This is a genomic window from Thermodesulfobacteriota bacterium (assembly GCA_040753795.1).
GTDB lineage: Bacteria > Desulfobacterota > Desulfobacteria > Desulfobacterales > Desulfosudaceae > JBFMDX01.
This window is the reverse complement of the sequence record JBFMDX010000001.1, coordinates 576,715-626,171: the sequence shown is the minus strand read 5'-3', so window position 1 is coordinate 626,171 and position 49,457 is coordinate 576,715. Positions and strand designations below refer to the sequence as shown.

The window sequence follows — 49,457 nt, the reverse complement described above, 5'->3', positions numbered from 1 at the left end:
CCTATTTTGATTTGGACAGCATCAGTGACAATGACAACCTGTTTTCTGAACAAAACATCCGGATGAATAGTTTCAGATGGTTACGATGCTAAAAAGGCCGTTTTTAACCGATTTTGGACACTAATGACTAATGCCATCATTCATAGAATTCATTGTTGGTCTTATATTTGCTATTTTTCTTGGCTTTCTCATTGAGCCGATATTAAGATGCTGTGTCCCAAAACCCGCTAAACCTAAAGATTTGGACATTAAAATTTGGGACTCACTTGCAAAGCCCTTTCAGGGTGGACAGGTAATTGGATTTTTTGAACGGATATTGTTTTTAATCGCTTTCTGGTTACATTTGAAGTCACAATCGCAGGCAATTTCAATTATTGCTGTTTGGCTAGCCTTCAAAATAGCCTCAAAATGGGAGGTATGGAAAAATATAATCAAACTTCCTGAAAATTTAGAAAGTACTTCATCTCTTTTATTGTTTGATGCTCGTAATCAAATTGGCCATTCACTATTTAATAGATTCCTTTTGGGGACATTACTTAATTTATTGATCGGAGCTACAGCGGCATATATAGGCTTACATTTTAGTGAATTTTCATCATTGTTATTCTCAGGTGGGAAAATGACAATCTCAACAAACTGCACAAAGGATTGGGTCGATGTTTTAACTGCCCTTATTACACCTACAATTGCCATCGTTGGTATTACAATAGCTGCGCTTCAGTGGAAGTTGAGCAAGAATCGTTACAAACACGAATTGTTTGATAAAAGATGGGCTCAATTTGTTGCTATAAGAGATTTTATGGGAAAGATCCGAGCCCATGGAGTAGCAAGTCAGGATGATGAACATAATTTTTTAATTGAAACACGTGGGTGTAGGTTTTTATTTGGTAATGAAATACAAAATCTTGTTGATGAAACTTATAAGAAATCAGGATTATTAAATGATTTAGAGAAAGAATTAAAAAGTATAACTGTTCAAGAAGATAGAAAAAGAAATGTCGCGCATCAAAGAGAAATAAAGGATTGGGTTGAATCTCAAATCAAGGAACTTGAGACTCGATTCGGTAAATATCTCCAATTATAGAAGAGCATAACCATCAATCTCAAGTGGACAGCAAGGGCAGTAGGTTTTTGAAAAGTCGGGGATAATTGAACGACCAAAACATTTAACCAAGCTGGTGGAAGCCCTTGCTGCCATTGGCTTGAGACGTTAAGTGCCGGAAGAATCGAATGAATATAATTTTTGATGCGAAAGAAGTATCCTATGATGAAGCAATAGATGGAGATATTGTCCAGGTTTCATTTGCCCAAGATGATCATGATGACATCCTTGAAAATCCGTATAAATATTTATTTATCTCTGTCAACTATGAGTTTCCTCCGTTTGAACCGACATTTGAGTGGTATGACGGCAAGAAGTATGGTGGCAGTGATCTGATTATAGATTATACATTTCAGGTTGATCATTTAATGATGCAATTGGACAACAACTTGGTTTTTGATATTTCGTTCAAAATTGGAAAACCTCTTTTTGAAAAAATAAATCAATTTTTTAGAAATATACATAAAACATAAAACACATAACCAGGCCGCCCAAAGGATAGCCAGGGCACTCGGGTTTTGCGCAACTGGGGGAACTGAACAGAAACCATTTTTAAGGCAGTCGGAGAAAGCCCTGGCGCCCTCTGGCTGAAGACGTTCAAAAATGGACTTGACAAAATAGGCATTCCTGCATACATTGTAATACAACAATGACAGGAGGTGCACTATGAGTACAGCTATATCAGTACGGCTTCCCAAGAATCTTGCCAGCCAACTTGATAGCATAGCCAAAGAGACCGAAAGACCCCGTTCTTTCATCATTCAGAAAGCCTTGGAATCCTATATCGAGGATTTCGCGGATCTTCAGATCGCACTGGACAGACTCCACGACAAGGGTGATGAAGTTATTTCAGCCAAAGAGATGAGGAAGTCTCTTGGCCTATAACATCGTCTATAAGAAATCGGTCCACCGCGACCTCAAGAAACTATCGAGGGCCGAGGCGAAACGAATCCTTGACCTCATTGAGAAGGAACTGATCAAACAGCCTGAATCCAATCCTGTACTCAAGGGGCAGTTTGCCGGGCTTCGCAAGTACCGCGTTGGTGACTACAGAGTGATCTATGCTCTGTTGGGTCTTGATATCCTAATCCTCAGAATCGGCAATCGTAAGGATGTTTATAAGGGCGAAATCTAACCATGGAATGCAAATGACGCCGGCTATCGCCGGCGCCCCTGATGCCTATCGTTAACCTTCCCGAAAATTCTGCTCTTGACATACCGCTTAATTTAAAAATATAATCTAGACAGACTAGCCTAAAAAAACATAGCAAGAGGTGCAATTATGGGAAATGTTTGGCAACTTCAGGAAGCAAAAAATAAGTTCAGCAATCTGGTAGACAAAGCCCGCCATGATGGCCCACAAGTCGTCACAAAACATGGCAAAGAATCTGTCGTAATTATTGCCATTGAAGACTACCAAAAACTCAACAAGCCAGCGTCTGATCTAATTTCTTTTTTAAAACAATCCCCCCTTTCTGGCATAAACCTTGACCTAACAAGAGACAAAAGCGATTCAAGGGATATTGAATTATGAAATATCTATTGGATACCTGTATCATTTCAGAAATCATACGGCCTAAGCCATCCGCAAAAGTCACTAAATGGATCAAACAAGAAGATGAAAACAATTTTTTCATCAGTGTCTTGACAATTGGCGAACTTCACAAAGGAATCGAAAAACTTGACGAATCGAAAAGGAAGGAGGAATTGCATAATTGGGTGGATAATGACCTCAAGGAAAGATTTTGGACAAGAATCATCGACATTGATATACAAACTGCGGTGACATGGGGGAAGATCCAAGGAATGACGGAACGCGTTGGCAAACCAATGCCCGCTATAGATTCTCTCATTGCCGCAACAGGCATTACGCATCATTTAACAGTGGCAACCCGCAATGTTTCAGACATGAAAGCGAGCGGCGTGGCACTTATTAACCCATGGGAATAATGAGAAAAAAGGTTAACATCGCCGTGCACTTGATTCGCGGGGGCGGCCTGGTTTTCAGTATCGTAATTCCGTGTTAACGCAACCTTGCAAAAGTCACTTTTCCCTGTTCCCAAGTGACGGTGGACGTTAGCCATCAGAAAGAATTTGACAAGCCATATCGATAGCGATATCGTAATATAAAATAATATCGATGGAGGTTTTGTCATGCAAACTGTAACCGTGTCACCGAAATTTCAAGTTGTTATACCAAAAGCAGTCAGGCAGGCACTGCAGATACGTCCAGGCCAAAAAATGCAAGTTGTAGAATACAATGGCCGAATTGAACTTATCCCGGAAAAAGACATTAAAGAACTGCGTGGTTTTATCAAGGGGATAAATACGGAATTCGAACGAGAGGGAGACAGGGTATGAATATTGTCGATTCTTCAGGTTGGCTTGCATATTTTGCTGATGAGCCAAACGCTAGACACTTTTTGCTCCCTTTAAAAGACACGGCGTCACTTGTTGTCCCGACGGTCACTATTTATGAGGTCTTTAAGGTAGTCCTTCGAGAATCTGAAGAGAATGAAGCCTTGCAGGCAGTTGTTGCGATGCGAAAAGGTTCTGTCGTGGATTTGACGAGTTCATTAGCTATTTCAGCCTCAAAAATAAGCTTGGAAAATGGCATCCCGATGGTTGATAGCATTATCATTGCAACTGCAAAAGAATATGACGCAACTATATGGACTCAAGATTCAGATTTTAAAAATTTGAACAAAGTAAAATATTTTCCAAAAAAATAAGTGAATGGCTAACAATGCCACTCACATGGACTCGCAGGGGCGGGTTGCTTTTTCAGTATCGAGGTCCGGTGTTAACGTGGCTTTGCTAAAGTCACATTCCCCTGCTCCCAAGTGACGGTGGCCGTTATGCCTTATAAAAAACAGTTGATTGCACCTAAATTTGTATGTAATTATGTACAAAATTAATATCAAATGAGGTGCAAAATGCAAAAGCTCAAAATCGATCAAGACATCAGGTCAATGTCGGAAGTCAGGAACTCCATGGCTTCTTACATCAAGCAAATCCATGACACCAAGCGTCCGGTTATAATTACGCAGCATGGCAAAGGTGTTGCTGTACTGTTGAGCGCAAATGAATTTGAAACTATGCAAGAAAAAATTGAGCTTCTATCAGACGTCCAAACCTCCCTTAACCAGCTGGCAAAAGGAGAAGGGGTCTCCCACCAAAAAGCAAAAGACAAATTATTGAAGCGAGTCCCTAAATGAGGATAGTATGGTCTCCCCTTGCTGTTGAAAGAGCATCGGAAATAGTTGATTACATTGCTCAAGATAAGCCAATAGCCGCGGGAAAATGGATTCATGCAGTATTTTCAAAAGTTGAACAGCTTCGATCTAATCCAGAAATCGGAAGGATTGCCCCTGAAATCAATGACCGTCAATTCAGGGAGTTAATTTATGGAAATTATCGGATCGTCTATCACCTCGAAGCAAAACAAATATCCATACTTACTATTCGGCACGGGAAACAGATGTTGCCGATAGATGAAATCAAGGCATAACCATTCACTTCACCAGACCGCTTACAGCGTCTGGTGAGCGGCCGCCGTTCTGCAAAAAAGACTTGATTGTTATTTTATGGTATGATATATAATACCACATGAAAATTGTTTTAGACACCAATGTAATTTTTACTGGCTTAAAATCTCGAAAAGGGGCCTCTTTTCTCCTGCTATCACTTTTGCCAAGTAAAAAGTTTTCGATCGCAATATCAGTTCCTTTAATTATTGAATATGAATCCGTGCTGACGAAAGGCCAGCTACCGGCATCGATATCCGAAAAAGATATCGGTGATGTTATCGACTTCCTCTGCCATATTGGGAGCAAGCAAGACATTTTTTTCCTTTGGCGGCCATGCCTGCCCGATCCATCAGATGATCTTGTTTTGGAAGTCGCAGTAGCCGGAGATTGCGATGCGATTGTCACTTACAATAAGAAACATTTCAGAGAAGCTAAGCGCTTTGGATTAAACGTTTACGACCCGAAGGAATTTCTTATAGAAATAGGAGTATTAAAATGAGCACTTTAAGTTTACGAATCCCACACTCGCTGCACGAACAGATTAGGCTTCTTGCTAAAAGGGAAGGAATTTCTATCAATCAGTTTGTTGCGTCAGCAGCAGCTGAAAAGATGACCGCCCTATTGACTGAAGAATATATTGAAGCAAGAGCTAAAAAGGGAAGTGTAAAAAAATTTGAGAAAGTACTTAAGAAAGTGCCGGATTCAGAGCCTGAGCATTATGACAGAATAAATTAATTTGCAGAACAAGGGCATTCAGCAGAGCGCAAAAAGCCGCGGCTGCTGATGCCCGACGTTGACAAACTGGCTGGCAAAACGAGGCCATTATTTTTTCTCGCCAGTTTGCAACTTACCTTAGACGTTTAAATCATTCAAACATAAAGGACTTGAGGATTTTTTTATTCTGGAACGAAAAAGGGCATCCGACCAGAACATGCAGGCAGCGGACCGCCTTTCGAAAATTGCGTATACCGAATCGCAGTTCAAGCGTTGAATACCTCCGAGTTCCTCGAAGATTCCTCCCGTACATCCGGGCGAGATTCTGAAATCAGAATCGGCTTGGCAAAGACCTTTGGGTTTCCCCTCGCAGGATCAACTTTTCTTTTTCCCGGGGAAAGTGACACGGATAAGCGACATAAGAAATCCGGTGCCTTTTGAACGGCAATGTAATAAAATATAAAAAATGAACGTCACCGCTTCACGCCCGTCCTGCTACGGGCAACTGGATAAGGTCTTTCCCATGCAGGCCGACGGGCTGCGGCGGACGCCGGAACCCTGCGTGCCCTGCCCGCACAAGACCGAATGCCTTCGTGAGGCGGCCGAAGGCCGGGGCAGGCTGGCCATGGCCGAGGAACGGATCAATCGCGCATATGCTTCCGGATCCATGGGCTTTTTCGACCGATGGCTGCAGAAGAAAACCATTGCCCGAAAAAAATCAGAAGAAACCGATTAAACGGGGAGGAGGATGACCATGAAATCAATGAAGACTTTAGCTGTTTCCGGTAAGAGAGTGCTGGTACGAGTGGATTTTAACGTGCCCCTGGACGACAAGGGGAACGTCACCGACGATACCCGCATCCGGTTCGTCATGCCCACCATTACCTGGCTGATGGAAAACAATGCCCGGGTCATTCTCTGCTCCCACCTGGGCCGCCCCAAGGGCAAGCCGGACCCGGCCTTCACCCTGGCGCCCGCGGCCAAGCGCCTGCAGGAACTGCTGGGCAAGCCGGTGATCATGGCCGACGACTGCATCGGCGACAAGGTTACCGCCATGATCAACGGCATGAAAAACGGCGATGTTATCATGTTGGAGAACCTGCGCTTCCATCCCGGCGAAGCCGACAACGACGACGGTTTTGCCAGAACCCTGGCGGCCCTGTGCGATATCTACATCAACGACGCCTTCGCCGTTTCCCACCGGGCCAACGCCTCGGTGGAAGCCATCGTCAAACACGCGCCGGTCTGCGCCGCCGGCCTGCTGCTGGAAAAGGAGATCACTGCCTTCCGGACGGCCATGGAAAGCCCCAAACGGCCGCTGGTGGCCATCGTCGGCGGGGCCAAGGTCTCCTCCAAGCTCAAGGCGCTTTACAGCATCTTGAACTCGGTGGACAGCATGATCATCGGAGGGGCCATGGCCAACACTTTCCTGGCGGCCAAAGGAGGCAAAGTCGGCAAGTCAAAAATAGAGCCGGACCTGATCGAGGACGCCCGCAAAATACTGGCCCAGGCCGTAGAGAAGAAAATCGCCATTTACCTGCCGGTGGACGCCATGGCGGCCGACAGCATCGACCAGAAAACGCCGGGACAAATCGTGCCCATCGACAGCATTCCCGATCAGGCCATGGTACTCGACATCGGGCCGGCCACCGTCAGCCTTTTTGCCGGCATTATCGCCGGGGCCGGCACGGTCATCTGGAACGGTCCCATGGGCATTTTTGAAACCCCGGTCTTTGCCGCCGGCACCAACGGCGTGGCCGAGGCGGTGGCAAAAACCGGCGCCTATACCATCGCCGGCGGCGGTGATACCGTGGCGGCGGTGGAAGCGGCCGGCGTGACCGACAAACTGTCATACATTTCCACCGGCGGCGGCGCTTTTCTGTCCCTGATGGAAGGGGAGCCCCTGCCGGGGGTGGCGGTTCTGGAAAAACAGTGCGGGGCCTGATTTTAAGGCCCCCTTACTTGTTTTCGGTCTTGACAGCGGTTGTTCCGCCATGCTAACGTGTTCAAAAAATTAACGATATCACACCCTGCCATTCCGCTCCGGATCAGGGCCGAAAAGAGAAGACATGTTCCACTGGCTGATCAGAGAAGAGTTAAGCGCCAGAAACAGGCTGCGCCGGTCCTACTATGAACTGCTTCGGGACGATCTGGACGATTTTATCGTTCAGTACGCCCTGATTGACTCCTATAATAATTTCAAGCAGAAGAATAAGCCTTACCCTTTTGCGGCCAAGCGGGAATTAAAGCCCCGGGCCCAGTTGCCGAAGATCGAATATGGAGAACAGAACACCTTTCTGGTGGTGTTCGTGGAAGACACCATTCCCGACACCTGCAAGAAACATATCCGTTTCTTTGATGTCAACCGGACAACCAAGACCAACCTGATGCAGGCCGACTCCCTGGCCCTGGCCGACAATTTCGACCGGACCGAAAAATTCATGGAGTCAGCCCGTTTCAACAATTTTTTAAAGGAACTGCTGCCACTGGATTACGCCCTGCTGATCCAGCGAGACCCCACCACCGTGGCCGCCGATCACTACAACCTTTCCCATTTCCATGTCCGCATCGACTGGCCCATCGCCTCGGCCGCCGAGGACCTGGGCCAGTATCTGCGGTATATTTCCAAGGATCTTTATGAGAAAGGGGACAAGTACGCCGAAACCCTTCAAAAGAAACTCTTCGAATACTACGGGTTCCCCTTCATGGTCGGCGGCCGCAGAACCGCGGCCCTGGTGGCCGCCCAGTTCCTGAAGCAGTTGCCCTGCATCAGTACCGTTTACGTGGCCAGCAGCGAGGCCCGGCACGTGACCCGGCTGTCGGAAAGAGGGGTTTCCAAGTTCGCGCTGGTCAAACTTTCCAAACAGGAAATGACCGACCTGGCTGCCAGGACCGGCCTGGCGGTGAAAGACCTGACCAATAATTATGTCATTGCCACTGAAGGAACGGCCGGAATCTTTGTCCTGCGGGTGGCATATATGCGGACCGAACATTCCCGTTTTCCATCGGAAAAGAAACTGCGTACGGTCCGGATGTCCCTCCCCTGGCTGACCGTCGGCAATCAGCACATCCTGCCCAGGACCGATATCGCCTTGCGAAGAAAATTTTCGCCCCTGCCAGTCAATGTGATTTACGCCGAAAACCTGGAAAAGAAAAGTTAACAACAACGGTTTAAGGTACAGGGTTCAAGGTGTAAGGTGTAAGGTTTAAGGTGAAAGAAAAACTTTTGACGTGAACACATGGTCTTCTGAAGAGCTGCTCACCTTCGATCGGCAACATGTCTGGCATCCTTATACCTCCATGACCAACCCGCTTCCGGTCTACCCGGTCCGGTCGGCCTCGGGCTGCACCCTGACCCTGGCGGACGGCCGGGTACTGATCGACGGCATGGCCTCCTGGTGGACGGCCATCCACGGTTACAATCACCCGGTCCTCAACCAGGCTGCCATAGACCAGCTCTCGCGCATGTCCCATGTCATGTTCGGCGGCCTGACCCACGAGCCGGCCGTGAATTTATGCGCGCTGCTCCTGGACATGGCCCCGAAGGGACTGACCCGGGTTTTCCTGTCGGACTCCGGGTCCGTGGCCGTGGAAGTAGCCATCAAGATGGCCCTGCAGTACTGGTTTGCCAAAGGCCGTCCGGAAAGAAAAAAACTGGCCACCATCCGCTGCGGCTACCACGGCGACACCTTCGGCGCCATGGCCGTGTGTGACCCGGTCACGGGCATGCATCATCTTTTTGCCGAGGCCATGCCCCGCCACTATTTCGCCGATCAGCCCCGCTGCCGCTTTGAAGACCCCTGGCAAGAAGACGACCTGCAAAGTCTTGGCGGCATCCTGGAGCGGCATCACCGGGAAATCGCGGCCGTCATCCTGGAGCCGATTGTCCAGGGCGCCGGCGGCATGTGGTTTTATTCCCCCCGGTACCTGGAGCGGACCCGGCAACTGTGCGACCAGTATGATCTGCTGCTGATCTGCGACGAAATCGCCACCGGCTTCGGACGCACCGGCCGGATGTTCGCCTGCGAACACGCCGGCATTTCTCCGGATATTATGTGCGTGGGCAAAGCCATGACCGGCGGGTTTCTTTCCCTGGCGGCCACCCTGGCCACCGACCGGGTCAGCGACGGCATCTGTTCGGCCGCGCCGGGCGTGTTCATGCACGGCCCCACCTTCATGGGCAATCCCCTGGCCTGCGCCATTGCCGCGGCCAGCATTCAGCTCTTGCAATCGTCCGGCTGGCAACATAGGATTGCGGCCATTGAAAACCAGCTGCGGGCGGAGCTGACGCCCCTGGCCGCCATTCCCAGCGTGGCCGACGTTCGGGTGCTGGGCGCCATCGGCGTCATGGAAATGGAGAGGCCCGTTGACACAGCCGCGGCGGGCCGTTATTTCGTGGAAAACGGCGTGTGGATCCGTCCCTTCGGCAAACTGGTCTACATCATGCCGCCATATATCATCCAGCCCCGGGAGCTGTCCCGCCTGACCGGCGCCATGGGCGGCCTGGCACGCAAGCTGGCGGACAGATAACATGGATAAATTCGATTTTATCGACAGAGAGTTCCAACGGCGGCAAGCCGCCAACCAGGTCCGCCGACTGCGGCGGGTCATTCCCCGGGACAACGGGCGGATCGAGCTCAACGGCCGGACCCTGATCAACGTCAGTTCCAACGATTACCTGGGACTGTCCCGGCATCCGCTGCTGGCGGAACGGGCCGCGGCATACCTTGAAAAATACGGCGCCGGCGCCACCGCCTCCCGCCTGATCTGCGGCAATTACGCCTGCGTCGAAGAGACGGAGGAAAAACTGGCCGCCCTCAAGCAGACCCCGGCCGCCCTGATCTTCAACGCCGGGTACCAGGCCAACGCCACCCTGCTGCCGGCCCTGTGCGACCGCAAGTCGCTGATCCTTTCCGACCGGCTCAACCACAACAGCATCATCGCCGGCTGCCATTTGTCCCGTTGCGCCGTCAAACCCTTTGTCCACAACGATATGGATGACCTGGAACGGCTGCTGGCAGAAAACGCGGCCAGCGGCTTTTCCCGGATCGTCATCGTCACGGAAACGGTTTTTTCCATGGACGGCGACACCGGCGATATCGACCGGCTGTCCTCCCTGGCGAAACGGTTCGGGGCCATCCTGATGGTGGACGAGGCCCATGCCACCGGTGTTTTCGGTGACAACGGCATGGGCCTGGCCTGCGGGGCCGGGGCCGACCTGGTCATGGGCACCTTCGGCAAGGGCTGCGGCAGCTTCGGCGCCTACGTGGCCTGCTCGCGTAAAATGCGGGAGTACCTGATCAACTGCTGCCCCGGCTTTGTCTACTCCACCGGTCTGCCGCCGGCGGTCATCGGCGCCATTGACGCCGCCCTGGACCTGATTCCCGGCATGGCCGAGGAGCGGCGACGACTGCTGGACAACGCCGCCTTCTTAAGGAAACGGCTCAACGGCCTGGGGCTGTCCACCGGCGCCTCCGCCACCCAGATCATTCCCGTCATTATGGGCGCGGAAAACAAAGCCCTCTCACTTTCGGCCTGGCTGGAAGAACTCGGGTTTCTGGCCGTGGCCATCCGGCCGCCGTCGGTGCCCGCCGATCAGTCACGCCTGCGGATTTCCCTGTCCGCCGCCCTGGACCGCCGGGATGTGGAAGCCCTGGCCGGGGCCATCGAACAGTGGACGGCGAAATGACAAAGATTGATTTTCCCCATCGCCTGATCGTCACCGGCACGGATACGGATATCGGCAAGACCGTGGTATCGGCCGTGCTGACGGCCGGTCTGGCCGCCATCTACTGGAAGCCGGTACAAAGTGGAGCCGAGGGTCAGGCCGACCGGGAGTGGGTCCGGGAGAAGACCGGCCTGGGGAAAAGCCATTTCCCGCCGGAGGCTTATCTCCTGCGCGCGCCGGTCTCGCCTCACCTGGCCGCGGCCATGGAAGGCGTCACCATCGACCTTTCGCGCATCATCCCGCCGCCCTTGCCGCCGGGAATCTCGCATATGATCATCGAAGGCGCCGGCGGCGTGCTGGCGCCCCTCAATGACCGCCAGTTCATGATCGACCTGTTCCGGCAGCTCGATGCCCCGGCCCTGGTGGTGGCCCCCAGCCGGGTGGGCATGATCAACCATACCCTGCTGACGGTGGATCAGCTCCGGCGGTACAATATACCGGTGTTCGGCGTCATCATGAACGGGCCCCGCAACGGAGAAAACAAAAAGGCGGTGGAACGCTATGGCCGGGTGCCGGTGATCGGGGAGATCGAGCCCATGGCGTCGGTCACGCCGGAAGAACTGATGCGAACGTTTGATAACTGCTTTAATTAAAGGTTTGAGGTTTAAGGTTCAAGGTATGAGGTATAGGGTACAAGGTTCAGGGTGTAAGGGGCAAGGGCGGAAGTAAAAGAGAGTTGATGGTCATGAAAAATAAGATGAAAGAACGCCGGCGGCTGTTACAGCTGGCCCGGAAAATCAACGCCGGAGAAGCGCTGACGGCCGAGGCCTGCCGTTCCCTGATCCGGGTCCCGGACGAAGACGCCCTCCTCCTGTGTGCCGGGGCGGACCTGCTGCGGGAGGCCCGCTTCGGCCGATCCGTCCACCTGTGCGTCATCTGCAACGGCAAGTCCGGCCGCTGCTCGGAGGACTGTTCCTTCTGCTCCCAGTCGGCCCATGCCGACACCGGCATCGACGTCTACCCCCTGCTGTCCGCCGATGAAATGGCGGCCCGGGGAAAACGGCTGGAGGCAACGCCGGTCAACCGCTACTCCATTGTCACCAGCGGCCGGGGACTGCCCAAGCGGGAAGTCCGGACCGTGGCCGCGGCCCTGTCCCGGCTGGACCGTGAAAAAATCAGCGCCTGCGCCTCCCTGGGCATCATCGACCGCGACGACCTGCTGGCGCTGAAAAAAGCCGGGGTTTCCCGCTACCATCACAACCTGGAGGCGGCCCCCAGCCTCTTTCCTCAGATCTGCACCACCCATTCCTTCGCGGAACGGGTCCGCACCATTAAACGCGCGCGGCGGGCCGGCCTGTCCCTGTGCGTCGGCGGCATTTTCGGCATCGGCGAAAGCGACGACCAGATCGCGGAACTGGGCCTGACCTTGCGGGAACTGGAGGTGGACGCCGTGCCGGTCAACTTCCTGGTGCCCGTTCCCGGCACAGCCGTGGCCCGGTCAAACACCCTCACCCCCCTGCGTTGCCTGAAGATCATCGCCTTTCTGCGCCACCTGCTGCCGGACAAGGAGATCATCATCTGCGGCGGCCGGGAGAGCAATCTTAAGGAACTGCATCCCTTTGTCTTCTACGCCGGCGCCAGCGGCATCATGACCGGCGACTACCTGACCACCTCCGGCCGCAGCCTGGCAGACGACCTGGCCCTGCTGCGGATCCTGGGGCTGGAGCCCCGGGCTTGACTGCCTGAACAGCATTGACCGCCGGCCTTTTGACAGGCCCCACCGCCCCTGCTATATTAACCTCATTCCCATTAACCTGATACCCGTGAACGGAGGAGGCGTCATGATGTCCCTTACCATCAAAAGGTTTCTTGTTTTCTTTCTGGCCCTGCAACTGGCAATCCCCGGTTCCGTCTTTGCGGCGGCGGTGGGGGAGTTCACCTCCGTCAGCGGTTCGGTAACGCAGACAAGGGCCGGGGAAGTCATCGCGCCCGCCGTGAAATCGCCCATTGAGATGAAGGATCTGGTGGCCACCGAACAGGCGTCTGCCGCCGCCATGACCTTTTCCGATGACAGCACCATCCAGCTGGGGCAGAGCACGAAACTGGAGATCAGCCAGTTTCTGTTCAAAAAGACATCCCGCACGGCCGTTCTGCTGCTGTCGGCCGGCCAGTTGAAAGCCGCCGTCAGCAAGTTTATCGGCGGGGAGAATGTGTTTGAAGTCCATTCACCGACCTGCATTCTCGGTGTCCGGGGGACGGGCTTTGACATTGTTGAGTCCAGAGAGGCAGACAGGACAAAAGCCACGGTCAGCTGCACGGAAGGCGCCCTGAACCTGTCGGCCCTGTCGGATAAAGGAGCCGTTGTTTCCACGGCCGTGCTGGAAGCCGGTCAGATGGCCGTCATTACCGGCGGCGTCATCACTATCTCCATGATCGGGACGGCCGCGGCCGCCGGCGGAGGAGCCGCAGCGGCAGGAAGCGGCGGGGCGGCGGCGGCGGGAGCGGGGCTGTCAACCGGCGCCATCGTCGGCCTGACCGCCGCCGGCGTGGCCGGCGCCGGGGTGGCCGTGGCGGCCGCCGGCGGCGGCGGTGGGGGGGGCGGCGGCGGCAAATCAAATTCACCGGCCTATGACGCCACGGGTACCTGGGAGCATACTACCACCTATGAAGAAAACGACTGTGGTGAACCGGTAGGAATAGGCCAGACGGACACTATGGTGATCACCCAGACCGACTCGACGTTTACCGTCTCCGATGATACCGGCAGCTTTTCCGGAACCATCAGCGGTGGCACTTACACCTACACCAAGGTTTTTTTTGAAGACCCTAAAACTCACACGGAAACAATTACGCTTGTCCTGGATTCAAATACGGGTGGAACCTGGACGTCAGACTGGAACTGGACTGACGGCTCAAACTCATGCAACGGCATCGGGAAAGGAACTTTGTCCAAAATCCAGTAGCCCTGCCTCCTGTCCATATTTCCGGGCCGCCCCATTAATTTTCCGAGACAGGACGGCCAGGTCATCGAAATGGTTCCGGGCCTATAGCCCCTGATTACCAGGCGCTCCGGGCGGCGATCCGCAGGAACAGGTTGTAGGCGGTTTCGGATAGCCGTTTGACATACCACATCACCCAGGCTTCCGGGCTTACCGGCACCAGGCCCCGGTTCTTCTTGACCCCCTTGATCACGGCCCGGGCCACCCGCTCCGGGGACCAGCCGAACCGGTCGTAAAACGCGGCCATCTTTTTCTGGTCGATCTTGGCGGTCGGCAGCATGGTCTGCTTGCCGTCATGAACGATGCTGGTCTTGATAACGCCCGGGCAGATGGTGGTAACACCGATATTGTAGCGCCGGATTTCCGCCCGCAGCACGTCGGAATAACCGATAATGGCATGCTTGGTGGCGGTGTAGGCGCCCAGCCCCGCCAGGCCCCAGTAGCCGGCCGCGCTGGAGGTGTTGACGATATGGCCCGAGCGCTGGCGGATCATGTGGGGCAGGAAATAGTGCACCCCGTAAACCACGCTCCAGAAGTTGACGCCGACGATCCGCTCCCAGTCTTCCAGGGGGAAGACTTCCAGGGGGCCGCCCATGCCGATGCCGGCGTTGTTATGAATGATGTCCACCCGGCCGTAGGTGTCCAGGGTGAATTGGGCCAGGTCGGCCACCTGCTTTTTGTCGGAAACATCCAGCGCGAACACCGCCGCCTGGATGTCTCTTTCCTGAAGCGTTTTCTGCAGGTTGTCCAGCCGCTCCCGGCTGATGTCGGCCAGCACCATCCTGGCGCCCTCACCGGCAAAGGCCTTGGCCGTGGCCCGGCCGATGCCGCTGCCCGCGCCGGTCACCACCACCACCTTATCCTTCAGATTCTTTATTCCCGGCATGATTCCCCCCGTTGTTATGATGCGGTTATTTTATCGTTCAAATGTCTTTTGCGATCCCCGCGAGAACTTGTTTTTTCTTCGCGCCCTAACCCTTTTGGGGCCGGTTAAAACCGTCTGCTGCATTGCTCGAACTCGGGCTTCGCCCTCGGACAGCGAGCAATGCTTCACGCAGCCGCTTCTAACCGGCTTTTTCCCAAAATGTTTAACCGGCGCTCATGAAAAACAGGTTCTCGCCGGATCACCGTTCCCAATCCGGTGCAGTAACAATCAAAATGGATTCCCTGCCCCCGGTATTGTTATCGCCAGTGTTGACCAACAACTTGAATACATGCTGGCACCAATACGGTCACGTATCCGTATGCCTTGAACTCTTATATGGTTTGGCCGGGTGAAATTAAGTCGTCCGCGGCTCTGATCAAAAAGTCATCTTTACGGTCAGGCACTGCTGTCTTGTAAAAAGCCTTTTGTGAGTAACCATTGATTGTTTTGGGAAACAAGGTTGCCACGGCCCTGGCGAAAAGAACGCCTCGCTGTCTGAGGGCGAAGCCCGAGTTCGAGGCGTTCCGACAGGGCCGTGGCGACCGCCCAAAACAATCACGTTGCGAACAAACCGGCTTTTTACAAGCCCTCTTGCCCTTATTTTTCAATTACAAAAAAACAGGCCTCTCTAATTCCACCCCTCCTACAGCTCGCTGAAGCTCTGGTAAAATAAAATAGTAGCCTGGCTGGTCACGGTCGGGTCGGTGACCACGTTGACGCAGGCCGGTTTCCCGGAAGCCGCGGCCCGCTTGAGCGCGGGAATGATCTCCTCGTCCTTGGTGACGATCTCGCCGTAACCGCCCAGCCCCTCCACCATCTTCTCGTAATGCCGCATGCCCAGGTCGGCGCAGGTGCAGCGGTCATGGCCCAGGCTGATCTCCTGGGAATGTTTGATCATGCCCCAGGCGCAGTCGTTGTTGACCACGCAGATAATGGGAATGTTATGGCGCACGGCCGTGTCGAACTCCATGCTGTTGAACCCGAAGGAGCCGTCGCCGTTCAACACAATGACCGGCTTGTCCGGGTGGGCCAGCTTGGCGGCCAGGGCAAAGGGGATGCCGGTGCCCAGGCAGCCCAGCAGGCCGCCGGCCGGAATCTGCACGCCGGCCCGGTGCACGGACGAAAAGCCCGACAGCCCGTAATAGGTGGTGTCGCCGCCGTCGGCCACGTAATAGGCGTCGGTGCCGAAAACTTCCATGATTTGGGCCACCAGCCGCGAGGGGTGGATTGGATCGGAGGGTGTCCGCCGCTTTTCCAGTTCGGTGGTCATAAAGGCGGTGTAGGCCCGGCGGAAGGACTCCACCCACTGGCCGTGGTCGCGCTTGTCCACCAGGGGCAGGAGCAGATCCAGCACCGTGCCCGCGTCCCCTTCCAGGCCGACCGTGGCGGTCTGGTTGCGGTCCAGTTCATGGGGATCGATGTCGATGCGGATGACTTTGGCATTGGGAAACAACTGGCCAGACTGAAGCACCCAGTTAAAGCGGATGCCCACGGCGACAATCACGTCCGCCACCGGCAGGCCCGAAGTGATGCCGGTAAAGCCGCCTTCGCTCAAAGACAGGGGGTGATCGTCCGGCAATACGCCCCGGCCGTAATTGATCAGGGCAAAAGGAATGCCGGTTTTTTCCACAAAGGCCTTGAGGGCCGGGCCGCAATCGCTCAGGCCGATGCCGGTGCCGCCCAGGAGAACCGGCTTCTGGGCCGCGTTAATGATCCGGGCCGCCGCCTCCAGGTCGGCCTGAATTGGCCGGGTGGCTGTCTTGTGCCGTCTCCGGGGCACGACAGGAGAACTGCCGCCGTCGATCTCGGCAAAGAGAATGTCCGGCGGCAGTTCCAGAAAGACCGGGCCGGGCCGGCCCATGGTGGCCTGGCGGAAGGCGATGGCCAGGTATTCCGGGATGCGCCGGGTGTCATAGCAGGTGGCGCACCACTTGGTCACCGGCTTGACCATGTCGATCTGGTTCATCTCCTGCAGGGCGCCTTTGAGATCGTCCCGGATGGGATGACGGCCGCAGAGCACGACCAGGGGGACGTTTTCCAGGTGGGCGTTGACGATGCCGGTCAGGGCGTTGGTGAACCCGGGGCCGGCCGTGACCAGGCAGACGCCGGGGGTGTTGGTGTAAACGGACCAGGCATGGGCCATCATGGCCGCGGCCTGCTCGTGACGGACATCGATGGTCTTGAGGCCGTACTCGGTCAGGCCGTCCAGGATGCTTTCAATATGCCCGCCGGAAATGGTGAAGACGTGGGTGACCTGTTCCGCTTCTTTCAAATATTTGGCTACCAGGTGGCCGCCGGAGATTTTTGTCATTAGTAATTCCTTTCTCGCTTGCAATATTTATTGTGCCTTGATTTTCTTCACTTTTGTTGGAGTAAAGTTTTAAGTTTTAAGTGTTAAGGGTTGAGGGGTCGAGGGGTCGAGGGGTCGAGGGGTTGTAAATGAACTTTCTGATTCCCTCAGTCCTTTTTTGTTGTGCCCCCTGAACCCTGAACCTTGGACCTTGAACCCTGTACCCTGAACCCTGTACCCTGAATCTTAAACCCTTCTTTAAATATGTTTCATGGCCGCGTCAAACCACTGGGCATAAACCGGCATGCCTTCAATTTTGAGCTTGCCGTCCGCGGCAGCGTAAAAAAAAGCCTCCATGTTCTGTTTGAGCATGACGGAAAAAGCCGTTTTGGCGTCCTTCCAGACCAGGGCCGCGTCAAAGGCATGATGGGGGCCGACGGCGGTGGTGATCTTCCCCTGGTCGAACACGAACAGCCGGGCAAATTGTCCGTCTGCGGTCCTGATCATCAACCGGACCTTTGATTTGCGGATAAATTTCTTGAAGGAGGCATTGGTTTTGGATGAAAACCACAGCAGCCAGTACAGGCCGAACAGCAGCACTTTCAATCTCATTACGAACTCCCTGATGGTTGGGTTGAAAATTCAAAAGGCCACGATGGTTTTCATGGCCTGGTGTTGCCCCTTGTTCATGTTGACTTCGATCATGCGGCGATATTCTTCCAGGCGGAAACGGTGGGTGACCAGCTTTTCCGCGTTGATCTGCTTCTGACGCATCATGTCCAGGGCGATGTCGAACACATGCCGCCGCGTGCCCCCGTCGTCCACCAGGCCGTAGGCGTACACCCCCTTGACGGTCTGGAGCTTAAGCCACAACGGCGTCAGGTCCAGCTTGACGTTACCGCCGATACCCACCACGCTCAAGGTGCCCAGGCCCTTTAGCACCCGCATGCTCAGGTTCAGGGTGGCGGCGTTGCCGACGGTGTCATAGACCCGGTCGAACCCGCCCATGGGCACGGGCTGACCGATCATGGGCTTATACAGTCGTGCCCCGGTTATGGCCGCAGTTTTCGGGAAGATGTCGCCCGGGGAAATGATCTCATCGGCCCCGCAGGTGACAGCCAGCCCGGCGGCAAACGATCCCGGCTCGATCACCGAAATATGGCAATCCAGGGCCAGGGCGCGGGCTGCCTGAACAACCAGGTTGCCAATGACCCCGCCGCCGATGACCAGGATTCTCTCGGCGTCAAGCGGCCGGTTGTCGAACACCGTCTGCAGGGCCACGGCCACCGGCTCGGTCATGACGGCCGCGTCCGTGTTCAACTCCGTCGGAACAACAAAAAGCTGGCTCTGGTGGGCCACCACATAAGGCGCGAACCCGCCGCTGAGATCCTGGCAGATGCCCAGAAACATGCCGGGCGAAAAGGCCCCCTCGGCCGTGCGTTCGCAGTTTCCGGGCCGACCCGCCCGGCAGGCGGGGCACAATGGCGAGAGGCCCCGGGGCAGGCAGCTCAAAACAGGGCTGACGGCCACCCGGCTGCCGGCGGAAAAACCGGAAACCCGCGAGCCGGTCTCCACGATTTCACCGACGAACTCGTGCCCCATGACGCAGGGAAAGGAGGTGAACGGCTGGGCGCTGGGGGAGTCATGGAGCATGATCAGGTTCAAATCGCTGCCGCAAAAACCGCAGGCCATGGTCCGGATCTTGACCCACTCCGGTCCGGGCAGAGCAGGTTCGGGGATTTCGCGCAACCTTACGGTCCGGCCGGGCCCCCGGAAGTATGATGTTTTACCGAATATTGCCGCGCAGGTTTTGCCAACGGCGAAGGTCAGCGGGGAAATATTGAGCTGCAGCGCCTTCATATGCCCTCCGTTTGACAATGAAGCAGTTTCAAATTAAAAAATAAAATATGAAATATAATTCATATTGTCAAGAAAAATTATCAAAATAATAAATATTTATTATTTTTATTGAATACGAATATTTTTTCATGTTAAGAATAATTCCGGACCGCTGAAGCATCGAACCCCCAGTTGACGGACAGGGTTCAAGGAGTCAAGGGGTCGAGGCTTATGGAAAGACCATTAATGCCGTAATTTTTTTTAAGAAAGACAATCGATGAGCACTGTCAGAATACCGACGCAGCAACGGGGCCTGGAAACCAGAAAACGGATTGAAAAGGCCGCCTTCAAGTTGTTTTCAAAAAAAGGCATTCACGGCACCAACACCAAAGAAATCGCCGACAAGGCCGGGGTTTCCATCGGCAGTTTTTATTCCTATTTCAAGGACAAGAAGCAACTGCTGCTGGAAATTCTGGAAAACTTTCTCAACCAGGCGTACCTGGTCATCTGGAAGGACCTGGGCTCTTATTCGGTGGAAGGGTTGACCCGGGACAACATCAAATCCGTCATCACCAATGTTTTCAAGGCCTATGACATCGCCCCCCGCTTTCTCAGCCAGACCCACGCCCTGCGCTACTCGGACCCGGACATCAACCGCATCTATGAAAGAGAACGGCAGCGGGAACTGGACCAGATCATGGCCCTGATCGAAAGCAACAGGGACCGGCTGAATATCCGCGACCCCTACGCCACCGCCATTATCATCCACAACGCCGTGGAGCATGTGGCCCACACCGCCAAGTTCATCGGCCCGGAAATTGAAGAATCCCGCCTCATCGAAGAGCTGACCAGCATTATTTATGATTTCTTCTCATTCCGGATGATCTCCGCCGGCCAGCCGGGCGCGAGCAACCCCGGCGGGCAGGGGAACCCGCAGGGGGAAGGCCGCCATTAGAAAAGCGCTGGACATGGGTCTGAAAGTCTAGGCGCATTCACTGTAGCCGCAGCCGCGGCAGACAACGCAGCCGCCTTCGTGTTCGATAATACCGCCGCAGTCCGGGCAGGCGCCCTTGAAAAAGGCCCGCTTTTCGTGTTTGACCTTGCCGCCGTTGGCGGCCAGATGGGACTGGATGGCCTTGGCCACGGCGTCCGCGCACGACAGGGTCTTGTTGGCGCCGAAGCCCGCATGGGAATGGCAGGAAATCCCCTGCAACTGCTTGATCACCTGCCGGGCCTGGAGACCGCTTCGCCAGGCGAGGGACACCAGCCGCCCGATGGCTTCATTCTGGGACGCGGCGCAGCCGCCGGCCTTGCCCATGGTGGTGAACAGCTCAAAAAGACCGGAACTGTCCTCGTTTACGGTGACGTAAAGCGGGCCGCACCCGGTCTGCATCTGATAGGTCCAGCCCTTGAGCACCTTGGGGCGTTCCCGCTTGACGGCCGGATTATCTCCCGGAGCGGCCGCCGCCCCGTCTTCCTTCCTGCCGACGCTCAACACCTGCTGGTCGCGCGAACCGTCACGATAAATGGTCACGCCCTTGCAATCCAGTTTATAGGCAAGCTCATAGACGCTGGCCACATCCTGAATGGTGGCGGTTTTGGCAAAGTTGACGGTTTTGCTGACGGCGTTATCGGTATGCTTCTGGAAAGCCGCCTGCATCCGGATATGAATTTCCGGCGTGATATCGTGGGCCGTTACAAAGACCCGGCGGATATCCTCGGGAATTTCTTCGATATCGCGCAGCGTGCCCTGCTCGGCGATGCGCTGCATCAGCTCCGGGGAGTAAAATCCCCGCTGCCTGGCGAGGGCTTCAAAATAAGGATGGACCTCCACCAGGATATCGTTGTCCATGACCTGCCGGACAAAAGAAACGGCGAACAGCGGCTCCACTCCGGAGGTGGTGTTGGCGATGATCGATATGGTCCCGGTGGGAGCGATGGTGGTGACGGTGGCGTTGCGCAGCGGGGTTTCTCCCCTTTGATCGTATATCGACCCTTTGAAATTGGGAAAGGCGCCGCGGCTGACGGCCAGTGCCCGGGAAGCTTCATGGCCCTGTTCATTAATAAACCGCATTACTTTTTCCGCCAGATCCACCGCCTCATCCGAATTATAAGGAATGTCCAGCCGGATCAGCATATCCGCCCACCCCATCACCCCCAGCCCGATCTTGCGGTTTCCCAGGGTCATTTCGGCGATCTGGGGGAAGGGGTATCTGTTCACCTCCACCACATTATCAAGGAAATGAACGGCCAGATGCACGACCTCCCTGAGCCGGTCCCAGTCGACCTGGCCGTCCGCGACCATTCTGGCCAGGTTGATCGATCCCAGATTGCACGATTCGTAGGGCAGAAGCGGTTGCTCGCCGCAGGGATTGGTGGATTCGATCATTCCGATATGCGGCGTGGGATTGTCGCGGTTGAGGCGGTCCAGAAAAACAATGCCCGGTTCACCGTTTTCCCAGGCCTGGGCAACGATGCGGTTGAACACCTTGCGGGCGTTAAGCTGTCCGGTGACACGGCCGTTGCGGGGGTTGACCAGATCATAGTCTTCGTCTCTTTCCACGGCCTTCATAAAGGTTTCCGTCAGCCCCACGGAAATGTTGAAATTATTGAGCTGTTTGTGGTCGGCCTTGCACATGATAAAGTCCATGATGTCCGGATGATCCACGCGCAGAATCCCCATGTTCGCGCCGCGGCGCGTTCCGCCCTGCTTGATGGTTTCCGTGGCCACGTCAAAAACACGCATGAAGGAAATGGGACCGCTGGAAATGCCGGTCGTCGTCTTGACCACGTCGTTGGCCGGGCGCAGCCGGGAGAAGGAAAAACCGGTACCGCCGCCGGATTTATGAATCAGGGCCGTGTATTTTACCGTGTCAAAGATCTCTTCCATGGAGTCACCCACCGGCAGGACGAAGCAGGCGGACAGTTGCCCCAGCTCGCGCCCCGCGTTCATCATGGTGGGCGAATTCGGCAGAAATTCCCATTGCGTCATCATCCGGTAGAACGCTTCTGTCAGCAACGATACGTCCGCCTTGGCATCGAATTTCATGTCGGCCGCGGCGATGGTCTCGGCCACCCGCCGAAACATGTCCGCCGGCTCCTCGAGGACTTTGCCCTGTCTGTCCCGCTTCAGATAGCGGCGTTCCAGAACGGTTACGGCGTTGGGCGCCAATTCCGGCATGGCAGAGGTGTCGGTCTGTTTTTCCATTGGTCATCAACTCCTTATGATAAAGGCGAAAAAGAGGATAGCTAAACCATAAAACCACTATATATTGTGTATATCGGCCTATTAACCACAATATCTGGCCGTTGTCAATAGCCGGAAACGTCATTTTTTTTCATTCCCTCCCCTTGACAGGCGAAAACGCCTCTGTTATAAATAAATCATATAAAATCAAATTGATATCACAACAAGAAAGGGGCGTTATGAAATCCAGCATGATCCGGAAGTGTCTTGTCGTTTTTCTGGTACTGCAACTGGCCATTCCCGGTTCCATCTTCGCGACGGCGGTGGGCGAGTTCACTTCCGTCGTCGGCACGGTGACACAGACCCGGGGGAAAGAGGTCATCATACCGGCTGCGAAGACTCCGGTTCAAATTAAGGATCTGATCGCCACCGATCAGTCGTCATCAGCGGCCATGGCGTTCTCCGACGACAGCACCATCCATCTGGGGCAGAACTCGAAGCTGGAAATCAGCCAGTTTCTGTTCAAAAAAACATCCCGCGCGGCTGTTCTGCTGCTGTCGACCGGCCAGTTGAAGGCCGCCGTCAGCAAGTTCATCGGCGGGGAGAACACTTTTGAAGTCCACTCCCCCACCTGCGTCATCGGCGTCAGGGGCACGGGTTTTGACATCACCGAAGCCAAAGAAGCGGACAAGACAAAAGCCACGATCAACTGTACCGAAGGGTCACTGAACCTGTCGGCCCTGTCGGATAAAGGAACCGTTGTTTCCACGGCCGTTCTTGAAGCCGGCCAGATGGCCGTCATTACCGGCGGCGTCATCACCATTTCCCTGATCGGCGCGGCCGCGGCGGCCGGCGGCGGCAGTGCGGCCGCGGCAAGTTCCGGCGGCGCAACGGCAGCCGGCGGCGGGGCCACTGCCACCGCCGCGGGCACCACGGCAGCGGCCGGAACCACGGCAACCGCTGCCGGATTGTCAACCGGCGCCATCGTCGGCCTGACCGCGGCCGGGGTGGCCGGGGCCGGAGCCGCAGTAGCGGTGGCCAGCGGTGGTGGTGGTGGTGGCGGCGGCGGCGGCGGCGGCGAAGACACCGACAATAACGGCACCACGCCTTACGACGCCACCGGCACCTGGCAATGGACGCTGACGGAGGGCGAAAACAACTGCGGAGATCCGGTCATTTTAAATGATGTGGGAACTGCTACGATCACACAAACCGGAACGACCTTTACCGGTTATGATCAAGATGGCTCCTTTTCCGGGACCGTCAGCGGCGCCACCTATACCTTCACCGCCTCCACCCCGGAGGACTCCGGCACCACGACTGATTACACCACCATCGAATTAACTTCAGCCACGGAAGGCACCTACGTCACTTACTGGGAATGGACCGACGGCACCAACTCATGCAGCGGCATGGAAAAAGGTTATTTAACCAAAATCCAGTAGGGACATCCGAAAGGCAGGAGGTAGGGGGCACGGCGCAGCGTGCCCCCTGCAATCATCTGAATGCAAAACGGGCGGTCCTGTCGCGGCCGCCCTTCGCTGTTTCTTCCGTAATCTATTGACCTTTCCCCCCTGTTTTGTGAGAATACCCGGCAATTTCCGGTTCGGACAAAACCGGACCGCAACCACCGGAATGTATTAATGAAAGAAGACTTCTTCACGGTTGTTCCCCCGCAAACCGTTCTGTCCATGGTCGACCGCTTTACCCCGGTTGAACTGGAAGACGTGCCCCTCGCCCGGGCCCACGGCCGGGTGCTGGGGCGGGATATCGTCATCACCGGCGACTTGCCGGGTTTCGCCCGTTCGACCATGGACGGGTTCGCGGTTCGGGCCGCGGCCACCTTTGGCGCCTCCGAAACCAACCCGGTCTATCTGGAACGCATGGGTGCGGTGGTCATGGGGGAGGCACCGGGATTTTGCCTTGGCGCCGGCCAGGCGGCCGAGATCCCCACCGGGGGCATGATGCCCGAAGGCGCCGACAGCGTCGTCATCATCGAACACACCCGGCTGATCGACAACACGTTGCTTGAAATTTTCAAGTCCGCGGCTCCGGGAGAAAACGTCATCGCGGCCGACGAGGATTTTAAAAAAGGCGACATCGCCCTGCCCGGGGGCGTCCGCGTAAGAAGCCAGGAAGCCGGCTTGCTGGCCGCCCTCGGCATTGTCGACGTGACCGTTTTCCGCAAGCCCACCGTCGGGATCATTTCCACCGGCGACGAAGTGGTGCCGGCGGAAGAGACGCCCGCCCCCGGCCGGGTCCGGGACGTCAACACCTACACCCTGGCCGCCCTGGCCGAAGAGGCCGGAGCCCGGCCGGTCATTTACGGCATTGTCGACGACCACCCGGATCATCTGAAGGAAAAAACAGCCGCCGCCCTGGCCGAATGCGACATGGTGCTCCTGTCCGGCGGCAGTTCCCTGGGGACACGCGACTTCACCCTGGAGGTGATCAACTCCCTGCCCGATTCGGAGCTCCTGGTGCGCGGCATCGCCATCCGGCCGGGCAAGCCGACCCTGCTGGCCCGGATCAGCGGCAAACCGTTCTGGGGCCTGCCGGGCCAGGTCGCTTCGGCCATGGTCATCTTCTCCGTCATTGTCCGGCCTTTTATCGACCGGCTGGCCGGCGTCCGGGGAACAACCCGCCGATTTAACCGGGAAATCTCCGCCCTGACCGCGAGGAATATTCCTTCGGTTTCCGGGCGGGAGGATTACATCCGCGTGAGACTGGAGGAAAAGGAGGGCGTCCTCCTGGCTTGGCCGGTCTTCGGAAAATCCGGACTGCTCAACACCATGACCGCCGCCGACGGACTGATTGTCATTGACGCCGACACCGAAGGCCTAAAAGCCGGTACGCCGGTATCGGTGAAGTTATTTTAAACCAAGGAGCATGATGGCATCCGTTAACAACCGCAACATCTACCTTGAAAAAAAGAGCCTGAACCAGGCCAGGGCCATTGTTACCGAAACGTTCTATACAGGCAGTGAGCCGCCTTCGGAAACAATCGCCGTGACGGACACGGTCGGACGGGTGCTGGCGGCCGGCGTCTCCGCCCGGCTGTCGGTTCCGCCTTACCACATCGCGGCCATGGACGGCATTGCCGTAACGGCCGAGGAAACTTACGGCGCCGGTGAAACCGCTCCGCTGACCCTGGAAACCGGCCGTAACGCCTTCTTCGTCAACACCGGTAATCCCCTGCCCGCCGGAACCAACGCCGTCATCATGATCGAGGACGTGCATGTCATTGATGACCGCCACATCGAAATCATGGCGCCGGTGGTCCCCTGGCAGCATGTGCGCAAAGCCGGCGAAGACATCGTGGCCACGGAACTGATTTTCCCGGCGTATCATCACGTCACGCCCCTGTGCGTCGGGGCGCTGCTGTCCGCCGGCGTATTCTCCGCAGCCGTCATCCGGCGACCGGCGGTGTTGATCATCCCCACCGGCGACGAACTGGTAGACTGCCATACGGAACTGGACCTCGGGCAACTTCCTGCCGGCAAAATCCTGGAAAGCAATTCCGCCATGCTGGGCAAGCTGATCGAAGCGGCCGGCGGCCGTTACGTCCGTCACGCCATCGTGCCCGACGATGTTGAACAGATCCGGCAGGCGGTTGAAAAAGCCCTGGACAGCGGCCGCTTTCAGATGATCCTGCTGGTGGGCGGATCATCGGCCGGGGCCAGCGATTTTTCACGATCAGTCATCGCTTCCCTGGGCCGGGTCCTGGTCCACGGCGTCACCATCATGCCGGGCAAACCGCTGATCATCGGCGTTGTCCGGGACACGCCCGTCTGGGGCATGCCCGGCTATCCGGTTTCGGCGGTGATCTGTTTTGACCAGCTGGTCCGGCCCCTGCTGCGCTTCATGCAGCGCCTGCCGCACGAAGACAGGCCGACGCTCACGGCCACCCTGGCCAAAAAAGCGGCCTCCAAGCTGGGCGTGGAGGAATTCCTGCGGGTGCGCCTGGGCAATGTCGGCGGCCGGGTGGTGGCCACGCAACTGCCCCGTGGCGCCGGCTCGGTCTCCTCCCTGGCCGAAGCCGACGCCCTGGTGCGGGTCCCGGCCGACACGGAGGGGCTGCCGGAAGGGGCCGTTGTTCAGGCCGAACTGATCAAGCCCCGACCGGATCTGGACAACACCCTTGTTGTCGTCGGCAGCCACGACAACACCCTCAACGTGCTGGCCGACCTGGCCGGCCGTGGCGCCCCCAAAACCTTTCTGGCCTCCTCCCACGTGGGCAGCCTGGGCGGCCTGATCGCCCTGGCCAAGGGATACTGCCACCTGACCGGTTCCCACCTGCTCGACACCGAAACCGGCCAGTACAATATTTCCTATATCAAAAAATATTTGAAGGGCATGAGAATCAAGCTGGTCCGGCTGGTGGACCGGGACCAGGGCCTGATGGTGGCGCGCGGCAATCCCCTGGGCATAGGGGATTTCACCGATCTTTCCGGCGGCCGGATCCGGTTCATCAACCGCCAGGCCGGGTCCGGGACCCGGGTGCTGCTGGACTACCGTCTCAAGCAGCTCGGCATCGACCCCGCCGGCATCAACGGATACGAAAACGAGGAGTACACCCACATGTCCGTGGCCATTGCCGTGGCCAGCGGCGCGGCCGACGCCGGGCTGGGTATCCTGGCCGCGGCCCGGGCCCTGGGCCTGAATTTTCTTCCCGTGGTCACGGAGCAATACGAACTGGTCATCCCCGAGCAATTTTTCGATCTGCCGGCCATGGGGGTGCTGATGAAAATCATCAACTCCCGGGAGTTTGCCGAGCGGGTGACGGCCCTGGGCGGGTACTCTACCGCCGAAACCGGTAAGACGATTGATATTTTCTGACCGGACGCCCCTCTTCTCTTCATAAACTATACACTTTACGGGTTTGACATATTTCCCGGTCCGGTTGCCCTTCCGCTCCTACACCCCTTTAATTTTTAAACAAAGAGATTGCCAGGACCATTTCCGGAACCGTTGGAAAAAATCCCGGAGCGGTTGTCATTTTTTATTTGACCGTATGGTCTAAAAATTGTATAGGATAAAAACCGCCGCGAAAAGAAACCGGTAGCGCGTTGCGACAACGCCTCCCGTTCGCGGCTTCAACCATGCCTGGGGTAAAGAGAATAACCAAGGAGGAATCGGCCCATGAGTACTTTTTCGATTGTTCTGACCCTGCTGATCGTGGAGGTCCTGATCATTATGTTCATCGGTGTCTTCCGGTGGTGGTACTGCCGCTGGGGCGCGACGTCGGAAGAGTTTCTGATGCCGCTGCCGGAGGACGAACTCGCCCCCATGCCGTCCATTTACATGACCCACGCCATCACCGTCAACGCGCCCGTGGAAGCCGTCTGGCCCTGGTTCAAGCAGCTGGGCCAGGGCCGGGGCGGGTATTACAGCTACGACTGGCTCGAACGGCTCTTCGGGTTCGGCATCCACAATGTCTACCAGATACGGCCTGAGCTTCAGGACCTGAAAGCCGGCGACCATGTCCTCCTGCATAAAAACGGCATGGGCGTTACCGTGGAACGAATGGAAGAGAACAGGAAGCTGGTCCTCTGGACGGATTCACGGAAACTGCAGGAAGGCCGGAAATATTTTGTTCCGCCCCTGCCCAGGGGGATGCACATGGCAGGGTACTGGAGCTTCAATCTCTTTGCCCGGCCCGACGGCACCACCCGCATCGTGGAGCGATGGGGCATCGAGTGGCCCCCCCGCTCCCTGTGGCTGAACCTGATCGTCATCGCCTTCGGCGAGCTGCCGTCCTTTATCATGGAGCAACGCATGCTCCGCGTCATCAAAAAACTGGCCGAGGGAGCATCTCCCGACAATCTCGGCCGGCTGTAAAGGAGCCCCATGTCGATTCTGTTCACCCCCAAGCGTGTCGGCTCTCTTGAAGTCAAAAACCGGTTTGTGCATTCGGGAACCTACGAATGCATGGCCACCGAGACCGGGCATGTCACCGACCGGCTGATCCGGCGCTACCGGACCCTGGCCAAAGGAGAAGTAGGGCTGATCGTGACCGGCTACATGTGCGTTCATCCCCATGGCCGGGCGACCGGCCACCAGACCGGTATTCACGACGACGGCTTTCTGCCCGGGCTTACCTCCCTGGCCGAGGCCGTTCACGGCCAGGGCGGCCGGATTCTCTATCAACTGGTGCACGCCGGCCGGCAGACCATGCCGGTCACCATCGGCGGCAAACCCATGGGTCCGTCGGCGATTCACCGCGATCCCACCTACCTGGTCAAACCCCGGGCTATGACGGCGGAGGACATCCGGACCGTCATCGGCTCCTATGCCGCGGCGGCCGGGCGCGCGGTCCGGGCCGGCGCCGACGGGATCCACGTGAGCGCGGCCGCCGGCTACCTGATCAACCAGTTCCTCTCGCCCTTTCACAACCGGCGCACGGATGAATGGGGCGGCAGCGACGTCAACCGCTTCCGGTTTCTAAAAGAGATCGTCCTCGCCATCAAAGCCCAACTGCCGTCGGGCATGCCGCTGGTGGTCAAGATCAGCACCGACGACCACACGCCGGGCCCGGGCGTCACCCTGGAAACGGCCCTGCGGCATGCCGCCTGGTTGAAGGAAGCCGGCGTGGACGGACTGGAAATCGCCTCCGGGAACCTGCTTTACAAACATATGACCATGTGGCACGGGTCCGTGCCGATGAAGGAACTGATCCGTTCCCTGCCCTGGTGGAAAAAAGCCGGCGCCTGGGTCGTCATGAAATCCATGGAAGGGAAATACGACCTGAAAGGCCCCTGGAACCTCGAAGCCGCGAGGGCCGTCCGGAAAGTCACCGGCGACCTGCCCCTCTTCCTGGTCGGTGGGTTGCGGACCCTGGCCGAAATGGAGGCCGTCACGGCCAGCGGGGACGCCGATTTCATCCAGATGTGCCGCCCCTTTGTCCGTGAGCCGTTTCTGGTCAAGCAGTTCCGCGAAAAAAAGTCCGACCGCTCCGCCTGCGTCAACTGCAACCGCTGCCTGGGGGCCATCGCCAACAACATCCCCATCGCCTGTTATGAAAAAGGGCTGCCGGAACCGACAAAAAAACCGGGGACGCCTTGACGTTTATCACCGTCAGGCATCCCCGGCTTGTTTAATCGTTGATAAAAAGCCGGCTTGTTTTCTTAAGGGTATCTCTAAAAGGCAATTTTTAGAGATGCCCTTACGAATAAAGCGCGTCCAGCTGGTCCTGATATTTCTTAAAGACGTTGCGGCGCTTGAGTTTCATGGTCTGGGTCAGCATGCCGTTTTCCAGGGAAAAATCTTCGGCCAGGAACAGGAACTTTTTGGGGATCTCATACCCGCCGTAGGTTTTTTTAAGCTGGGTGACCACCGAGTTTTTGATGAGTTCCTGAATCCTCTCCTCCCGGATCAGGTCTTCGGGCCTTTTGTCCCCCAGCCCCATTTCCTGGGCGACCGGCTTCAGGGCCGCGAAATCCGGCACCAGTATGGACACATTATAGGGTTTCCCCTCGCCGTAAATCATGGCGTTGATCACATAGGGATTTAGTTTGATGTCCTCTTCCAGGGAAGCGGGATGGACATATTTACCGTTTTCCAGCTTGTATTCCTCCTTGAACCGGCCGGTGATATAAAGGAAGCCGTCCTTATCCAGCCGACCCCGGTCACCGGTGCGGAAACCCGTGCCGAGCACGGGGTCATGCACCATGACCTCGGCGGTCTTCTCCGGCTTGTTATGATAGCCCTGCATGACATTGGGGCCGAAGCAGACGATCTCGCCGTCTTCACTGTCTTCGCCCGTATAGGTTTTATCGATCACCACCGTGACCTTTTCAATGGCCCGGCCGACGGTGCCCAGCCGGTTGGCGCCCGGCGAGTTCATGGTCATGGCCGGAGTGGTTTCAGTCAGTCCGTAGCAGTCATAGGTAGGAATGCCGATATCGATAAAGAACTGGGCGATTTCCGGATTCATGGCGGCGCTGCCGGTCACGGCCCTGGTCAGACGGCCGCCGAAGCGGGCCCTGATTTTGGCGAAAACCAGCTTATCCAGAATCTTGAATTTCAACCCGGCCTGGCCGGTCCGGCGCTTTTCCTCGGCCGCTTTCTTGGCGGCGTTAAACAGAAACAGGGGCAGACCGCCCTTTTCCGCCATCATGTTATGAATACTGCTGTAAACTTTGTTAAACACACGGGGAACGGCGATCAGCACCGTCGGCCGCACCTTGCCCATATCCTCCACAATGGTATCCACCGAACCCATCAGACCGGTGGAGCCCCCCCGGTAAATCCCCAGGTACAATTCCCCGGTCTGGCCGAAACTGTGGGCCCAGGGCAGAATCGACAGGGTCACCACGTTTTCATCGATATCGGGAAACATTTTGGCGGCTGCCTGGACATTGGTGGTGAAGTTGCCGTGACTCAGGAGAACGCCCTTGGGATCGCCGGTGGTGCCGGAGGTGTAAATCAGGCCGGCGATGTCGCTGTAATGGGGCTTGATGGACGGCACGGGGCTTTTGCGGCCCTTTTCCTCCAGGGCGGCCAGGCTGTTTTCGCCGCTGCCGTTGATGATGAATATCTTTTCCAGGGTGTCGATCTCATTCACCCAACCCTTGACCGTTTCATACACGGCCTGGTTGACCACGAACAGGACCTTCAGCCCGCTGTCCTTGACGATATACCGCCAGGTAGCCACCAGCTCCTTCTCATACATGGGCACCAGGCGCGCGCCTCGGCCATAGGCGGCAAAGGCGATCACCCCCCAGGCCTCGGAGTTGTTGATAATCAGTCCGACCCCATCGCCTTTGTCAACGCCCAACTGGGCCAGGCCGGCCCGGAGGTTATCCACCCGCTCTCCCAGACGGCCGTAGGTGGTGAACTCATATTCCCCGGCGGCGTTTTTCGTGCCCACCACGGGACGGTCGGGAAACTTCTTCACGCTGTCTTCGAACATATCCACCAGATTGGTGGGATACTCATACCAGGCTTCATTGTTGCTCATGCCAAAACCTCATCACCTTTTGCCCCCGGAAAAGGGGCCATCGTTGATAACCGCATTTACCTACCCATAGCCCTGTCTTTATGTATTTTTCCCTTCATATCAGACCCCGTGTCCGGAAAACAAGTTCTTTACGATGAGAGACGTCATTAATTAAGGGTATCTCTAAAAATTAGAATTTTGGTTCGAGGTCAAGGCGCGCGAAAATTTTAACCGGAGGAATACATTGAAGTATTTCGAGGATTAAAATTTGAGCGCAACGCCGAGATCGAGCCAAAAGGCAATTTTTGGAGGTGCCCTTAAGTGATTTTCCCGAAGTGCGGATGTAATCTTCCGGCAAAAATCCGGGGATGCTTGACAGGCGGTCATGACCCTATTAGATTGATCCAGTCGAAATCTTTTCTTTAATCAGGAGGGTACGCCCATGAAAAAACTGCTGGCAGGTCTTCTGGCCGTTATCATTGCCCTGGTCGTGGCGACGACCGGGTTTCTCTATCTTGCCCCGGAAAAGTTCGCCGCGACATCGTTCGACCTGACCCGGAAAATCTGCGGGCTGGAGCGCAAGGAACTGACGCTTCCGGGAGGCGAGAAATACGTTTACCTGGAAGGGGGCAAGGGTGAGCCGCTTCTGCTTTTGCATGGTTTCGGGGCCAACAAGGATAATTTTACCTTCGTGGCCCGAAACCTGACCAAAACCTGCCATGTCATTGTTCCGGACCATATCGGTTTCGGCGAGTCCTCCCACCCGGCCGAAGCGGACTATTCTTCCGCGGCCCAGGCCGAGCGCCTGCACCGGTTTATAAATGCCCTGGGCCTGTCAACGATTCACATCGGCGGCAGTTCCATGGGCGGCCTGATCGCCATGCGATATGCGGTTCTCTATCCCGGCGAGGTCAAGAGCATGTGGCTGCTGGCGCCCGGCGGCATCTGGTCGGCCCCGGAAAGCGATCTCCGCCGGGTCATCCGCGAAACCGGCGAGAACCCGCTGATCGCCAAAAACGAAGACGAGTTCGCGCGAACCTATGACTTTGCCATGAGCCGGCCGCCTTTTATCCCCCGGCCTGTCCTCGATGTCATGGCCCAGGAACGGATCCGGAACGTCGCACTGGAAAAACGCATCTTTGAACAGATCAAGGCCGACTCCGTTGAAGAAGCCGTCCGGGGTCTGACAACCCCGGCCCTGATCGTCTGGGGAGAAGAGGACCGCGCCATCAGCGCCGCCACGGCGCCCATCCTGGTTTCCCTGCTGCCTAATTCCCAGGCCGTCGTCATGAAAGGTATCGGCCATCTTCCCATGATCGAAGCCCCCGGCGCCGCGGCCCGCGACTATCTGGAATTCCGGGCCGGGCTGTAATACCGGAGACAATCATGACGAACGCAAGCCAGCAGGCCCTGAGTCTTTTGAGAAGTACCGAAAATTTTCACTGGTACATCGTGCCCTTTCTGGTGCTGGTGGTTTATGTCTATGCCGTGGAAATCCAGAAACGGAACTGGGACGCGGTTCTCATTGGCCTGCTGTTTATCGCCGGGGATTTCATCTGGGAAATCATCAACGCCCTCATCCTTCATTTCACGCAGTATGCCGCCCTGTGGAGCACGCCCGGAGACACGGCCTTTCTCATCCTGGTGGGCATCAATATCGAAATATTCCTGCTGTTTTCCATCACCGGTATCATCTTCGTCAAACTGCTGCCCGAAGACAAAACCGTCAAAATCATGGGCCTTCCCAACCGCATCTTCATCCCCCTGGCCGTGGGCGCCTTCAGCATCGGCGTGGAAATCATGTTAAATCAATTCAACGCCCTGGTATGGGAATACCGGTACTGGGGCAACTGGCCGCACATCTGGTCGCTGGTCATCAATTACATGACGCCCTATTTCCTGATCTGCTGGGGATATTTTCATGTATCAACCAGGGGGAAAGCACAGGTCCTGGCCGTTTTCCTGTTGATCAACATTATCTCATGGATCGTCTTTGTGAATATCCTGGGCTGGATATGATTCCCGACGGACGTTACACCCTGCTGAATCATACCGCCGACCTAAAGATCGAAATTTACGGCCGGGATCTGCCGGATCTGTTCACCAACGCCTGCTTTGCCCTGTTCGACAATATTGCCGACCTGTCCCGGGTGACCGGCGACGCCACCCGGACCATCACCATAGCGGGAGAAGATACCGCCGACCTGATGATCAACTGGTTGAGAGAACTGCTGGCCCTGTGGACAGTGGAAGGGTTGCTGATTAAATCGGCGCGCATAAAAGGCATATCAGAGACAAGCCTGACCGCGGATATCTTGTTTGACTCCTACTCCCCGGCCCGTCACGTCCTGAAAACCGATATCAAGGCCGTCACTTATCACCAGGGTTCGGTCTCGTCCGGCCCTGACGGCTGGACGGCCCGGGTGGTGGTGGACGTGTGAAAGTACGGCTGTAAATCCCGTGGACACCGCGGTGTGCCGCTTGATGTCTCCTGCTTTCCCCCGCCGGTTTTTTTCTCGCTCCGGCAATCCATGCCATGCTATAATCACCGTCACACTAAACCGATACAGCCGGAAAACGGAGCGATTTCATGCTTTCGATCGTTTATACCCTGCTCTTCCCCAGGGCACTGTCGTTTAAAAACCGCATGTTATATTCCCGGAAAATCCAGTTCCTGCTGTTCGGCGGCATCGGCGTGGCCCTGTGGGCCGGGGTGTTTGCCGCCTCCTTCCGGATACTGACCTATTTTCAAGGCATCGAGCAGCTGGGTGAGATCCTGGCCAACAAGCTGCTGTCCATGATTTTCGTGGTGATCCTGTCCCTGCTGGTGTTCAGCAGCGTCATCACGCTCCTGTCCAAGCTCTATCTGTCCCGGGACCTGAACCTGGTCCACTCCCTGCCGGTTCCCCGGCGGTATCTGTTCCTGGCCCGATGGATCGAGGCTACCTTTGACAGCGCCTGGATGGTGGTTGTCTTCGTCCTGCCGGTGTTTATCGCCTACGGCATCGTCTATGCGACCGGTCCGTTTTTTTACGTCGCCTTTCTGGTCTGCCTGCTCTGCCTGTGCGTCATCGCCTCCGGAATCAGCGCCATCGGCGTGGCTTTCATCGTCAACCTGATCTCCGCCTCGCGGCTGAAAACCATCTTCATCTTCCTGGGGCTGGCCCTGTTCATCCTGCTCTATTTCGCCTTCCGCCTGCTCCGGCCGGAGCGGCTGGTCGATCCGGAGATGTTCGCCACCACCCTGGTTTATTTAAAATCCCTGAACACGCCCTCCTCCCCCTGGCTGCCCAGCACCTGGGCCTATGACTGCATTACCGCGACGCTGACCGGCGACATGGCCGGCAGCCTTTTTAACGGCCTGCTGTGCATCTCCCTGGCCGCGGCCCTGATCCTGATCATGCAGATTGTCGCCGACCGGATCTATTTTTCCGGGTTTTCCAAAACCGCCAGCGGCCGCGTGAAATCCGTCCGGCGCGGCAACCGGGAGTACGCGGCGGTGTTTCTGTTTTTCCTGCCGTCCCACGTCCGGGCCTTTGTGGTCAAAGAGATCAAAACCTTTCTCCGGGACCAGAGCCAGTGGTCCCAGCTTTTTCTGATCATGGCCCTGATCATCATCTATGTTTACAATTTCAAGGTCCTGCCGCTTGAAAAATCCCCCATCAAAACCGTCTACCTGCAGAACCTGTTCGCCTTTTTGAACATGGGGCTGGCGGCGTTCGTTCTCACCGCCGTCACGGCCCGCTTCGCCTTTCCGGCCGTGAGCATGGAAAAAGGCGCCTTCTGGATCACCCGCAGCTGCCCGATTTCCATGCGCCTGTTTGTCCGCATCAAATTTTTTGTCTACCTGGCGCCCCTGTTTGTCATGACCATCGTCCTGATCATTATCACCAACCTGCTGCTGTCGGTCACGCCCTTCATGATGTGGCTTTCCCTGGCGACCATGTGCCTGATGATCCCGGCCATCGTGGCCATGGGGGTGGGGCTGGGCGCGGCCTACCCGGATTTTGCCTCGGAAAACCCGGCCCAGGCGGTCACCAGCTTCGGCGGGTTCGTGTTCATGGCGGTCAGCGCCCTTTATGTCCTAGCGGTGATCGTGCTGGAGGCGGGCCCGGCCTACCGGCTTTTCATGGCCGGCATCCGCAACCGCTCAGCCGGGGTCGAGGGCTGGGCCTGGATGGCATTATCGTTTGCCGGCGTGGCCGGCCTGTCCGGTTTTGCCACCCTCTTCTCGCTGCGGTTCGGGGCAAAAAAGCTGGAGCCGGGGAAATAGGCATAAAAATGGCGGAGAGAATGTCCGCCAAGTTCATGTTTTTACCTGTTTTCTTCAATTCCATCAAGTATCACAATCTAATTGTTTTAATTGAAATATTTTTAGCAGACTGTTTTTTTCTGTTGCAACCCGTCTTAAATGATGTTATTTTTTTTGGCATATCCAGTGGCATATCTCTAAACGTCTCCGCCTAACTCATAAAAGGGGGTGTAACCATGCCAAAGAGCATTAAACAGATATCCGCTCTCCGAGTCAAACAGATATCAAAAGCCGGGACGCATGCAGCCGGAGGGGTGCCTGGGCTCCTGCTACAGGTCAAGCCCAGTGGTGCCAAGTCATGGGTCCTCCGGGTCATGGTGGGTGATCGGCGGCGGTGCATCGGCCTGGGAGGTTATCCTGCCGTGACCCTTTCGCAGGCCATAGAGAGGGCACGAGCGGCACGGGATCAGATACACCAGGGCATTGACCCTATCCAAGCAAAAAAAGCGCGGCAGAGGGCTCTCCGGGCCTCTGGAATGACCTTCCGGGAGGCGGCGGAGGCCTGCTTTGAAAAGAAACGGTCGGAATTCAGAAACGAAAAACATGCCGGAGACTGGCTCTCATCGGTGGCCAATTATGCCTATCCGGTGATAGGTGACATGTCCGTGGAAGAGATCGCCCTGGAGCATGTCCTGTCAATTCTCCGGCCGATATGGGAGGAAAAGACGGAGACGGCGACACGGCTCCGGCAGAGGATAGAAAATATCATTGACTGGGCCATCATATCAGGACACCGCTCCACTGATAATTGCGCTCGGTGGAAAGGATACCTGGAGGCATTACTGCCAAAGCCCACAAAAATAAAACGGGTCCGGCATATGCCTGCTCTGCCATATTCAGAGATAAACGGCTTTATTGAAAAACTCCGGGTCCGTCCGGGCATATCGGCGCGGTGCCTGGAATTCGTAATATTGACCGCCTGCCGGTCTGGAGAGGCGCGCGGTGCCAAGTGGTCAGAGATAGACGGCAACGTCTGGACTATACCAGCAGAGAGAACAAAAACGAAAAAAGAGCATGTGATACCGTTATCAAAACAGGCCATGAAACTGTTGAAGTCAACACCGCGTTTCCCCGAGTGTGACTTTATTTTTCCGAACAGCAAAAACAAACCATTATCAGATATGGCTCTGCTGGAGGTATGCCGGGGGATGAAAGTTGACGCGGTGCCTCATGGGTTCCGGTCCACTTTCCGGGACTGGTCAGCCGAACAGACGAACTATGCAAGGGAGGTCTGCGAACAGTCTTTAGGCCATGCCATTGAGTCAAAAGTTGAGGCCGCATATCGGCGCGGTGATCTGCTGGATAAGCGGCGGCGGCTCATGCAGTCATGGAGTGACTACTGCGATAAGCAGAGGGCGGAGGGCTCAGGTGGTCAGATAGTGGCTATTGGTGCGAAAAAATAGCATCTTGTTTTTTTTATATTGATCTTTGCTTAAATTTAGTTTAAATTTTTATGGTAGGAAAATAAAAAACTTCCGAAAGTGGTGAGATGGGTTGGGGTCAGGCAAAATCTGACTCTGCTCACCTAATCAGCCTGGAAGTTTATGACAGGAAAATAAAAATCACTGCCGAAAGTGGTGAGATAGGTTGGGGTCAGGCAAAATCTGACTCTGCTCACCTAATCAGCCTGGCTGCATGGACGGGTATTCTCGTCTTTAGCGGTCAGGCTTTTTTGTGGCCTGACAAAGGAGGTCTCCAATGGAGAATCTGTTTTTGTCAGATCGGCAAGTGGGAGAACGTTATGGTGTTGATCGCGGTACAGTATGGAGGTGGGTCCGGGAGGGCAACTTTCCGGCTCCGGTAAAGCTGTCTTCAGGCTGTACCCGGTGGCGGTTGTGTAATTTGGAAAAATGGGAGGGAGAGCGCTCTCCGGAAAGGAGGGCGTCATGAATAACGCCGGGCTTGTCTCCGGCCATGGCCTGCCAGCCACAGCCGGAGTAATAAGAGAAGTTTACAAAAAAAAATATATCAACACCGTTTCATCCAGTCAAGAAATCTCTCCTGTAAAACTCAACAGACGGCAGGCCATCAAGGCAAGGTGCGCGGACTGTTCCGGGGGCATCCGGGATGAGGTCCGAGACTGTACGCGGCAAGGATGTGCTCTCCATCATTTCAGGACAGGCAGAGGCAAACAGTCACCAAAGGCCAGAGATAAGGCCATCCGTGATTTTTGTGGATGGTGTGTTGCAGGGCAGCGGCTTGAGGTCCGGCGGTGCCATCTGTCGGACTGTCCTCTGCATCATTTCAGAATTTCAAATTTAAAGGCTGATACGGGCCGTATAGAGGCATCTGGCAGGCGGAAAGTTGCTCCCGAGGGGTGCAGTAGCCGGGAGGTGCTTTATGCTTGAGAAAGCCTTAAATCCAGCCATAATTGACAACATGATCAAAGGGCTTGGCGGTAAGCAGAGCGGCACCGGGGCAATGTGTCATTGTCCATGCCACGATGATAAAAACCCGTCCCTTTCGATAGCTGTCAAAAGCGGTAAATTGCTCGTAAAGTGTCAGGCCGGGTGCCCACAGAATGAAGTTGTTGCATCCTTGAAATCGCGCGGCTTATGGCCATCTGACGACCACCGTTCTGACACTTCAAGACCGCAGGGGGTTCCTGGGCAATGGAGTGATAAATCTTTCACAGCTTCATGGGAGTATAAAAATGCGACCGGCGATGTTATCGGCTACGTTGCCCGGTATGATGACGGTAAAGATAAAATCGTTATTCCTTTTTTCAAAAAAGATGGAGACCGATGGAAATCAGGGGCAGCACCGCAGCCACGGACATTATACAATATAGATAAGCTGGCCAGTAATCCGGGAAAGCCTGTTGTTGTTGTCGAAGGCGAAAAAGCTTGTGATGCGGCATCCCGTCTGCTGGGCGATGACTGGACCGTCATCACCTGGCCGGGCGGCTGTAAAGCCGTCTCAAAGGGCGACTGGACGAAAATAAACGGGCGGTTGGTGTTTATATGGCCGGACGCCGACGAACCAGGCAGGGAGGCCGCAGAGGCCGTCAAACAGGCCGCAATTCAGGCAGGGGCCGCGACCGTGGCCGTGGTGACGCCACCGGCAGATGCTGTAAAAGGCTGGGACCTGGCCGACGCCGAGGTCGAAGGATGGGACGCGAAACGGATCAATCAGTATATCGCCGACAATGCCCGGACCTATCAGCCGGAGCCAGAGAAAAAAGAGCTCGGCGGATTTAGCTTGATACGTCTATCAGAAATCGAAACCCGACGGCCGGACTGGTTGGTTAAGCGCTTTATCGAAGTTGACAGCTTAGCGCAATTCTATGGCGATCCGGAAAGTTGCAAATCCCTTCTATCTATCGATCTTGCTGGATGCGTATCCGCCGGGATATCCTTTCATGGAATGCCTGTTAAACAGGGGCCTGTTGTTTATATCGCTGGCGAAGGTTGGAACGGTTTACGGCGGCGCTTTACGGCCTGGGAAATCAGGCATCAGGTAAGTTTAAAAGATGCCCCAGTTTTTGTTTCAACCGGCAACGCGGCGTTATCGGATGCCGAGTTTTTAAAAACCGTCCTGGATGCTATCAACACCGTCTCGGAAAAAGACGGAACCCCTGTTTTGATCATAGTTGATACCGTGGCGCGTAACTTCGGGCCGGGTGATGAAAACAGCACCAAGGATATGACGGCCTTTATATCGGCGGTTGACATGATCCGCGAACAGACCAGGGCGGCAATCCTGTTGATCCACCATACCGGCCATGGCGACAAGTCCAGGGGCCGGGGGTCGATGGCGCTAAAGGGTGCGCTTGATGCCGAATACCGATTAGAAGTTGATCCCTTCGGAACCGTCCGCCTGTATTGTTCGAAGATAAAGGAACACGAACGCCCGGACCCTATGGCCTTCCAGATCAGGACGGTTGACCTGGGCATGGTTGATGAAGATAGCGAGCCGATAACGTCCGCCGTCCTGGATCTGGTAGACTTCAAGCCACCGTCAATCTGTAAACCGAAATCCGGCAAATGGCAGAAAACCGCAAAAGCCGAACTTGACCGCCTGTATGACGAATTGTCCGAGGGTGTCGATGGTGTTTTATTCGATGCCTGGAAATCCGCCTGTATCCAAGCGGGTATTCCACGCAACAGATTTCACGAAGTAAAGGGACAATTTCACGTGAAGGACAACCATGTTTACCAGGTTTAACGTCCGGCTGTCCGGTGTCCTGTCCGTCCGGTTTTCTAAAGAAAAACCGGACAGGACGGACGGACCAAATCGGACAAATCGTACGGAACCGGACAGAAAACCGGACAAAAACCGGACAGGGAAAAGAGATGAGAACTAACTCCATTAAACGAAAAAAGATATTGTTCCGGCCGATGTTGTCAGGGGCGGAGTTATTATAAAACGACTACTCCAGGACCTGGGGCCGGAATCGGATCATCCAGCACAATGAAAGCCAGACACCGCAACAAAAGGAGTGAGTATGCAAGAGACAAAACTCACAGCCAAGCAACAAAAATTTGTCAATGAGTATCTGATTGACCTGAACGCAACGCAAGCGGCGATCCGGGCCGGATACTCAAAAAAAACGGCCGGCCGCATAGGTCAAGAGAACATGCAAAAACTTGTAATTAAAAAGGCCATAGAGAGAGCACAAACAGAGCAGCAGCAACGAACGCAAATTACAGCGGATCAAGTCGTTATGGATATTATGCGGGTTATCTCAAAGGCTGAAGCGTCAAACAATTTCGGCGCGACGTTGAAAGGTCTTGAGCTGCTGGGGAAACACCTGGGCATGTTCACGGGAAAGCCGGAGTCTTCAGGAGAGGTGTTGATCAAAGTTGTTTATGAAGATGACAAAGCGTAATATACGCCATGGACAGGACAGGGGCTTGATAGACCCATAACGCTACAATAAGGGGGGAGCATGAAAAAGATTGGCAAAATTAAGGGAATATTGAATATGCTGCTTGGCAGAGCTGTCAAAGATGAAAATAGTAAATCGCTTGTCTCCGGCGAGAAACAAGTCACAGGCGATAGCACCAGCTTGCTTATTGGAAAATCCCTTGCATCGAAAGTTTTAGAGCCGGGAGTCAGCCGGGCAGTTGTTGAAGATAAAATCACAAAGATTGTGGCCGGGCTATTACCGGAAGTCCCGATGCAGGAAATTAACAAGCGTTTTGTTGCCGGGATGCGGCGGACCGAAGCTATGGGGCGGCCAGGGCTTATTCAGCCCCATCATAAAGAACTGATAAAGAATTATAAGAACTGGAATATTGATAAAATCGACGTTATGGCAGAGTGGATAACGATGGAAGATGATGATGTGTGTGAAGAATGTAAAAAGCTGGCAAGAGAAGGCCCGTACCCGCTTGATCAAGCCCTTTACTTGATTCCAGCATGTGAAGATTGCCGATGCGTGTTCTTACCGGTTAAGGTAAAATAGCTCGAAAAGGGACGGGCTAAAAAGGCACCACAGCACTTTGTTTTATGGCATACCTTATGGCATATCCTGGAAATACAATTTTCTAATTATCTGAAATTACACGCCTTAAAAATAAAAATGGCGGAGAGAATGGGATTCGAACCCATGGTGCAGCTTTCACCGCACACTCGCTTAGCAGGCGAGCGCCTTCGACCTACTCGGCCATCTCTCCGCATGCGGATTTGCGACCTGGCGGAGGAGGTAGGATTCGAACCCACGGAGCTTTCGCTCAACGGTTTTCAAGACCGCCGCCTTCAACCGCTCGGCCACTCCTCCCTGTGATTGAAAATTTTAGTTTTATAACACCCGACCGGAACAGGGTCAATAATTTTTATTGAACTTCCGGTAAAGTTATGTAATCTGTTGGTTTGGCAATTCCGGCACGGCCGGCCATCCGGTAATGCCGTGAAATTTATATAACAATCAGAACAATATCAACATCAGGAGGAATTTTATGAGCAGAAAAATCAAACAGGCCGCCGTGATCGGTTCAGGGGTCATGGGAGGCGGCATCGCCGCGCTGCTGGCCAGCGCCGGCGTCAAAACGCTGCTGCTGGACATCGTCCCCTTCAACCTGACCGACGCCGAGAAAAAAGATCCGGCCGCCCGCAACCGGATCGTAAAGGCCGGTTATGACACCATTTTAATGTCCCGTCCGGCGGCATTGATGCAGGCGGAAGACGCCGCCCTGATCTCCATCGGCAACATGGAAGACGATTTTGACAAGCTGGCCGATTGCGACTGGATCATCGAAGTGGTGGTGGAAAACCTGAAGATCAAAAAAGAGCTGTTCAAGCGCATCGCAACGGTGCGCAAAAAAGGCAGCATCGTCTCTTCCAACACCTCGGGCATCCCGCTCAAAGCCATGTCGGCGGGCCTGGGCAAGGAGTTCCGCGAGCATTTTCTGGGCACCCATTTCTTCAACCCGGTGCGCTACATGCACCTGCTGGAAATCATCCCGGGCGAGGCGACCCTGCCGGAAGTTCTGGATTTCATGGCCGAATTCGGGGAAAAGCGGCTGGGCAAGGGTATTGTCTGGGCCAAGGACACCCCCAACTTCATCGGCAACCGCATCGGCGTCCAGGGCATCATCAAGGCCATGCAGCTCATGCTGGAGATGGGCCTGACCATTCCCGAGGCCGACGCCCTGTTCGGACCGGTCATGGGCCGGCCCAAGACCGCCATGTTCAAGACCACCGACCTGGTCGGCCTGGACACCATGAGCCACGTGGCCAAAAACACCTACGACCTGGTCAAGGACGACGAGGCCCGCGGCGATTTCGCGGCCCCGGATTTCGTGGCCGGCATGATCGAGAAAAAACTCCTGGGCAACAAGACCCGGGCCGGTTTCTACAAGACCGACAAAGGCCCGGACGGCAAGAAAATCCGCCAGGTCATCAATCCCGCCACCCTGGAATACGAGGCCTACGGCGACGTCGAGTTTCCCTGCATGGCCGAGGCCAAGACCAAGAAGACCCTGGCCGACAAGATGAAGGCCGTGGTCTTCGGCAAGGACAAGGGCGCGGAATACGCCTGGAAGGTGGTGGCCAGCGGCCTGATCTACGCCGCCAACCGGGTGCCGGAGATCTCCGACACCATCGTCGAGATCGACAACGCCATGAAGTGGGGCTACAACTTCGAGATGGGCCCCTTTGAGACCTGGGACGCCATCGGCCTGAAAAAATCCGTGGACCGGATGATCAAGGAAAAGATGAAAGTGCCGGCCAAGATCAAGAAGATGGTGGACGCCGGCAACAAGACCTTCTACAAGACCGAAAAAGGCGTGGTGAAATACTACGACTTTTCGTCCAAGTCCTACAAGCCCGTGGCCGTGAGCCCGGACGCCGTGTCCCTGACGGTCCTCAAGAACACCAAGATGGAAGTCAAGGCCTGCCCCTCCGCCTCCCTGGTGGACCTGGGCGACGGCGTGTTCTGCTGCGAATTCCACACCAAGATGAACGCGCTCAACACCGAGCTGATCGACTTCATCCACAAATCCCTGGATTACGTGGACAAGAACGGCGCGGGGCTGGTCATCGGCAACCAGGCCGGCGGCATGCCCGGCGCTTTTTCCGCCGGCGCGGATTTAAAAGAAATCACCCGGGCCGTGGAGGCCAAGCAGTTTGACGCCATCGACCAGATGATCGACTCCCTGCAGCAGGCCATCCAGCGCGAGCGCTACTCGCACTTTCCGGTGGTGGCCGCGCCCTACGGCATGACCCTGGGCGGCGGCTGCGAAGTCTGCCTGGGAGCCGACCGCATCGTGGCCCACTCCGAGCTGTTCATGGGCCTGGTGGAGATCGGCGTCGGCGTCCTGCCCGCCGGCACCGGCTGCATGAACCTGTGGAAAAAAATGACCTGCGGCATTCCCGCGCCGGTCAAGGACGCGGAACTGGGCAAGTTCTTCATCCCCACCTTCATGGCCATCGCCATGGCCAAGGTGTCCATGTCGGCCGCCGAAGCCCGGGCCAACGGCTTCCTCGGCCCCAAGGACCGCATCGTCTTCAACCGCGACAACCTCATCGGTGAAGCCAAGAAGGAAGTCCTGCGGATGCTGGCGGACGGCTACGTGACTCCGCAGAAAAGGCCACTGAAAGTGGTGGGTGAGGCCGCCTGGGGCATGGTCAACGCCGAAATCTTCAACATGCAGAACGGCGGCTATGTCAGCGAGTACGACGCTTACCTGGCGAAAAACATCGCCTACGTCATCGCCGGCGGCGACGCCCGGACCAACAGCGAAGTGGATGAGCAGGCCATCCTCAACCTGGAGAGAAAGATGTTCATCGAATTTCTCAAGCAGGAAAAGACCATGGCCCGCATCGACCACATGCTCAAAACCGGCAAACCGCTTCGCAACTAAGGAGGATAGACTCATGAGAGACGCATATATTGTTACATCGGTCAGAACACCCGGCTGCAAGAACAGAAGAGGCGCCCTCAAGGACACCCGTCCCGAGGACCTGATCAGCTTCATCTTAAATGCCGCCATGGAGAAAACCCCGGGGCTTGACAAAAAAGATGTGGACGACCTGATGCTGGGCTGCTCGTTCCCCGAGGCGGAACAGGGCCTCAACATCGGCCGCATCGCCGTGCAGATGGCCGGGTTCCCGGACCAGGTTTCCGGCGCCACGGTCAACCGCTTCTGCTCGTCCGGTCTGGAAGCCATCGCCCTGGCCTCCCTGAGGGTCATGTCCGGCTGGTCGGACGTCACCATCGGCGGCGGCGTGGAATCCATGACCTACGTGCCCATGGGCGGCAACATGCCCCGGCCTCATCCGGACTGGTCCAAAGTGCGGGCCGACTACTACGTGTCCATGGGCATCACCGCCGAGAACGTGGCCAACCGCTACGGCATCTCCCGGCAGCAGCAGGACGAGTTCGCCTATCAGTCCCAGATGAAAGCGTCCAAAGCCAAAGCCGAAAACCTGTTCACGGAAATCGTGCCCACCCCGGCCACCAGGTTCGTCAAACAGGCCGACGGCACCTTCAAAAAAGAGACCTTTATCCAGAGCTTTGACGACGGCATCCGACCGGAGACCACCATCGAGGGGCTGGCCAAAGTGAGGCCGGCTTTTTCCGCCACCGGCTCGGTCACGGCCGGCAACTCCTCCCAGACCACCGACGGTGCCGCCGCCACCATCATCATGAGCGAGAACAAAGTCCGGGAACTGGGCCTCAAGCCCATTGCCAAGCTCAAGCTTTACACCACCGTGGGCTGCCGCTCGGATGAGATGGGCGTGGGACCGCGTTACGCCATTCCCAAGCTGCTGGACAAGGCCGGCCTCAAGGTCGACGACATCGGCCTGTGGGAAATCAACGAGGCCTTCGCCTCCCAGGCCATTTACTGCGTCCGGGAACTGGGCATCAGCATGGACCGGGTCAACATCAACGGCGGCGCCATCGCCCTGGGCCATCCCCTGGGCTGCACCGGCGCCAAGCTCTGCGCCACCCTGCTGGCCAATATGCAGGCCAAGGGCGTCAAGTACGGGGTGGAGTCCATGTGCATCGGCGGCGGCATGGGCGCGGCCGGGCTGTTTGAGCTGTGTGACTAATAACCCGTTCGTCATCCTCCGACCATTGGATCCAGGATAAAAATGAAGCATCTGGATTGATACTGGATTACCCGATCAAGTCGGGTAATAACCTCTAAACAAAAGCCGGATCAGGCCCTGCGACAAGGGCTGATCCGGCTTTTTTGATTTGAATATGGATTTGTCCGGCTTGGAAAGACTTTCAAAAATTTTATTGGCGGCTTGATAACAGCGTCAACACTAAACCAGTCTGTACCCCTAATAGCTGACCGACAGCCCCCCGACTATCTGGTTGCAGGTATAGGAATTGCTCGAAATGTTAGAATCATTATCCGTGTGGCGATATTCCCCGAAAAGATCCAGGATGTCCGTGAGGGCATATTCACCGCGCAGAGAGAAGTTCCAACGGTCGTCCTCGCGTTTTTTCCGGGTAATTGAGGCGTCATCGACAACCTGAATGTTGGCATCCGGATATATGCTTTTACGGTACGCCCCCTTCAGCAGAGCCCGCCACTTGCTGGTTAACTTGAGATCAAGCGCGGCATCGACCTTGCCGCGAAAGGGCGAATAACTGAAAAACTCATCTCCGGCATAGAGATCATCCCTGTCATTGTATTCGACTTCACATCCCGTAGACACACGAATTCGAGGCAGCCGTAACGCTATCTGGATACCGCACCTGTCTTTCACACCTGTTAAATAATCATAGTCGTCATTAGCCTCGACCCAGTACAGGGTGTTATAGCTTTTGAACCTGTAATGCGTCGCGAAACTTTTTTCCGCCACCAGATCCAGAGAGGGGTTGGTGGCATAATGGCCCTCGTCGTCAAAGTCGGCATTCACCGCAAGGCCGGCGCGGGTTTTCCATTGGGTATGCTGTCGGTCCCGGGTTATACCGGCAAACACTGTGGCGGCATTGTAATCCGATTCATTCGCATAGCCCCGGGCGTATAAACCGCCATCCAGACGGATGCCGTTATCCCAGCCGCCGGATAAATACCGGCCACCGGCGGCATATAGTTCGACAAAGCCGTCTTCTTCTCCGTTCGTTCCTTCAAAAGTATCGTCCGGAGCGAGCATCGCATTATCGTCATATCCCGCTCCCGCGGAAATCAAGCCATACCAGGGCCGCACCTTATGCGGACCTTCCACCTCAGGCGTTAAGGTTTTTAACTTCAGCCCCGCCAGAACGGCGAGACGGGAATCGCTCCCCATCTGCTGTGCTGTTGAATAAAAATTGAAAGCGGCTTCCCGTTGGCCCCGGGCTTCGGCAATGAGGCCGAGGTTGTATAATGCAAGCGCCCTCCAGGCCGGGTCTTTGGTCAAGCGCTCGAACGCGTTGGCCGCCTGATCATATCGCCCGGTTTTGTAACCGGTCACTCCGAGATTGTAGTAGAGGCCCGGGGAGCGGTTTCCCCGGGCCAGTGCCTGGTTAAAACAGGTCAAGGCCTGATCATAATTTCCCGCATTAAACGCTTCCAACCCGGTCTGATAAGGTTCTGTTTCATCGGCTATTGCCAACATCGGAAACAACAGCAGCAGCAATAAGGGCATCGACAGCTTCACTAATAGTCGGATCATCAGCGGTTACCATTTTCCCCAGATTGATATTGGCCTTGGGTCTCGCTCTGCCGTCCGGCCTGATCCGCTATCCGATCTTCATATTGATCCATTGCCTGTTCTCGGGTCTGCTCCATTAACTGGTCCTGGGTCTGATCCATTACCTGTTCTCGGGTCTGATCCATTACCTGTTCTCGGGTCTGCTCCATTAACTGGTCCTGGGTCTGATCCATTGCCTGCTCCCGGGTCTGCTCCATTAACTGGTCCTGGGTCTGATCCATTGCCCGCTCCCGGGTCTGATCCATGAAACTGTTCTGTTGGGTTTCTCCCTGGACTCGCTCTCTGTTCTGCTCCCGAATCTGACGGGTCTCCCCCATCTCCGAATCTGTGTTTTCATCTAAGGTCTGGGAGCCGCCTGCCGGCAAGGCGATCTGATTGACAATATCTTCGGGCCGCTGGCTTTCATCCACAACTCTCATGGTGTCTTCCCCGGCATTATTATTGCCGGTATTGACTGTCCCTTGAGCGTAAATATAGCCGTTGTAAAATAATCCAAGCACTATTATCAAACCGGTTGCCATCATTTTTCTGTGTTTCATCTTGCCCTCCCTTAGGTATGCGCCGGGCCGTTCGTTTCGGCCCTGACCTTAATTCGGACCTCTTTTTCGGTCCCATTATATTGATACCGGACTTTCACGTCGCCTCCGGCCCGATCTTTCAGTAAAAGGGGAAGGGCCAAAAGGTTGTCGCCTTGATCGAGATCAGCCTGCCATTGAAGGCCGTGCTGATTTGGAAAATTCTTTAGCGCCACATCGCCGGCGAGCGCTATGGACAGGGTCACATTCGTTCTCGGAGCGGCCGCCTGAATCATGATTTGCACCGTTTTTTCTCCGCCTACGGGAATAACGACATCCGCTACCGGCTCCGTCAGTTTCAAACTTTTCATCATCAGCGGAACAAAAACGGCAATGATCAAGGCGGCAACGGCTCCCATCGCAAGCGATCTCCGGGGCTTTAAACGATTGCAGGAGACAGCATGCCGCATCGCCCTGGCCACGAAATCCGGAGACGGCTCCGGCACCGGCATTTCTTCCAGGGCCCGGCATAATTGCCGGTCAAGTATTAAATCCGTATAAAATTGGCGGCACAGTTCACACTCTCCAATATGCCGGGCCAGCGCTTTATCATTTTCTGCGGCCCCGTTGTTCGCGACTGTCTCACGGATTTTCTCCCGGATGTCCTTGCAATCCATTTTCACGCCCTTTACTTGTTTAAACGTAAAAAAATTAAAAACGGGGTCATTGCATCAGAAATTTTTTCAGGTGGTTTCTGGCACGCCGGAGACGGGTCTTTATGGTTTCCGCCGGGGCATGAAAAAATTCCTGCATTTCTCCCACAGTATAGCCTTCGATCAAATGCATGATGATCAGGGTACGATCCGACCCTTTCAAGGCATCAAGCGCCTCCCGAACCCGTTGATGATCCGAGGCCCTTTCCGCCAACGTTTCCGGGTTATCTTCTTCCGCCTGAAGGGCGCTGACATCGTTCCGGCTGTCCGACAGGTAGTGTTCCGGCCGCCTGGACTTTTTCCGCCACCCGTCGACAAATTCGCGGTAAAGTACTTTTTTCAGCCACGGCCCCAGGTGCTCAATAGCCTGCATCTCCTCCGTTTTGGGATAAAGCTTGACCAGCACCTGCTGAACCAGATCTTCAGCCTCGTCCGATCTTCCCGTCAGCCGCCAGGCTGCTTTGAATAATATGGGCATAAACGGGGTCACCAACACTTCGAAAGTTGACGCCCGCTTTGCTTGATCATCCACAACTTACCTCATCATTTAAGATAAAGATAATTCCCCTTTTTTTACATATAGCAGCGCCATGCTTGCGGATCAATATTTTTGCAGCCGCAGGGTGGACACAAGGCAGCTTGAAAAAATTGACAAACAAGCCTGATCTTGTTATGAAAATTACTTTATAAGCAGATTCTTGCCCCTTTATCCTTATTTTAATACGATCAACAGCACAAAACGTTACAGCAATGTTGACAAAACAAGGTGCGGTTAGGACAACTAATGGCATAGAAGTTACGATCAGTTTCGGGCATGACGACCTTGACTTTATCAAAAACGATAAGATCGACGTTGGAAAAGACCTTGTTTACTCCGGCCGGGGCCAGGGAGCTTTTGTCGTCTTCGCCACCGGCCCCGACAAAGGCAATGTGTCGGTAAAACCCCTGATACCGTTTCTGTTTCCGACAAACCGGTTTTGGCAATGGGGGTTAAGATTTCCGCGGGTCTTCTCCTGGATGCGGAAACCGCCGCCAGACTGGCCGATAAAATCTTAACATTAAAATAAAAACAAATGGGTTTGTACGGATGGGCAAGGATTTCACGATCAATCAAATCAGCGATCGGGAATTCCGGGCGGGGGAAAATCACTACCTGCTCGGCGACGATAACATTTTCCATGTTACGTTGAATGGCGATGTTGATGATGAGATGGGCACTGAGATCGACCGCAGGATTAATCGGCTGGTTGATAATGTCGATGGTCAGATTGACCTGCTGATCGACCTCAACCGCGCGGGAAAAACGTCTTCCAAATCGAGGCAGCTGTTCAAGGCTTTTACTGAAACCGGCAAATGCCGGAAAGTCGCCCTGTTCGGCATGCATACGGTGGCCATGGTCATTGCTTCCTTTGTCATGGGTATTTCGAAAAACCGCAACATGAAGTTTTTTAAGAACCGAAAAGAGGCCTTGGAGTGGCTTATTCGTCAATAACCCGCGGCCATCGCCCTCTACCGAAACCCTATGGATAAAAGCGAAAAAGAACGAATTGATCAACTGATCCGGCATACGATGCGGATCGCCCGGGGCGATTATGAAGACAGCCTTGCCCTGTCGGACCGGA

The 49,457-nt window shown here is 55.4% G+C and carries 49 protein-coding genes and 2 tRNA genes (1 of these 51 running past the window's edge); 39 read left to right on the top strand and 12 right to left on the bottom strand.

Features of this window, described 5'->3' with window-relative positions:
- The first annotated feature begins 130 nt into the window (after window positions 1-130).
- The 20 genes from AB1724_02745 to AB1724_02650 all read left to right on the top strand — a co-directional run bounded on the left by AB1724_02745 (window position 131) and on the right by AB1724_02650 (window position 13,977).
- Window positions 131-1,084, top strand: a complete 954-nt coding sequence (locus AB1724_02745) for a hypothetical protein (protein ID MEW6076711.1) — start codon at window positions 131-133, stop codon at window positions 1,082-1,084.
- 146 nt (window positions 1,085-1,230) lie between these two features.
- Window positions 1,231-1,575 carry a hypothetical protein gene (locus AB1724_02740; GenBank protein ID MEW6076710.1) on the top strand — a complete coding sequence of 115 codons (345 nt, stop codon included), beginning with the start codon at window positions 1,231-1,233 and terminating at the stop codon, window positions 1,573-1,575.
- Window positions 1,576-1,768: 193 nt separating this feature from the next.
- Window positions 1,769-1,987 (top strand): DUF6290 family protein, encoded by a 219-nt coding sequence (locus tag AB1724_02735; GenBank protein ID MEW6076709.1) that lies wholly within the window; start codon window positions 1,769-1,771, stop codon window positions 1,985-1,987.
- The gene (locus AB1724_02730) at window positions 1,977-2,237 is read left to right on the top strand and encodes a type II toxin-antitoxin system RelE/ParE family toxin (GenBank protein MEW6076708.1); all 261 of its coding nucleotides are present in this window, start codon (window positions 1,977-1,979) and stop codon (window positions 2,235-2,237) included. The genes AB1724_02735 and AB1724_02730 overlap by 11 nt, the downstream gene beginning before the upstream one ends.
- A 147-nt stretch (window positions 2,238-2,384) precedes the next feature.
- Window positions 2,385-2,636: a type II toxin-antitoxin system Phd/YefM family antitoxin gene (locus AB1724_02725; protein MEW6076707.1), complete on the top strand. Its 252-nt coding sequence runs from the start codon at window positions 2,385-2,387 to the stop codon at window positions 2,634-2,636.
- Window positions 2,633-3,052 carry a type II toxin-antitoxin system VapC family toxin gene (locus tag AB1724_02720; GenBank protein ID MEW6076706.1) on the top strand — a complete coding sequence of 140 codons (420 nt, stop codon included), beginning with the start codon at window positions 2,633-2,635 and terminating at the stop codon, window positions 3,050-3,052. Before AB1724_02725 ends, AB1724_02720 begins: the two co-directional genes overlap by 4 nt.
- Before the next feature lie 204 nt (window positions 3,053-3,256).
- Complete coding sequence (locus AB1724_02715) at window positions 3,257-3,463, top strand: AbrB/MazE/SpoVT family DNA-binding domain-containing protein (protein MEW6076705.1); 207 nt, start codon at window positions 3,257-3,259, stop codon at window positions 3,461-3,463.
- Window positions 3,460-3,834, top strand: coding sequence for a type II toxin-antitoxin system VapC family toxin (locus AB1724_02710; GenBank protein MEW6076704.1), 375 nt, complete (start codon window positions 3,460-3,462; stop codon window positions 3,832-3,834). Before AB1724_02715 ends, AB1724_02710 begins: the two co-directional genes overlap by 4 nt.
- A 204-nt stretch (window positions 3,835-4,038) precedes the next feature.
- The gene (locus AB1724_02705) at window positions 4,039-4,320 is read left to right on the top strand and encodes a type II toxin-antitoxin system Phd/YefM family antitoxin (GenBank protein ID MEW6076703.1); all 282 of its coding nucleotides are present in this window, start codon (window positions 4,039-4,041) and stop codon (window positions 4,318-4,320) included.
- A complete protein-coding gene (locus AB1724_02700; GenBank protein MEW6076702.1) occupies window positions 4,317-4,613 on the top strand; it encodes a type II toxin-antitoxin system RelE/ParE family toxin in 297 nt (98 codons plus the stop codon). The genes AB1724_02705 and AB1724_02700 overlap by 4 nt, the downstream gene beginning before the upstream one ends.
- 98 nt (window positions 4,614-4,711) lie before the next feature.
- Window positions 4,712-5,131: a putative toxin-antitoxin system toxin component, PIN family gene (locus tag AB1724_02695; GenBank protein ID MEW6076701.1), complete on the top strand. Its 420-nt coding sequence runs from the start codon at window positions 4,712-4,714 to the stop codon at window positions 5,129-5,131.
- Window positions 5,128-5,367: a YlcI/YnfO family protein gene (locus AB1724_02690; GenBank protein MEW6076700.1), complete on the top strand. Its 240-nt coding sequence runs from the start codon at window positions 5,128-5,130 to the stop codon at window positions 5,365-5,367. The genes AB1724_02695 and AB1724_02690 overlap by 4 nt, the downstream gene beginning before the upstream one ends.
- A 445-nt stretch (window positions 5,368-5,812) precedes the next feature.
- Entirely contained in the window at window positions 5,813-6,082 is a 270-nt protein-coding gene (locus AB1724_02685; GenBank protein MEW6076699.1) for a hypothetical protein, read from the top strand.
- 18 nt (window positions 6,083-6,100) lie between these two features.
- Window positions 6,101-7,291 carry a phosphoglycerate kinase gene (locus AB1724_02680; GenBank protein MEW6076698.1) on the top strand — a complete coding sequence of 397 codons (1,191 nt, stop codon included), beginning with the start codon at window positions 6,101-6,103 and terminating at the stop codon, window positions 7,289-7,291.
- 124 nt (window positions 7,292-7,415) lie between these two features.
- Complete coding sequence (locus AB1724_02675) at window positions 7,416-8,507, top strand: hypothetical protein (GenBank protein MEW6076697.1); 1,092 nt, start codon at window positions 7,416-7,418, stop codon at window positions 8,505-8,507.
- A gap of 70 nt (window positions 8,508-8,577) precedes the next feature.
- Window positions 8,578-9,876, top strand: a complete 1,299-nt coding sequence (gene bioA / locus AB1724_02670; GenBank protein MEW6076696.1) for an adenosylmethionine--8-amino-7-oxononanoate transaminase — start codon at window positions 8,578-8,580, stop codon at window positions 9,874-9,876.
- A gap of 1 nt (window position 9,877) precedes the next feature.
- Window positions 9,878-11,035: an 8-amino-7-oxononanoate synthase gene (locus tag AB1724_02665; GenBank protein ID MEW6076695.1), complete on the top strand. Its 1,158-nt coding sequence runs from the start codon at window positions 9,878-9,880 to the stop codon at window positions 11,033-11,035.
- Complete coding sequence (gene bioD, locus AB1724_02660; protein ID MEW6076694.1) at window positions 11,032-11,667, top strand: dethiobiotin synthase; 636 nt, start codon at window positions 11,032-11,034, stop codon at window positions 11,665-11,667. Before AB1724_02665 ends, bioD begins: the two co-directional genes overlap by 4 nt.
- A gap of 92 nt (window positions 11,668-11,759) precedes the next feature.
- A complete protein-coding gene (bioB, locus tag AB1724_02655) occupies window positions 11,760-12,752 on the top strand; it encodes a biotin synthase BioB (protein MEW6076693.1) in 993 nt (330 codons plus the stop codon).
- Window positions 12,753-12,855: 103 nt separating this feature from the next.
- Entirely contained in the window at window positions 12,856-13,977 is a 1,122-nt protein-coding gene (locus tag AB1724_02650; protein ID MEW6076692.1) for a FecR family protein, read from the top strand.
- Between the two features lie 94 nt (window positions 13,978-14,071).
- Here the strand turns inward: AB1724_02650 and AB1724_02645 are convergent, their stop codons facing one another.
- The 4 genes from AB1724_02645 to AB1724_02630 form a co-directional block, all read right to left on the bottom strand.
- Complete coding sequence (locus tag AB1724_02645; GenBank protein ID MEW6076691.1) at window positions 14,072-14,899, bottom strand: SDR family NAD(P)-dependent oxidoreductase; 828 nt, start codon at window positions 14,897-14,899, stop codon at window positions 14,072-14,074.
- Between the two features lie 682 nt (window positions 14,900-15,581).
- A complete protein-coding gene (locus AB1724_02640) occupies window positions 15,582-17,249 on the bottom strand; it encodes a thiamine pyrophosphate-binding protein (protein ID MEW6076690.1) in 1,668 nt (555 codons plus the stop codon).
- A gap of 237 nt (window positions 17,250-17,486) precedes the next feature.
- The gene (locus AB1724_02635) at window positions 17,487-17,840 is read right to left on the bottom strand and encodes a hypothetical protein (GenBank protein MEW6076689.1); all 354 of its coding nucleotides are present in this window, start codon (window positions 17,838-17,840) and stop codon (window positions 17,487-17,489) included.
- 30 nt (window positions 17,841-17,870) lie between these two features.
- Window positions 17,871-19,088 carry an alcohol dehydrogenase catalytic domain-containing protein gene (locus AB1724_02630; GenBank protein ID MEW6076688.1) on the bottom strand — a complete coding sequence of 406 codons (1,218 nt, stop codon included), beginning with the start codon at window positions 19,086-19,088 and terminating at the stop codon, window positions 17,871-17,873.
- Window positions 19,089-19,344: 256 nt separating this feature from the next.
- Here AB1724_02630 and AB1724_02625 point away from each other — a divergent pair, with 256 nt between their 5' ends.
- Window positions 19,345-20,022 carry a TetR/AcrR family transcriptional regulator gene (locus tag AB1724_02625; GenBank protein MEW6076687.1) on the top strand — a complete coding sequence of 226 codons (678 nt, stop codon included), beginning with the start codon at window positions 19,345-19,347 and terminating at the stop codon, window positions 20,020-20,022.
- Window positions 20,023-20,049: 27 nt separating this feature from the next.
- Here AB1724_02625 and AB1724_02620 read toward each other — a convergent pair whose 3' ends face one another.
- Window positions 20,050-22,275, bottom strand: coding sequence for a vitamin B12-dependent ribonucleotide reductase (locus AB1724_02620; protein ID MEW6076686.1), 2,226 nt, complete (start codon window positions 22,273-22,275; stop codon window positions 20,050-20,052).
- A gap of 218 nt (window positions 22,276-22,493) precedes the next feature.
- Between AB1724_02620 and AB1724_02615 the strand changes: the two genes are divergently transcribed.
- The 5 genes from AB1724_02615 to AB1724_02595 all read left to right on the top strand — a co-directional run bounded on the left by AB1724_02615 (window position 22,494) and on the right by AB1724_02595 (window position 29,319).
- Complete coding sequence (locus tag AB1724_02615; GenBank protein MEW6076685.1) at window positions 22,494-23,699, top strand: FecR family protein; 1,206 nt, start codon at window positions 22,494-22,496, stop codon at window positions 23,697-23,699.
- 198 nt (window positions 23,700-23,897) lie between these two features.
- Window positions 23,898-25,133, top strand: coding sequence for a gephyrin-like molybdotransferase Glp (gene glp, locus AB1724_02610; protein ID MEW6076684.1), 1,236 nt, complete (start codon window positions 23,898-23,900; stop codon window positions 25,131-25,133).
- 10 nt (window positions 25,134-25,143) lie between these two features.
- On the top strand, window positions 25,144-27,093 hold the full coding sequence (locus tag AB1724_02605) for a molybdopterin biosynthesis protein (protein ID MEW6076683.1): 1,950 nt from the start codon (window positions 25,144-25,146) through the stop codon (window positions 27,091-27,093).
- Between the two features lie 303 nt (window positions 27,094-27,396).
- Window positions 27,397-28,095, top strand: coding sequence for a hypothetical protein (locus AB1724_02600; protein MEW6076682.1), 699 nt, complete (start codon window positions 27,397-27,399; stop codon window positions 28,093-28,095).
- Window positions 28,096-28,104: 9 nt separating this feature from the next.
- Window positions 28,105-29,319, top strand: a complete 1,215-nt coding sequence (locus AB1724_02595) for an NADH:flavin oxidoreductase (protein ID MEW6076681.1) — start codon at window positions 28,105-28,107, stop codon at window positions 29,317-29,319.
- A 100-nt stretch (window positions 29,320-29,419) separates the two neighbouring features.
- On the opposite strand, the gene AB1724_02590 is transcribed toward AB1724_02595, so the two are convergent.
- Window positions 29,420-31,216, bottom strand: a complete 1,797-nt coding sequence (locus tag AB1724_02590) for a long-chain fatty acid--CoA ligase (protein MEW6076680.1) — start codon at window positions 31,214-31,216, stop codon at window positions 29,420-29,422.
- Window positions 31,217-31,637: 421 nt separating this feature from the next.
- Here AB1724_02590 and AB1724_02585 point away from each other — a divergent pair, with 421 nt between their 5' ends.
- The 9 genes from AB1724_02585 (at window position 31,638) to AB1724_02545 (ending at window position 40,917) form a co-directional block, all read left to right on the top strand.
- Window positions 31,638-32,567 (top strand): alpha/beta hydrolase, encoded by a 930-nt coding sequence (locus AB1724_02585; protein ID MEW6076679.1) that lies wholly within the window; start codon window positions 31,638-31,640, stop codon window positions 32,565-32,567.
- Window positions 32,568-32,581: 14 nt separating this feature from the next.
- Window positions 32,582-33,214 carry a hypothetical protein gene (locus AB1724_02580; GenBank protein ID MEW6076678.1) on the top strand — a complete coding sequence of 211 codons (633 nt, stop codon included), beginning with the start codon at window positions 32,582-32,584 and terminating at the stop codon, window positions 33,212-33,214.
- Window positions 33,211-33,636 carry an archease gene (locus AB1724_02575; GenBank protein ID MEW6076677.1) on the top strand — a complete coding sequence of 142 codons (426 nt, stop codon included), beginning with the start codon at window positions 33,211-33,213 and terminating at the stop codon, window positions 33,634-33,636. Before AB1724_02580 ends, AB1724_02575 begins: the two co-directional genes overlap by 4 nt.
- Before the next feature lie 149 nt (window positions 33,637-33,785).
- Window positions 33,786-35,468, top strand: coding sequence for a hypothetical protein (locus tag AB1724_02570; protein MEW6076676.1), 1,683 nt, complete (start codon window positions 33,786-33,788; stop codon window positions 35,466-35,468).
- Window positions 35,469-35,683: 215 nt separating this feature from the next.
- Window positions 35,684-36,910: an integrase arm-type DNA-binding domain-containing protein gene (locus tag AB1724_02565; protein ID MEW6076675.1), complete on the top strand. Its 1,227-nt coding sequence runs from the start codon at window positions 35,684-35,686 to the stop codon at window positions 36,908-36,910.
- Between the two features lie 295 nt (window positions 36,911-37,205).
- Entirely contained in the window at window positions 37,206-37,397 is a 192-nt protein-coding gene (locus tag AB1724_02560; GenBank protein ID MEW6076674.1) for an AlpA family phage regulatory protein, read from the top strand.
- Window positions 37,398-37,847: 450 nt separating this feature from the next.
- Complete coding sequence (locus tag AB1724_02555; protein MEW6076673.1) at window positions 37,848-39,674, top strand: AAA family ATPase; 1,827 nt, start codon at window positions 37,848-37,850, stop codon at window positions 39,672-39,674.
- Window positions 39,675-39,954: 280 nt separating this feature from the next.
- A complete protein-coding gene (locus AB1724_02550) occupies window positions 39,955-40,338 on the top strand; it encodes a terminase small subunit (protein ID MEW6076672.1) in 384 nt (127 codons plus the stop codon).
- A 60-nt stretch (window positions 40,339-40,398) separates the two neighbouring features.
- Entirely contained in the window at window positions 40,399-40,917 is a 519-nt protein-coding gene (locus AB1724_02545) for a hypothetical protein (protein ID MEW6076671.1), read from the top strand.
- A gap of 118 nt (window positions 40,918-41,035) precedes the next feature.
- On the opposite strand, the gene AB1724_02540 is transcribed toward AB1724_02545, so the two are convergent.
- Window positions 41,036-41,128 (bottom strand) — tRNA-Ser (locus AB1724_02540).
- 18 nt (window positions 41,129-41,146) lie between these two features.
- Window positions 41,147-41,232 (bottom strand) — tRNA-Ser (locus AB1724_02535).
- Between the two features lie 178 nt (window positions 41,233-41,410).
- Here AB1724_02535 and AB1724_02530 point away from each other — a divergent pair.
- Together AB1724_02530 and AB1724_02525 are read left to right on the top strand one after the other, a co-directional pair.
- Entirely contained in the window at window positions 41,411-43,816 is a 2,406-nt protein-coding gene (locus tag AB1724_02530; GenBank protein MEW6076670.1) for a 3-hydroxyacyl-CoA dehydrogenase NAD-binding domain-containing protein, read from the top strand.
- A 13-nt stretch (window positions 43,817-43,829) separates the two neighbouring features.
- Window positions 43,830-45,008 (top strand): thiolase family protein, encoded by a 1,179-nt coding sequence (locus AB1724_02525; GenBank protein ID MEW6076669.1) that lies wholly within the window; start codon window positions 43,830-43,832, stop codon window positions 45,006-45,008.
- A gap of 237 nt (window positions 45,009-45,245) precedes the next feature.
- On the opposite strand, the gene AB1724_02520 is transcribed toward AB1724_02525, so the two are convergent.
- Genes AB1724_02520 through AB1724_02505 form a run of 4 tightly spaced genes read right to left on the bottom strand, consistent with a single transcriptional unit; the run spans window position 45,246 to window position 48,325 of the window.
- A complete protein-coding gene (locus AB1724_02520; protein ID MEW6076668.1) occupies window positions 45,246-46,568 on the bottom strand; it encodes a tetratricopeptide repeat protein in 1,323 nt (440 codons plus the stop codon).
- The gene (locus AB1724_02515) at window positions 46,568-47,146 is read right to left on the bottom strand and encodes a hypothetical protein (protein ID MEW6076667.1); all 579 of its coding nucleotides are present in this window, start codon (window positions 47,144-47,146) and stop codon (window positions 46,568-46,570) included. Before AB1724_02515 ends, AB1724_02520 begins: the two co-directional genes overlap by 1 nt.
- An 11-nt stretch (window positions 47,147-47,157) precedes the next feature.
- Window positions 47,158-47,799 carry a hypothetical protein gene (locus AB1724_02510; GenBank protein ID MEW6076666.1) on the bottom strand — a complete coding sequence of 214 codons (642 nt, stop codon included), beginning with the start codon at window positions 47,797-47,799 and terminating at the stop codon, window positions 47,158-47,160.
- A 46-nt stretch (window positions 47,800-47,845) separates the two neighbouring features.
- The gene (locus tag AB1724_02505; protein ID MEW6076665.1) at window positions 47,846-48,325 is read right to left on the bottom strand and encodes an RNA polymerase sigma factor; all 480 of its coding nucleotides are present in this window, start codon (window positions 48,323-48,325) and stop codon (window positions 47,846-47,848) included.
- 597 nt (window positions 48,326-48,922) lie between these two features.
- On the opposite strand from AB1724_02505, the gene AB1724_02500 reads away from it, so the two are divergent.
- Both AB1724_02500 and AB1724_02495 read left to right on the top strand, forming a co-directional pair.
- The gene (locus tag AB1724_02500; protein MEW6076664.1) at window positions 48,923-49,327 is read left to right on the top strand and encodes an STAS/SEC14 domain-containing protein; all 405 of its coding nucleotides are present in this window, start codon (window positions 48,923-48,925) and stop codon (window positions 49,325-49,327) included.
- Between the two features lie 30 nt (window positions 49,328-49,357).
- Window positions 49,358-49,457, top strand: the 5' end (the start) of a protein-coding gene (locus tag AB1724_02495) for a response regulator (GenBank protein ID MEW6076663.1). 1,235 nt of this gene lie beyond the right edge of the window; the window shows 100 of its 1,335 coding nt (coding positions 1-100); it begins with the start codon at window positions 49,358-49,360; its stop codon lies off the right edge, out of view.

Bases quoted from the DNA above. Each gene is read 5' to 3' on its own strand.
- AB1724_02745 (MEW6076711.1), top strand. From the start codon at position 131: ATGCCATCATTCATAGAATTCATTGTTGGTCTTATATTTGCTATTTTT.
- AB1724_02740 (MEW6076710.1), top strand. From the start codon at position 1,231: ATGAATATAATTTTTGATGCGAAAGAAGTATCCTATGATGAAGCAATA.
- AB1724_02735 (MEW6076709.1), top strand. From the start codon at position 1,769: ATGAGTACAGCTATATCAGTACGGCTTCCCAAGAATCTTGCCAGCCAA.
- AB1724_02725 (MEW6076707.1), top strand. From the start codon at position 2,385: ATGGGAAATGTTTGGCAACTTCAGGAAGCAAAAAATAAGTTCAGCAAT.
- AB1724_02720 (MEW6076706.1), top strand. From the start codon at position 2,633: ATGAAATATCTATTGGATACCTGTATCATTTCAGAAATCATACGGCCT.
- AB1724_02715 (MEW6076705.1), top strand. From the start codon at position 3,257: ATGCAAACTGTAACCGTGTCACCGAAATTTCAAGTTGTTATACCAAAA.
- AB1724_02710 (MEW6076704.1), top strand. From the start codon at position 3,460: ATGAATATTGTCGATTCTTCAGGTTGGCTTGCATATTTTGCTGATGAG.
- AB1724_02705 (MEW6076703.1), top strand. From the start codon at position 4,039: ATGCAAAAGCTCAAAATCGATCAAGACATCAGGTCAATGTCGGAAGTC.
- AB1724_02700 (MEW6076702.1), top strand. From the start codon at position 4,317: ATGAGGATAGTATGGTCTCCCCTTGCTGTTGAAAGAGCATCGGAAATA.
- AB1724_02695 (MEW6076701.1), top strand. From the start codon at position 4,712: ATGAAAATTGTTTTAGACACCAATGTAATTTTTACTGGCTTAAAATCT.
- AB1724_02690 (MEW6076700.1), top strand. From the start codon at position 5,128: ATGAGCACTTTAAGTTTACGAATCCCACACTCGCTGCACGAACAGATT.
- AB1724_02685 (MEW6076699.1), top strand. From the start codon at position 5,813: ATGAACGTCACCGCTTCACGCCCGTCCTGCTACGGGCAACTGGATAAG.
- AB1724_02680 (MEW6076698.1), top strand. From the start codon at position 6,101: ATGAAATCAATGAAGACTTTAGCTGTTTCCGGTAAGAGAGTGCTGGTA.
- AB1724_02675 (MEW6076697.1), top strand. From the start codon at position 7,416: ATGTTCCACTGGCTGATCAGAGAAGAGTTAAGCGCCAGAAACAGGCTG.
- AB1724_02665 (MEW6076695.1), top strand. From the start codon at position 9,878: ATGGATAAATTCGATTTTATCGACAGAGAGTTCCAACGGCGGCAAGCC.
- bioD (MEW6076694.1), top strand. From the start codon at position 11,032: ATGACAAAGATTGATTTTCCCCATCGCCTGATCGTCACCGGCACGGAT.
- bioB (MEW6076693.1), top strand. From the start codon at position 11,760: ATGAAAAATAAGATGAAAGAACGCCGGCGGCTGTTACAGCTGGCCCGG.
- AB1724_02650 (MEW6076692.1), top strand. From the start codon at position 12,856: ATGATGTCCCTTACCATCAAAAGGTTTCTTGTTTTCTTTCTGGCCCTG.
- AB1724_02645 (MEW6076691.1), bottom strand. From the start codon at position 14,899: ATGCCGGGAATAAAGAATCTGAAGGATAAGGTGGTGGTGGTGACCGGC.
- AB1724_02640 (MEW6076690.1), bottom strand. From the start codon at position 17,249: ATGACAAAAATCTCCGGCGGCCACCTGGTAGCCAAATATTTGAAAGAA.
- AB1724_02635 (MEW6076689.1), bottom strand. From the start codon at position 17,840: ATGAGATTGAAAGTGCTGCTGTTCGGCCTGTACTGGCTGCTGTGGTTT.
- AB1724_02630 (MEW6076688.1), bottom strand. From the start codon at position 19,088: ATGAAGGCGCTGCAGCTCAATATTTCCCCGCTGACCTTCGCCGTTGGC.
- AB1724_02625 (MEW6076687.1), top strand. From the start codon at position 19,345: ATGAGCACTGTCAGAATACCGACGCAGCAACGGGGCCTGGAAACCAGA.
- AB1724_02620 (MEW6076686.1), bottom strand. From the start codon at position 22,275: ATGGAAAAACAGACCGACACCTCTGCCATGCCGGAATTGGCGCCCAAC.
- AB1724_02615 (MEW6076685.1), top strand. From the start codon at position 22,494: ATGAAATCCAGCATGATCCGGAAGTGTCTTGTCGTTTTTCTGGTACTG.
- glp (MEW6076684.1), top strand. From the start codon at position 23,898: ATGAAAGAAGACTTCTTCACGGTTGTTCCCCCGCAAACCGTTCTGTCC.
- AB1724_02605 (MEW6076683.1), top strand. From the start codon at position 25,144: ATGATGGCATCCGTTAACAACCGCAACATCTACCTTGAAAAAAAGAGC.
- AB1724_02600 (MEW6076682.1), top strand. From the start codon at position 27,397: ATGAGTACTTTTTCGATTGTTCTGACCCTGCTGATCGTGGAGGTCCTG.
- AB1724_02595 (MEW6076681.1), top strand. From the start codon at position 28,105: ATGTCGATTCTGTTCACCCCCAAGCGTGTCGGCTCTCTTGAAGTCAAA.
- AB1724_02590 (MEW6076680.1), bottom strand. From the start codon at position 31,216: ATGAGCAACAATGAAGCCTGGTATGAGTATCCCACCAATCTGGTGGAT.
- AB1724_02585 (MEW6076679.1), top strand. From the start codon at position 31,638: ATGAAAAAACTGCTGGCAGGTCTTCTGGCCGTTATCATTGCCCTGGTC.
- AB1724_02580 (MEW6076678.1), top strand. From the start codon at position 32,582: ATGACGAACGCAAGCCAGCAGGCCCTGAGTCTTTTGAGAAGTACCGAA.
- AB1724_02575 (MEW6076677.1), top strand. From the start codon at position 33,211: ATGATTCCCGACGGACGTTACACCCTGCTGAATCATACCGCCGACCTA.
- AB1724_02570 (MEW6076676.1), top strand. From the start codon at position 33,786: ATGCTTTCGATCGTTTATACCCTGCTCTTCCCCAGGGCACTGTCGTTT.
- AB1724_02565 (MEW6076675.1), top strand. From the start codon at position 35,684: ATGCCAAAGAGCATTAAACAGATATCCGCTCTCCGAGTCAAACAGATA.
- AB1724_02560 (MEW6076674.1), top strand. From the start codon at position 37,206: ATGGAGAATCTGTTTTTGTCAGATCGGCAAGTGGGAGAACGTTATGGT.
- AB1724_02555 (MEW6076673.1), top strand. From the start codon at position 37,848: ATGCTTGAGAAAGCCTTAAATCCAGCCATAATTGACAACATGATCAAA.
- AB1724_02550 (MEW6076672.1), top strand. From the start codon at position 39,955: ATGCAAGAGACAAAACTCACAGCCAAGCAACAAAAATTTGTCAATGAG.
- AB1724_02545 (MEW6076671.1), top strand. From the start codon at position 40,399: ATGAAAAAGATTGGCAAAATTAAGGGAATATTGAATATGCTGCTTGGC.
- AB1724_02530 (MEW6076670.1), top strand. From the start codon at position 41,411: ATGAGCAGAAAAATCAAACAGGCCGCCGTGATCGGTTCAGGGGTCATG.
- AB1724_02525 (MEW6076669.1), top strand. From the start codon at position 43,830: ATGAGAGACGCATATATTGTTACATCGGTCAGAACACCCGGCTGCAAG.
- AB1724_02520 (MEW6076668.1), bottom strand. From the start codon at position 46,568: ATGATCCGACTATTAGTGAAGCTGTCGATGCCCTTATTGCTGCTGCTG.
- AB1724_02515 (MEW6076667.1), bottom strand. From the start codon at position 47,146: ATGAAACACAGAAAAATGATGGCAACCGGTTTGATAATAGTGCTTGGA.
- AB1724_02510 (MEW6076666.1), bottom strand. From the start codon at position 47,799: ATGGATTGCAAGGACATCCGGGAGAAAATCCGTGAGACAGTCGCGAAC.
- AB1724_02500 (MEW6076664.1), top strand. From the start codon at position 48,923: ATGGGCAAGGATTTCACGATCAATCAAATCAGCGATCGGGAATTCCGG.